General features: G+C 71.9%; 65 protein-coding genes (1 of these 65 only partly in view). 11 read left to right on the forward strand and 54 right to left on the reverse strand.

Annotated elements, in window-relative coordinates; genetic code table 11:
- Nucleotides 1-128: 128 nt before the first annotated feature.
- The 12 genes from ACFVGY_RS23820 to ACFVGY_RS23875 all read right to left on the reverse strand — a co-directional run bounded on the left by ACFVGY_RS23820 (nt 129) and on the right by ACFVGY_RS23875 (nt 10,237).
- Nucleotides 129-503: a hypothetical protein gene (locus ACFVGY_RS23820; protein ID WP_385680530.1), complete on the reverse strand. Its 375-nt coding sequence runs from the start codon at nt 501-503 to the stop codon at nt 129-131.
- 3 nt (nt 504-506) lie between these two features.
- Nucleotides 507-986, reverse strand: coding sequence for a hypothetical protein (locus ACFVGY_RS23825; protein WP_385680532.1), 480 nt, complete (start codon nt 984-986; stop codon nt 507-509).
- Between the two features lie 232 nt (nt 987-1,218).
- Nucleotides 1,219-2,469 (reverse strand): phosphoadenosine phosphosulfate reductase family protein, encoded by a 1,251-nt coding sequence (locus ACFVGY_RS23830; protein WP_385680534.1) that lies wholly within the window; start codon nt 2,467-2,469, stop codon nt 1,219-1,221.
- Nucleotides 2,470-2,557: 88 nt separating this feature from the next.
- Nucleotides 2,558-3,241 (reverse strand): hypothetical protein, encoded by a 684-nt coding sequence (locus ACFVGY_RS23835; protein WP_385680536.1) that lies wholly within the window; start codon nt 3,239-3,241, stop codon nt 2,558-2,560.
- A 202-nt stretch (nt 3,242-3,443) separates the two neighbouring features.
- A complete protein-coding gene (locus tag ACFVGY_RS23840) occupies nt 3,444-4,829 on the reverse strand; it encodes a hypothetical protein (RefSeq protein WP_385680538.1) in 1,386 nt (461 codons plus the stop codon).
- A 104-nt stretch (nt 4,830-4,933) separates the two neighbouring features.
- On the reverse strand, nt 4,934-5,320 hold the full coding sequence (locus ACFVGY_RS23845) for a DUF6409 family protein (RefSeq protein WP_385680540.1): 387 nt from the start codon (nt 5,318-5,320) through the stop codon (nt 4,934-4,936).
- A gap of 208 nt (nt 5,321-5,528) precedes the next feature.
- Nucleotides 5,529-6,245, reverse strand: coding sequence for a hypothetical protein (locus ACFVGY_RS23850; RefSeq protein WP_385680542.1), 717 nt, complete (start codon nt 6,243-6,245; stop codon nt 5,529-5,531).
- Nucleotides 6,246-6,342: 97 nt separating this feature from the next.
- The gene (locus tag ACFVGY_RS23855; RefSeq protein ID WP_385680543.1) at nt 6,343-7,890 is read right to left on the reverse strand and encodes a hypothetical protein; all 1,548 of its coding nucleotides are present in this window, start codon (nt 7,888-7,890) and stop codon (nt 6,343-6,345) included.
- 230 nt (nt 7,891-8,120) lie between these two features.
- A complete protein-coding gene (locus tag ACFVGY_RS23860) occupies nt 8,121-8,696 on the reverse strand; it encodes a hypothetical protein (protein WP_385680545.1) in 576 nt (191 codons plus the stop codon).
- A gap of 248 nt (nt 8,697-8,944) precedes the next feature.
- A complete protein-coding gene (locus ACFVGY_RS23865) occupies nt 8,945-9,463 on the reverse strand; it encodes a hypothetical protein (RefSeq protein ID WP_385680547.1) in 519 nt (172 codons plus the stop codon).
- A 130-nt stretch (nt 9,464-9,593) separates the two neighbouring features.
- A complete protein-coding gene (locus tag ACFVGY_RS23870; RefSeq protein WP_385680549.1) occupies nt 9,594-9,740 on the reverse strand; it encodes a hypothetical protein in 147 nt (48 codons plus the stop codon).
- 98 nt (nt 9,741-9,838) lie between these two features.
- Nucleotides 9,839-10,237, reverse strand: coding sequence for a WYL domain-containing protein (locus tag ACFVGY_RS23875; RefSeq protein ID WP_385680551.1), 399 nt, complete (start codon nt 10,235-10,237; stop codon nt 9,839-9,841).
- 295 nt (nt 10,238-10,532) lie between these two features.
- Here ACFVGY_RS23875 and ACFVGY_RS23880 point away from each other — a divergent pair, with 295 nt between their 5' ends.
- A complete protein-coding gene (locus tag ACFVGY_RS23880) occupies nt 10,533-10,733 on the forward strand; it encodes a hypothetical protein (protein WP_073919197.1) in 201 nt (66 codons plus the stop codon).
- 663 nt (nt 10,734-11,396) lie between these two features.
- Here ACFVGY_RS23880 and ACFVGY_RS23885 read toward each other — a convergent pair.
- From ACFVGY_RS23885 to ACFVGY_RS23905, 5 genes are all read right to left on the reverse strand, one after another.
- The gene (locus tag ACFVGY_RS23885; protein WP_385680553.1) at nt 11,397-11,768 is read right to left on the reverse strand and encodes a hypothetical protein; all 372 of its coding nucleotides are present in this window, start codon (nt 11,766-11,768) and stop codon (nt 11,397-11,399) included.
- Nucleotides 11,769-12,068: 300 nt separating this feature from the next.
- Nucleotides 12,069-14,933, reverse strand: coding sequence for a Helicase associated domain protein (locus ACFVGY_RS23890; protein ID WP_385680555.1), 2,865 nt, complete (start codon nt 14,931-14,933; stop codon nt 12,069-12,071).
- A 65-nt stretch (nt 14,934-14,998) separates the two neighbouring features.
- On the reverse strand, nt 14,999-15,538 hold the full coding sequence (locus tag ACFVGY_RS23895) for a hypothetical protein (protein WP_385680557.1): 540 nt from the start codon (nt 15,536-15,538) through the stop codon (nt 14,999-15,001).
- A gap of 87 nt (nt 15,539-15,625) precedes the next feature.
- The gene (locus ACFVGY_RS23900; RefSeq protein ID WP_385680559.1) at nt 15,626-16,243 is read right to left on the reverse strand and encodes a hypothetical protein; all 618 of its coding nucleotides are present in this window, start codon (nt 16,241-16,243) and stop codon (nt 15,626-15,628) included.
- A gap of 452 nt (nt 16,244-16,695) precedes the next feature.
- Nucleotides 16,696-17,061: a DUF6233 domain-containing protein gene (locus ACFVGY_RS23905; RefSeq protein WP_385680561.1), complete on the reverse strand. Its 366-nt coding sequence runs from the start codon at nt 17,059-17,061 to the stop codon at nt 16,696-16,698.
- A 207-nt stretch (nt 17,062-17,268) separates the two neighbouring features.
- Here ACFVGY_RS23905 and ACFVGY_RS23910 point away from each other — a divergent pair, with 207 nt between their 5' ends.
- Nucleotides 17,269-18,288 carry a hypothetical protein gene (locus ACFVGY_RS23910; RefSeq protein ID WP_385680563.1) on the forward strand — a complete coding sequence of 340 codons (1,020 nt, stop codon included), beginning with the start codon at nt 17,269-17,271 and terminating at the stop codon, nt 18,286-18,288.
- Between the two features lie 54 nt (nt 18,289-18,342).
- On the opposite strand, the gene ACFVGY_RS23915 is transcribed toward ACFVGY_RS23910, so the two are convergent.
- The 4 genes from ACFVGY_RS23915 to ACFVGY_RS23930 form a co-directional block, all read right to left on the reverse strand.
- Nucleotides 18,343-19,632, reverse strand: a complete 1,290-nt coding sequence (locus ACFVGY_RS23915; protein ID WP_385680565.1) for a hypothetical protein — start codon at nt 19,630-19,632, stop codon at nt 18,343-18,345.
- 151 nt (nt 19,633-19,783) lie between these two features.
- Entirely contained in the window at nt 19,784-20,080 is a 297-nt protein-coding gene (locus tag ACFVGY_RS23920) for a hypothetical protein (RefSeq protein WP_385680567.1), read from the reverse strand.
- Nucleotides 20,081-20,234: 154 nt separating this feature from the next.
- Nucleotides 20,235-21,314, reverse strand: a complete 1,080-nt coding sequence (locus ACFVGY_RS23925; RefSeq protein WP_385680569.1) for a hypothetical protein — start codon at nt 21,312-21,314, stop codon at nt 20,235-20,237.
- A 54-nt stretch (nt 21,315-21,368) separates the two neighbouring features.
- The gene (locus tag ACFVGY_RS23930; protein WP_385680571.1) at nt 21,369-21,788 is read right to left on the reverse strand and encodes a hypothetical protein; all 420 of its coding nucleotides are present in this window, start codon (nt 21,786-21,788) and stop codon (nt 21,369-21,371) included.
- A gap of 342 nt (nt 21,789-22,130) precedes the next feature.
- Here ACFVGY_RS23930 and ACFVGY_RS23935 point away from each other — a divergent pair, with 342 nt between their 5' ends.
- Nucleotides 22,131-22,352: a hypothetical protein gene (locus ACFVGY_RS23935; protein WP_158721263.1), complete on the forward strand. Its 222-nt coding sequence runs from the start codon at nt 22,131-22,133 to the stop codon at nt 22,350-22,352.
- Nucleotides 22,352-22,603, forward strand: coding sequence for a hypothetical protein (locus tag ACFVGY_RS23940; protein ID WP_385680573.1), 252 nt, complete (start codon nt 22,352-22,354; stop codon nt 22,601-22,603). The genes ACFVGY_RS23935 and ACFVGY_RS23940 overlap by 1 nt, the downstream gene beginning before the upstream one ends.
- 127 nt (nt 22,604-22,730) lie before the next feature.
- On the opposite strand, the gene ACFVGY_RS23945 is transcribed toward ACFVGY_RS23940, so the two are convergent.
- The 33 genes from ACFVGY_RS23945 to ACFVGY_RS24105 form a co-directional block, all read right to left on the reverse strand.
- The gene (locus ACFVGY_RS23945) at nt 22,731-23,627 is read right to left on the reverse strand and encodes an NUDIX domain-containing protein (RefSeq protein ID WP_385680575.1); all 897 of its coding nucleotides are present in this window, start codon (nt 23,625-23,627) and stop codon (nt 22,731-22,733) included.
- 39 nt (nt 23,628-23,666) lie between these two features.
- The gene (locus ACFVGY_RS23950; RefSeq protein WP_385680677.1) at nt 23,667-24,134 is read right to left on the reverse strand and encodes a nucleoside 2-deoxyribosyltransferase domain-containing protein; all 468 of its coding nucleotides are present in this window, start codon (nt 24,132-24,134) and stop codon (nt 23,667-23,669) included.
- 17 nt (nt 24,135-24,151) lie between these two features.
- Entirely contained in the window at nt 24,152-24,529 is a 378-nt protein-coding gene (locus tag ACFVGY_RS23955) for an HIT family protein (protein ID WP_385680577.1), read from the reverse strand.
- 58 nt (nt 24,530-24,587) lie between these two features.
- Nucleotides 24,588-24,941 carry a hypothetical protein gene (locus ACFVGY_RS23960; protein WP_385680579.1) on the reverse strand — a complete coding sequence of 118 codons (354 nt, stop codon included), beginning with the start codon at nt 24,939-24,941 and terminating at the stop codon, nt 24,588-24,590.
- Complete coding sequence (locus ACFVGY_RS23965) at nt 24,938-25,510, reverse strand: hypothetical protein (RefSeq protein WP_385680581.1); 573 nt, start codon at nt 25,508-25,510, stop codon at nt 24,938-24,940. The genes ACFVGY_RS23960 and ACFVGY_RS23965 overlap by 4 nt, the downstream gene beginning before the upstream one ends.
- A gap of 476 nt (nt 25,511-25,986) precedes the next feature.
- Nucleotides 25,987-26,403, reverse strand: a complete 417-nt coding sequence (locus ACFVGY_RS23970; protein ID WP_385680583.1) for an NUDIX domain-containing protein — start codon at nt 26,401-26,403, stop codon at nt 25,987-25,989.
- A gap of 130 nt (nt 26,404-26,533) precedes the next feature.
- On the reverse strand, nt 26,534-27,226 hold the full coding sequence (locus ACFVGY_RS23975; protein ID WP_385680585.1) for a hypothetical protein: 693 nt from the start codon (nt 27,224-27,226) through the stop codon (nt 26,534-26,536).
- Entirely contained in the window at nt 27,223-27,540 is a 318-nt protein-coding gene (locus ACFVGY_RS23980; protein WP_385680587.1) for a hypothetical protein, read from the reverse strand. The genes ACFVGY_RS23975 and ACFVGY_RS23980 overlap by 4 nt, the downstream gene beginning before the upstream one ends.
- Nucleotides 27,537-28,040, reverse strand: coding sequence for a hypothetical protein (locus ACFVGY_RS23985; RefSeq protein ID WP_385680589.1), 504 nt, complete (start codon nt 28,038-28,040; stop codon nt 27,537-27,539). The genes ACFVGY_RS23980 and ACFVGY_RS23985 overlap by 4 nt, the downstream gene beginning before the upstream one ends.
- 100 nt (nt 28,041-28,140) lie before the next feature.
- Nucleotides 28,141-28,371, reverse strand: a complete 231-nt coding sequence (locus tag ACFVGY_RS23990; RefSeq protein ID WP_365476237.1) for a hypothetical protein — start codon at nt 28,369-28,371, stop codon at nt 28,141-28,143.
- A gap of 122 nt (nt 28,372-28,493) precedes the next feature.
- Nucleotides 28,494-28,673, reverse strand: coding sequence for a hypothetical protein (locus ACFVGY_RS23995; protein WP_385680591.1), 180 nt, complete (start codon nt 28,671-28,673; stop codon nt 28,494-28,496).
- 15 nt (nt 28,674-28,688) lie between these two features.
- Nucleotides 28,689-29,165, reverse strand: a complete 477-nt coding sequence (locus ACFVGY_RS24000; RefSeq protein WP_385680593.1) for a Pycsar system effector family protein — start codon at nt 29,163-29,165, stop codon at nt 28,689-28,691.
- 148 nt (nt 29,166-29,313) lie between these two features.
- Nucleotides 29,314-30,117 carry a hypothetical protein gene (locus tag ACFVGY_RS24005; RefSeq protein ID WP_385680595.1) on the reverse strand — a complete coding sequence of 268 codons (804 nt, stop codon included), beginning with the start codon at nt 30,115-30,117 and terminating at the stop codon, nt 29,314-29,316.
- A complete protein-coding gene (locus tag ACFVGY_RS24010) occupies nt 30,108-30,659 on the reverse strand; it encodes a hypothetical protein (RefSeq protein ID WP_385680597.1) in 552 nt (183 codons plus the stop codon). Before ACFVGY_RS24010 ends, ACFVGY_RS24005 begins: the two co-directional genes overlap by 10 nt.
- Nucleotides 30,656-30,850, reverse strand: a complete 195-nt coding sequence (locus tag ACFVGY_RS24015) for a hypothetical protein (RefSeq protein WP_385680599.1) — start codon at nt 30,848-30,850, stop codon at nt 30,656-30,658. Before ACFVGY_RS24015 ends, ACFVGY_RS24010 begins: the two co-directional genes overlap by 4 nt.
- 101 nt (nt 30,851-30,951) lie before the next feature.
- Entirely contained in the window at nt 30,952-32,076 is a 1,125-nt protein-coding gene (gene dnaN, locus ACFVGY_RS24020) for a DNA polymerase III subunit beta (RefSeq protein ID WP_385680601.1), read from the reverse strand.
- Between the two features lie 134 nt (nt 32,077-32,210).
- On the reverse strand, nt 32,211-32,486 hold the full coding sequence (locus tag ACFVGY_RS24025) for a WhiB family transcriptional regulator (protein ID WP_385680603.1): 276 nt from the start codon (nt 32,484-32,486) through the stop codon (nt 32,211-32,213).
- The gene (locus ACFVGY_RS24030; protein ID WP_385680604.1) at nt 32,483-32,965 is read right to left on the reverse strand and encodes a hypothetical protein; all 483 of its coding nucleotides are present in this window, start codon (nt 32,963-32,965) and stop codon (nt 32,483-32,485) included. The genes ACFVGY_RS24025 and ACFVGY_RS24030 overlap by 4 nt, the downstream gene beginning before the upstream one ends.
- The gene (locus ACFVGY_RS24035) at nt 32,962-33,243 is read right to left on the reverse strand and encodes a hypothetical protein (protein ID WP_385680606.1); all 282 of its coding nucleotides are present in this window, start codon (nt 33,241-33,243) and stop codon (nt 32,962-32,964) included. Before ACFVGY_RS24035 ends, ACFVGY_RS24030 begins: the two co-directional genes overlap by 4 nt.
- An 87-nt stretch (nt 33,244-33,330) precedes the next feature.
- A complete protein-coding gene (locus ACFVGY_RS24040) occupies nt 33,331-33,597 on the reverse strand; it encodes a hypothetical protein (protein ID WP_385680607.1) in 267 nt (88 codons plus the stop codon).
- 2 nt (nt 33,598-33,599) lie between these two features.
- On the reverse strand, nt 33,600-34,061 hold the full coding sequence (locus tag ACFVGY_RS24045) for a hypothetical protein (protein ID WP_385680609.1): 462 nt from the start codon (nt 34,059-34,061) through the stop codon (nt 33,600-33,602).
- Nucleotides 34,062-34,147: 86 nt separating this feature from the next.
- The gene (locus ACFVGY_RS24050) at nt 34,148-34,762 is read right to left on the reverse strand and encodes a DUF6919 domain-containing protein (protein ID WP_385680610.1); all 615 of its coding nucleotides are present in this window, start codon (nt 34,760-34,762) and stop codon (nt 34,148-34,150) included.
- Between the two features lie 19 nt (nt 34,763-34,781).
- Entirely contained in the window at nt 34,782-35,312 is a 531-nt protein-coding gene (locus tag ACFVGY_RS24055) for a hypothetical protein (RefSeq protein ID WP_385680612.1), read from the reverse strand.
- A 110-nt stretch (nt 35,313-35,422) separates the two neighbouring features.
- Complete coding sequence (locus tag ACFVGY_RS24060) at nt 35,423-36,073, reverse strand: hypothetical protein (RefSeq protein WP_385680614.1); 651 nt, start codon at nt 36,071-36,073, stop codon at nt 35,423-35,425.
- 100 nt (nt 36,074-36,173) lie between these two features.
- Nucleotides 36,174-36,401, reverse strand: coding sequence for a hypothetical protein (locus ACFVGY_RS24065; protein WP_365195471.1), 228 nt, complete (start codon nt 36,399-36,401; stop codon nt 36,174-36,176).
- A gap of 122 nt (nt 36,402-36,523) precedes the next feature.
- On the reverse strand, nt 36,524-37,123 hold the full coding sequence (locus tag ACFVGY_RS24070; RefSeq protein WP_385680616.1) for a hypothetical protein: 600 nt from the start codon (nt 37,121-37,123) through the stop codon (nt 36,524-36,526).
- 196 nt (nt 37,124-37,319) lie between these two features.
- Nucleotides 37,320-38,177 (reverse strand): DUF4097 family beta strand repeat-containing protein, encoded by an 858-nt coding sequence (locus tag ACFVGY_RS24075; protein WP_385680618.1) that lies wholly within the window; start codon nt 38,175-38,177, stop codon nt 37,320-37,322.
- Nucleotides 38,178-38,316: 139 nt separating this feature from the next.
- Nucleotides 38,317-39,216: a hypothetical protein gene (locus ACFVGY_RS24080; RefSeq protein WP_385680620.1), complete on the reverse strand. Its 900-nt coding sequence runs from the start codon at nt 39,214-39,216 to the stop codon at nt 38,317-38,319.
- A 191-nt stretch (nt 39,217-39,407) separates the two neighbouring features.
- Nucleotides 39,408-42,044, reverse strand: coding sequence for a DNA translocase FtsK (locus tag ACFVGY_RS24085; RefSeq protein WP_385680679.1), 2,637 nt, complete (start codon nt 42,042-42,044; stop codon nt 39,408-39,410).
- 110 nt (nt 42,045-42,154) lie between these two features.
- A complete protein-coding gene (locus ACFVGY_RS24090) occupies nt 42,155-42,532 on the reverse strand; it encodes an RRQRL motif-containing zinc-binding protein (protein ID WP_385680622.1) in 378 nt (125 codons plus the stop codon).
- Nucleotides 42,532-44,106 carry a hypothetical protein gene (locus tag ACFVGY_RS24095; protein ID WP_385680624.1) on the reverse strand — a complete coding sequence of 525 codons (1,575 nt, stop codon included), beginning with the start codon at nt 44,104-44,106 and terminating at the stop codon, nt 42,532-42,534. The genes ACFVGY_RS24090 and ACFVGY_RS24095 overlap by 1 nt, the downstream gene beginning before the upstream one ends.
- A complete protein-coding gene (locus ACFVGY_RS24100; RefSeq protein ID WP_385680626.1) occupies nt 44,103-44,501 on the reverse strand; it encodes a hypothetical protein in 399 nt (132 codons plus the stop codon). The genes ACFVGY_RS24095 and ACFVGY_RS24100 overlap by 4 nt, the downstream gene beginning before the upstream one ends.
- Nucleotides 44,498-44,917 carry a hypothetical protein gene (locus tag ACFVGY_RS24105; protein ID WP_385680628.1) on the reverse strand — a complete coding sequence of 140 codons (420 nt, stop codon included), beginning with the start codon at nt 44,915-44,917 and terminating at the stop codon, nt 44,498-44,500. Before ACFVGY_RS24105 ends, ACFVGY_RS24100 begins: the two co-directional genes overlap by 4 nt.
- A gap of 242 nt (nt 44,918-45,159) precedes the next feature.
- Between ACFVGY_RS24105 and ACFVGY_RS24110 the strand changes: the two genes are divergently transcribed.
- The 7 genes from ACFVGY_RS24110 to ACFVGY_RS24140 all read left to right on the forward strand — a co-directional run.
- Nucleotides 45,160-46,497: a GNAT family N-acetyltransferase gene (locus ACFVGY_RS24110; protein ID WP_385680630.1), complete on the forward strand. Its 1,338-nt coding sequence runs from the start codon at nt 45,160-45,162 to the stop codon at nt 46,495-46,497.
- A gap of 565 nt (nt 46,498-47,062) precedes the next feature.
- A complete protein-coding gene (locus ACFVGY_RS24115) occupies nt 47,063-48,127 on the forward strand; it encodes a hypothetical protein (protein WP_385680631.1) in 1,065 nt (354 codons plus the stop codon).
- Between the two features lie 83 nt (nt 48,128-48,210).
- Nucleotides 48,211-49,656 carry a replicative DNA helicase gene (gene dnaB, locus ACFVGY_RS24120; RefSeq protein ID WP_385680633.1) on the forward strand — a complete coding sequence of 482 codons (1,446 nt, stop codon included), beginning with the start codon at nt 48,211-48,213 and terminating at the stop codon, nt 49,654-49,656.
- A 10-nt stretch (nt 49,657-49,666) separates the two neighbouring features.
- Entirely contained in the window at nt 49,667-51,883 is a 2,217-nt protein-coding gene (locus ACFVGY_RS24125) for a Mucin-19 (RefSeq protein ID WP_385680635.1), read from the forward strand.
- A complete protein-coding gene (locus ACFVGY_RS24130; RefSeq protein ID WP_385680637.1) occupies nt 51,880-52,131 on the forward strand; it encodes a hypothetical protein in 252 nt (83 codons plus the stop codon). The genes ACFVGY_RS24125 and ACFVGY_RS24130 overlap by 4 nt, the downstream gene beginning before the upstream one ends.
- Nucleotides 52,128-52,928, forward strand: a complete 801-nt coding sequence (locus tag ACFVGY_RS24135; RefSeq protein WP_385680639.1) for a hypothetical protein — start codon at nt 52,128-52,130, stop codon at nt 52,926-52,928. The genes ACFVGY_RS24130 and ACFVGY_RS24135 overlap by 4 nt, the downstream gene beginning before the upstream one ends.
- A 14-nt stretch (nt 52,929-52,942) precedes the next feature.
- Nucleotides 52,943-53,153: the 5' portion of a DUF192 domain-containing protein gene (locus tag ACFVGY_RS24140; RefSeq protein WP_385680641.1), read on the forward strand. Its footprint extends 167 nt past the window's final position; only the first 211 of its 378 coding nucleotides appear in the window; it begins with the start codon at nt 52,943-52,945; the stop codon falls past the right edge of the window.

Genomic DNA, 53,153 nt, shown 5'->3' on the forward strand with positions numbered 1-53,153 from the left:
GGCGCGGTGGAGGAGAGGGCGCCACACCGGGGGTGGGGGGGGGGGGGGCGCGGGGGGGCCGGGGGGGGGGGGGGCCCCCCGGGGGGGGGCGGCGGGGGGGGGCCCCGCCCCCCCGCCCGTGGGGTGGTTCAGCTGTTGGGCGGCAGGAACTGCCGGTCCGGCTCGACGCGCCAGGTCAGGGCCGGGAAGAGGCGGCGGACCTGCCGTTCGGCCCAGGGTCGGACGGTGTCCCAGGCCTGCTGTGTCGGCTCGTTGGCCCAGGTGTGCCAGCCCTCCGCGCAGTTGGCGATCTGCTCGCCGAGCGCGGCCATGAGGGTCTCGGTGGTGATCTCGTCGGGCAGTTCCGTGTTGTTCTCGGTGGTCATGGCGTAGGCCTCGTAGAGGCGCTCGGCGAGGGTCTCGCCGTCGAGGTTGTGCACGGAGGTGACCTGGAGGACAGTGCCACGGCCGTCCGGGTCGAGGACCAGGCAGGTGGACGGCTGGGGTGCGGTGTTGATGGCCACGGCTCAGGCCGCCAGCTCGAAGCGGCTGGGGTGTTCGCCGCCGCAGTTCGGGCAGGGGTCGGTCTCGTGGTAGTACCAGCTACTGCACGCGCAGTCCCAGGTGGAGATGGACCACGTCCACTCCCAGCCGCCGATGCCGTAGAGGCCGTCCTCCTTCCGGGGGTTGATGATGGAGGCGACCTGGGCCGGGCCCTCGTCTTCGAGGTACATCCAGCGGATGTGGAGGACGACCGCTCGCGGAGCGCCGTTGCTGTCGGTTCCGCCGTCGATGACGTGGATGGTGTCGGAGCAGTCGTAGCCGTACTTGGCGGCGTCCTTGAGGGTCTCGGCGGAGAGCAGGCGGACGGTGTCGAGGGTGAAGAAGGGGGAGACGAAGCCGTTCCAGCGGTTGGCCGGGTCGACGACGGCGGGGTAGTCGGGAATGCCGTCGATCGTGACGCGGGTGAGGACGGGGCCGGTCTTCGGGGAGGACGATCGGGTCATGACTCTCCTGGGTGTGAGTTCGGTTGGGTTGGTCGGCTGCCACCACCGACCATGAGAAAACTATACCACTCACACATCACATCCGTGGTTGATACGGGGCGGGATCCCTCGGATTCCCGCAGTTCAGCGGCAGCCTGGCGCGGCCGCCCGGAACGTCCGGGACGGCCGTGCCAGCCGGCACCCGCCGCGGGGCGGCGCAGTCCCGTGAGTGCGCCGCCCCGCGCGGACTGGCCTACGCGGCCAAAGCCAGGACCAGGTCCAGCCGGCGGAGGTAGTCGGCCGCGGCCTCCTCGCCGACGTGGCGTCGCAGCGCGTCCCCGCGCGCCCAGACCAGAGGACCTTCCTCCGCCTCGACGCGGGCCGCCTCGGCGACGATCTCGGCGACGCTGAGCTTCTCCCGGAAGCGGTGGCCGATGTGCTCTTCCAGGGCGACGTACCGGGCAGGCAGGTCCAGGCCCAGGGCCCAGCACAGCCGTACGGCGCGCACCAGGACGTCCCGGCCGGCGAGCACGCAGAAGACGCAGGACAGGCGGGGGATGACCGCGTCGTAGACGGGGTGGTACTCCAGGACGGCGTCGGCAATCTGCTGCCAGACGTCGGCCTCGGAGAGCTCCAGGATCGGGTGCCAGGTCAGGACCATGCGCTGGCCGGTGCTCGCGCGCATGTCGATGGCGAGCGGCAGCTTCCGGGCCCGGGCGGGGGATTCGGCCGCCCTGATCCCGAGGGCGGAGAGAATCAAGGCCTGCCCGTCCAGGCCGAGGGCGTCGGTGATCTGCTTGAAAAGCGGGGCGATCTTGTCCCGCTTCAGGGTCGAGGTACACAGCCGGCGGGCCGCGTCGGGCCACATGCCGCGCTTCTCGACGAGGCCCAGCAGCCCGCGGTCGGCCTTGACCACGATGAACTCCACGCCCCACCGCTCGGCCTGGCGCTGCGCGAGCTCACGCACCCCCGGCCATTCGGACTCCTCCCCTAGGTCCGCGTGGACCATGACCACCTTGTCCAGACAGCCGGCCTCGGCGGCCAGGGTGACCACGCGGTACGCGCAGACGAGCGAGTCCTTGCCCGCACTGGTGGAGATCAGGATTTTGTCCGCGGCCAGGATGAGCTCGCGGGGCGTCTCGGCGAGCTCGCCGAGGAGGGCGGCCGCGACGCCGGACCGGCGCCCGCCACCGGTACCGCGGCCGGGGGCGTGCGGGGTGTAGAGGGCCGCAAGCGCGCGGTTGGCCGCGCGGGCCGCGGTGAAGGTCCGGCGGACCTTGACCCGGGCCTCCTGCTCGCGGCGGACGAGGTCGGCGTGGACGGTCTGCGCGGCCTCCAGCTCGTCGGCGGCACCCTTCAGTTGCAGTTCGCGGGTGATGCGGGCGTGTGCGGCGGTGGCCTTGGCGGCCCGGGTACGGGCGCGGCCGGCGGCGGTGTACGCGGCGTCGGCCTGGTGGGCGCGCCGGATCCCCTCCAGCAGCCGGCGGCGGGTGGGCATGTCCATGGGACTCCTCTGGGTGCGGGGTGGTGATTTCGGCGCCGGGCGGCTGCCACTGCCGCCCGGCCGGGGGTGGATCCGGAGGGACCGGCGGTCAGCCGGTCAGGTCGAAGGCGGCTCGCAGGTGCTTCATGCGGTGGCCGCGGGACGCCCCTTGCGCCATCACCCGGTCATCGAACCTCGACGGGGAGCGGTAGCCGCAGGAGCAGCGGGCGACGAACAGCCCCGAGCCGATCTCCCATCCACCGACGCCGAACGCGTCGACCACCCACTTGTCCGTGCCGATGTAGCCGGTTCCCGCCTGGTGCTCGTGCAGCGTCATGGCGACCCGACCCGCGTACGACACGGTGACCGCGCCGTCCGGGTCCACGGCGAGCCACCCGTGTTCAACAAGCCGCGTGGTGGCCGAGGGCGGGATGGACGCGATGCCGGCTGCGATACGACCGCCTTGGAGTTTTCCGCCCCCGCGCGCGTCCCGCGCCAGGACCAGAGCTAGGTCTTCATACTGGCGGGCGGTCAGGCGTCGGGGCGGACGCACCGGTTCCAGGCGGGTGGTGCGGCGCAGCGTCCGACGTTCGGTGTCGACGGCGCTGCGGTGCCCGGTAATGGTACGGATGATGGTCATCCGGCCGGAGCGGTCACCGTCCGGGATCACCTGGTCCTCGTCCCACAAGGCCGCGGCAATCAGCGCGTCCGCTTCAAGGGCGGTGTACGTCCGAGCGGTGACGGTCTGGTCGTAGTCGACGGTCTTGGCGCGATAGGCAGGGGCGATCAGCACGGGATGTCCTCGGGTTCAGGAGAGATGTGTGTCCGGTGGGGTCGACTGCCACCGTCGACCCCAAGACAACTATACTCGCTATTCATCATCACGCAAGGGTCCGCCCCTGCGGCGTGGTACCTGGGTGCGGCAATCCGGACTCGGGCGATGGCGGCGGAGGAGAAAGGAGGGCCGCCCGGGCCCGAGGGGCCGGGCGGGGCCGTCAGCAGGCCGCCTCAGGGTCCTCGGCTGCCGGCAGGGGCTCCCACTCCAGGGAGCGCGCGGTCTTGCGGGAGCGGCCGTCAACGGCGACGGTCACGCCGTCCCGGTACGCGCGGGCTCCGGTCATCCGTACGTCCACCGCTTCGACGGTGCCGGTCTGCCCGCTGGCCACGTGCCGGACCCGCTCGCCGACGGTGCGGGCCAAGTCTGCTTCCCTCAGGCGCCGCGCGCCGAGCTGGTGGCCGGCCTGCTGGACCAGGCGGCCGCCGCGGGTGGCCAGGGCGGCCTCGAAGGCCGCGTCGGAGTCGGGAGCTTCGACCCTCAGGAAGGAGCGGCCCGCGGGCAGGCCGGTGTGGGTGATGGTCCAGGTGTCGGTGATCGCACCCCGGGCCTGCTCGGCGGCGGCGCCCTGCTTGGCCTCGGCCTCCAGGGTCGGAACGTGCCAGACGAGCAAGGACGGGTGGTCTCCGGGCTCGACGAGCCAGCCTTCGGTGCGCTCGAACAGCTCCTTCGCGACGCGCAGCGCGGCCAGGGGCGGCCGCCCGTCGGCGCCGGTGGCCAGCTTGCCGTCCTCGACCCAGCCGACGCTCAGGCGGCCGCTGGTGCCGTCCGGCCGGACCCAGTAGCCGGCCACCTCGCCGAGGTCGTCGGGGCCGGTGACGTCAGCAAGCGGCTGTCCGGACAGGGCGGTCACGGCGGCGGAGGCGGCCGGGTGTTCGGCGTCCTGGGGCAGTACGCCCGTACCGGCCGCCGGTGCGTTCTCGGCCGGGCCGGCGGCGGGCGGCGGGACGAGGACCGCGTTCCAGGAGCCCGCGCCGTACTCGGTGAGCTTGACGAGGCCTGCGGCGTGCAGGCCCCGGACGGCGGTGAGGTTGTGCCCGTATCCGGCGCCGATCGCGCCGTCGCGCTTGACGACGGCGTACACCCGACGCTGCGGTTCGGTCAGGGCGTCCTCGGCACGCTTGCGGTTCTCCTGGGCGTTCAGGAACTCGGCGCGCTCCTGGGCGCCGAGCTCGGTCTGCCAGTCTCCCGAGACGACCAGGCCGGAGTTGTTGACGACCTCGAAGCCGCCGTCCGTGGCGGGGCGTACGGAGTACAGGGCGAGGGGAGCGCGCTCCTGGGCCAGGGCCGGCTGCGCCGTGGCGGGGGTCGCCTTGCGGGTGCGGACCGGCTTGGCCTGGACGGCGACTTCCTCGACCGCGATGTTCTTCCAGCCGGCCCGCTCGGCCGTCCGGGCCGCCTTGGCGACGTTGGCCGCGGACATCGACCAGGTGTGCACGATGCGGCCTTCACCCTCGCGGCGGTCGACGGTGACCGCGTGGGTGTAGTGGCGGGTTTCGCTGGTGCGGGTGCAGCCGGTGGAGGCGACGAAGGTGGTACGGGCCATGACGGGAGCTCCTTGCGTGTGGGGTGTGTTGTCGGTGCCGGTCGGCTGCCACGGCCGATCAGCGGGCGGGGCCGGGGGCGGTGGCGCCGCCCCCGGCAGCGGGCCTACTGGCCCCGGCGGAGCGCGCGGAGCCGCAGGCCCGCCTTCTGGATCCGGTGCTCCACGGCGCCGTACCCAGCGAGGCTCCGGAAGTTGTAGTCCCGGATCTGGAGGTAGAGGCGGAGCAGGGTGCGCTCCGACATCTCCTCGACCGTGCCCAGGGTGGTGAGCTCACCGCAGAAGGCCATGCCGAGGGTCCGGGGCGCGAAGGAGGGGGCGCCGAGCGTGTAGAACCACACCTTGTATCCGTCCTTCGGGGCGTCCTCGTTCCACAGGCCGAGAACGATGGCCTTGCGCAGACCGGTGTTCTTGCCCTCGTCGTAGCGGGGGGTGCGCACGACCGTGCCCGGCTCCAGAACGGTCTGGGTGGCGGAGGCGGTGGCGACGGTCATGTGGACTCCTTAGGGAGAGGGGTGGAGGGTGCGGCGGGAATTCCCCGCCGACAAGAAAACTATACTCACTACTCATCACTTCTGCAAGAGGCTCCCGTCCACCCTCTCGGCGACGAAGGGCCGGGCCGCCGAGGAGTCGCGCCGGCCGCGGACCGCCGGACCCGCGTGCGGCGGGGGCGAGGGGTCACGCCCCCACCGCACACAGGCGTCAGCGCTCGGCCTGCGCGTAGTTGTGGCGGTCGTCGGTGGCGGCGAACTCGACCAGCTCGGGGAGGTGCGCGCCGACCCAGGTGTCGATGGGGCCGGGGTCCTCCTGCTGGCCGGTGAGCCAGCGATAGACGTCCGGCCGGATCGTGAAGAGGTTGCTGTCCTCGTCTTCGGCGTAGAACTCGGAGTTGCCGCCGAACCCGTAGGCGTCCGCCACCTCCCACACGCAGACCAGGTACGGTCCGCCCGCGTCGTAGATCCGGCCGAAGACGTTGCGGATGTCGTCGGCGCCGTAGCCGTGCTCGAACGCCCCGCGCAGGTCGGCGATCTCGGTCGGCAGGCCCGGTGCGGCCTGCTCGGCGGTTGCGGCCTCGGTGCGCGGCGCGGGGTCCTCGCCCTTCTGGTCGTCGTGCTCGCCGCCGTGCTGGGCGATCAGGTCGCGCAGCGCCTCGGTGGGCACGTCCAGGAACATCCCGCTCTCGTTGCCGAGGGTCCCGCCGGTCAGCCAGTCCCCCCAGGAGTCCTCGTTCTCCCAGGCCTCGGTGTCGGGAGCGGTGAGGCCCGGGGAGAGGAAGACCTCCTCCGCGGCCTCGGCGCCGGGTCGGGTCTTGAGGGTGATCGCGTGGCCGTCGGCCAGGCGGATCCGGGCGAAGCCGTGACCGGTCCCCTCCGTCACGACGGCGTCGAGTCGGGACGTGCCGAGGGTGTGAATGCTCATGAGATGCCTCCGAGTTGAGCGTTTTCGGATGGTCGGCTGCCACCGCCGACCTACGAGACAACTATACATGCGATTCATCATTGCGCAAGGAGTGTGATCACGCGATCAGGAGCACGTCCCCGATGACCTTGGCGCGGTGCAGCGGCGCCGGGCCGCCGGCCGACCTCCGGCGGGGCGCCTGCTCGGGCAGGTCGCGCAGCGGCCGGAAGACCGGCTTCCCTCCCGTGTGCTCGGTCCAGCGCTTCTCGAACCCCGGGCGCTGCTTGTCGGCGACACCCGCCGGCGCGGCGACGACGAACGCTTCGGCGTGCGGCAGGCTTTCGGATTCGGGCAGGTAGTGGGCGCGCCGGATCCCGGAGGTCTCCCCTACGACCAGGCGGACGCGCTCGGGGAACCGTCCGGCGAACCGGGTGACGAGTTCCTCGGCCCGCTCCCGGGGCCCTTCGTAAACGGTGCGCACCGATCGCCAGGTGGGGCCCTTCTGCTGCTCGCCGCGGCACCGCTCGTCGTCGCCGGGGCACTGCGGTTCGGCGTCGAGCGGCGCGCCGCCCTGGTCGACGACCGTGTGAATGCGGCGGCAGCGGGGCTTGCGCTGCTGGCTGCACCACCACTTCGGCTCCGCGCAGTCCTTGCCGTGCCAGCGCCGGCAGTCCTTGGTCCGGCCGAGGCCGGTGATGCGGCGCACCTCGTACACCGCGTACGGGGTCTGCTCCAGGTCTGCCTGGAAGGCGTCCAGGACCGGCCGGTTGCGGTCGTCCTCGGCCAGGCGCCGGCGGAGCGATCCGGCGGGCCCGTAGAGGGACATGCGCTCGTTCAGGGCGAGCGAGATGTGCTCCATGCGCAGGACCTGTGCGGCCTCGGCCGGGTGGACGCGCAGCCGCTGCTCGTAGAGGTCTCGGGAGGAACAGACCCCGGTGAAGGGGCACTGTACGCAGTGGCTCTTCAAGATCATTTCACCGAGGCAGTCCAAGACGTACTGCTCGACGGCGGCCCGGTTCATGCCTGCGCGGATCAGGGGGTAGTCCGGCTCGCAGATGATCCGGTCAGCGGCCGTGTTCAGCTGGTCCTGGATGGCGGAGTCCTTCAGCGCGCGGCCGGTCTCGTCGGCGTGGTAGCCGATCACGCGGCGGAAGGTCTCGGTGCCGAACTCGTGGGCGGCCCAGGTGTCCAGTACCCAGCCCTTGAACCGAATGCTGCAGCGTCGCTGGCCCGAGGCGAGCATCGGGACGGTGCCGGCGGTGCGCAGTTCGTCGGACAGGCGCCAGGGGCCGGCCGCGTGGATGCGGCGGGGTGCGCGGGAGTCGTCGAGGACCAGGACGCCGTCGGCGTCGCGGGGGCCGCCGCGGCAGACCTGGACCAGGCGGATCCGCCAGGCGCGCAGGAGCGGCAGGACCAGGCGGTCGGCGTACGAGAGGGAGTCGCGGAATTCGTCGCCCGTGACGGCGTGCACGATCACGAGGTCGGACAGGTCCGGTTCCAGGCCGTTGCCGACCGGATCGTTGATGAAGCGCAGGATGTTCGCCGTCGAGTCCGCTCCCAGACCCCAGGTCAGGACCGTCATGCGCTTGCGGGCCGAGAAGGCCGGCGGGAGGGCGGCAGACTCTCGTCGCCGGGCGCTACTTCGGGGGCGCGCGGAAGAGTGCAACACAGGCTCCTTCGGAATGTGTTCGGTGGCGCGGCTGCCACTGCCGCAGGGGTGATCTGCTCGGCGCGCCCAGGGCCTGCCGCTCGTGCGGACGGGCCGCGCGGGGCGCGGCCGTGGGAGGTACGAGCGGGGAGGCTGCGAGGCGCCGAAGTAGAAGTCGGCCCGGGCGGTCACTGCCCTGCCGGAGGGCCCGGGCGCGCCTGGAAGCGGCCCGGGCCGGTAAGGGGCGGTTACCGGGTGACGGCGCCAGCCGCGACCCAGGCGGCGCGGGGGCTCACCGGGTTGTGCTTGACGATGGAGCGGGCCAGGGAGAAGAGGCGGCAGTACCCCTTCGGGGCGCCGGTGGCCAGCTCCAGGTTCCGGACCGCCATCTCGTACTGGAACCCGAAGAACTCGCGCATGATCTTGGAGCGGCTCATCTCGCGGCGGTAGTCGAGGACGTCGTGTGCCGCCTGGATGGCCTGCTCGCCGATGCCGGTCCAGACGCGTCCGTTGAGGACGTGGTCCCCGGCCGCCCGGTCGGCGTCGGCGACGTCGAGGGTCCCGGTGTGGGTGATGGTGAAGTGCTTGGGCCAGGTGGAGCGGGGGCCGAAGGCCAGGGTCGCGTACGCCTCGGCGGCGGCGTCCAGGGCCGCACGGACGGAGCGGACGGTGAAGCTCGGGAGCGTCCGGTCCTCCTTGGCGTCGGCCTTGAACACGTCCAGGCGCGTTGCTCCGCCGTAGTAGTAGACGTCCACGGTCGTGGTCTCGGGGTACAGGCGGCGGGCGGTGTCGATGACGGCGTACGCGGCGCGGGAGGTGTTCACGGGGCTCTCCTTGGGATGGTGCGTCTTCGGTGCGCGGCTGCCACTGCCGCCTCGGGGCTCCCCGCCCCGACGAGAAAACTATACCCATAATTCATCACGCACGCAACTCCCGACCCCGAATCTGAATGCCCGTCAGATTTCTGGGGTGGCCGATGTCGGGCCACCGCCCACCGCGCCCCGCCGGCCGCGAGCTCCGACGGGGCAGGGGGGATCAGCGGGAAGCTCCTGCGGCCCCCCTGCGCGACCTCTCAACCCACCGATGCGCCAGGGGCGGAGAGGCTGGCCACCAGGTCACGGACGGGGCGCGGCCCTGCGGCGCGGATGCCGGGCGCACTGCGTCCGTGCGGATGGACGGTGGCGCGCAGGATCCTCCCGGAGCGGGCGCCCACCTCCATCCACCCCCATGCGCCATCAAGGCTGGGCGCGGCCAGGGTGACGTGGTGGCGCCGGGTGGAGGGTCGCCATACGGGCAGGAGTCCGCGTTCCGTGGCCAGCGCCACCACGGCACGCGTGTGGGCGTTGAGCCCGTGCGGTGCGGCGGGGACGCCGATGCGCAGCGTCCCGCCGCGCATGGCGAGCACCACGCCGAACGGGAGGCGCGCGCGGATGTCGGCAGGGTCGCGGTACGGAAGGCGTCCGTGCCGGGGGCAGCGGGTGCACAGCAGGATGTCGGCGCGGTCGCTGTCACCGGCCACGAGGCGGGCGGCGGGATCCGCGCACTCGGGGCAAGGGGCGGTTCGCCATTCGTACGAGTCGGCAGCGGGCACGTGGCCTCCAGGGTTGGGAGAGAGTGGATCGCCCCGGGCGGGGGGCGGGGCGGGCGTGGCACGGGGCTCCGGGAGGGGGCGTCGGGGCCGGGCCGGGCGGGCGGTTCCGTCCGCCCGGCCCGGCCCCGATCTAGCGGGGGATCCGGGGGGATTGCGCGTTCAGGCGCGCGGTGAAGCAGTCGGGGCAGAGATCGGCGCCTTCGGCGGTCTCGTTGCCGCACGGCTCACCCCATCCGGGGCAGTCGGTCGGCTCGGGCTGTGCGTTGCGCTGGGTCATCTTCGATTCCTTCTGCGAGCGGGGGCCGGGGGCGGGTGCGGCCCCCGGCGGCGGGACGCGGCGGCGGGGGGCCCGCCCGGCGGGGCGGGCCCGCTCGCCTATGCGGCGAGCTTCAGCTTGGGCTCCGGGTAGTCGCGCTCCAGCTCCAGGTCAACCAGCTCCTGCACGGTGAAGGCGAGGTGCGCGAGGGGGAGCACGTCCGTCGCGCTCTCCTCCGGGACCGCGAGGACGAAGCGGATGCGGTGGACGGTGTACGCCTTGATCTGCTCCAGGGTGAAGGTGCGCATCTCACCCCGGGTGCGGCACATCGCCTTGACGATGATGCCCCCCTTGCTGGTGGTGAGGATGTTGTGGATCTCGATGGTGCGCACCGACTCCTCGCCCTTGCTGTCGACGTAGGTGATGGTCGTGGCGCGCTGGCCGTCCATGGCGCGGATCAGGTCGGTCAGGGTGCGGGTGGTGGTCTGACCGGCGGTGATCTTCATGGAGTTCGACACGGGTTTCTCCCTGGAGCGTGTGAGTTCGGGGGTGTTGGCCGGGTGCCACTCCCGACCAACAAGACAACTATAACCCACACTCATCACTTTCGGGAAGCCGGAACGGCCTTTTTCTCGCTTCGGTTTCGCGTTCACCCGTCCAGCCGCACGACTCGCGGCACGCGGCGACGCCACCGCGCCCCGCTTGACGGAAGTGATGAATATGGGTTATGGTTGTCTCAGTTGATCGGCCGTGGCAGCCGGTCAGCGACCGCGAAACACGCACCCCTACAAATCCACAGCGAGGAGCCCCGAGATGGCCCGTACCTTCCACGACCGCCCCGCGCACCTGCAGCTCCAGGAGCGGCCCTGGATCTCCCACCTGAAGGACGGGAGCAGGAAGCCTCACCAGCAGGCGGCACACAAGCGGGACCGCGCGGCGGTCCGGCTGGCGCTGCGCCTCGGCGTCGAGCCGCCGCTCCCCCAGCGCCGCTGCGTCGACTGGGAGATGCACTGAAATCAGCTCCACCCGAAGCGGGGGGGGGCCCGCGGCGGGGGGGGGCGCCGCGGCGGCGGGGGCCGCCGGGCCGGCGGGGGGGGGGCGGGGGGGGGGGCGGGGGCCGCCCGCGGGGGGGGCCCGCGCCGCCCCCCCGCCCGCGGGGGGTGGTGCGCCCCCCCCCCCCAAAACCCCCCCCCCCCCCCGCCCCCCCCCCCGCGGGGGGGCCCGCTTCGGCATGTCCGGGCACAGCGTTCGAGCGGGTCTGCACGCGGTGTCCGGGCCGGGGCCGCGCAGCGGGCGGCGCCGGATCCAGAGCGGGGAGCACGGAGCGGGCTGAGGCGTTGACCGGGCTGCGGGAGGCGGTCCGTGCTGGGGTGAGCTGGGCTGGGTTGGACCGTGGTGGTGAAGCCCGGCCCGGCCCTGGGAAGAAGCAGGCCTCTTCCTCCGGCTATCGCGGAGAAAGAGGTGTCGTCGTGGCGAGGGGGCTTGCCCACGGGGCCTGACCAGGCACGATGCTCAAGATCGAAAAAGTGGGGGTCCCACTCCCGGTCACACCTCCGGTGCAACTCCTAGTGCACCTCTGCAAGCAACCCTCCAGCCCCCTTCCGGTGCAACTGTCGCGGGGGCACGCCGGCATGGGCTTGCCCACCTCCGCGGCGCACCGGACGGGCCGGCTGCCGCCTACCGCCGGCGGTGGTACCGGAGGTCGTGGCGGCCGGGCTCGCCGGACATCACGTCGTAGCAGTCGGGGCAGGACCGGCCGAGCGAGGCAGCCATCCAGCCCCCGACCGCGACGGTCGTCCCGCAGTTCCCGCAGTGGTCGACGTCGGGCGTAGGACAGGTTGCCGGGAGCGGCGCGGAGGTCCCGGTGCTGGGGTAGGCAGGGAGGTCCGCGGTCCAGGTGTGCTGGTACTCGGCGCGGGCGTCCTCCAGGAGGTAGAACCGTCCGGGGACGTCCGCGAATTCGTCGGCCTGGGGGCCGCGCACCTCGATGTCCCAGGCGGTGACCGACTGCCCGTCGCCGAGCGTCATGGCGCGTTCCACGATCCGCATGCGGGTAGCTGCTGGCCCGGAGCCGCGTATGCCTTTGTCGTACGGGGTCTGCGCGTCCTGGGCCGAGACGACGCCGGACTCCTCCGCTTGCGCTCGTCGGCGCGGCCCTTCGGCTGCGCTCCTGGGCAAGCCCTGTGCACCGGCCTGGGCAAGCCTGCGTACTCTGCGGGCAAGCCGGGACCTCAAGGGAGCAGCAACGCCCGAACTCTTGGGAACACGGGTCGCCGGTGTAGGACCGGCGCGCGGGCCGTCGTCCCTCCGGGTCGGGCCGAGCCGCGCCGCACACACTGCGCGACGACCTCAGCCACGGCCTGGACCGCGACGGCCACCACTGCCTACAGCCCCGTCAGCCACTCGGGGAGGTAGCCGGTCGCCACAGCCGTCAGCAGTACCGAGCCCGGGTTCCGCGTCACCATCAGCTTCGACGGTGACGCCAAGTTCGGTGAGTGCGGTCTGCTGCTTGGGGGTGAGTCGGCCGCTGCGCCAGGCGCGGCGTTGGCGGTAGAGCCAGGCGTCCAGTCGCAGGCCTTCGGCTGTGAATCCCGTGGGAACGTGCAGGTGACCGTGCTCGGCGGCGTAGCGGGCGGCAATGGCGAGGTTGCGGTCCCAGAGCGCGGCACGGCGTTCGCTGGCGGTGTCGCCGGGTGGGCGGGGCTCGGCGAACCAGCGCATCCCCAGTGCGTCGAGGCTGTGGCGGAGCTCTTCGGGTAGTTGCCCTTCGCGCTCGGCGGTCCGTTGCCGGTGCAGCCAGTTGCCGAGGTGAACGCCGTCGTGGACGTGGCCGTGGGGGACGCCCAGGTGACCGTGTTCGGCGGCGTAGCTGGTGGCCGCCTCCAGGGCACGCTGGTCCCGCTGCGCCTTGGGGTCCGGGCGTGGTTGGCGTGGGGCGGGCAGACGCCGGGTCCAGCGCATCCCGAGTGCGTCAAGGGCCTGGACCATCTCGTCGGGGAGTTCGCCGGCGCGGTGGAGCTGGCGTTGCCGGCCGATCCAGGTTCCGAGTGCCACACCCTCGTGGCGTGTGTCGGCAGGGACCTCCAGGTGGCCGTGGGCGGCGTGGAAGGAGCGCGCGGCCGCGAGGGCCCGGGCACGGGCCTGTTCCCCAGCGGGGGCGCCGGTCCAGGTGAATCCCGCATCGTCCAGGGTCTTGACCCGGGAAGCGGAGAGCTGATGGCGCTTGGCCCGCATCTGGCTGACCCAGGACCCGAGCCGTACGCCGTCGGCGGCAACGTAGCGGAGGGGGACGTCGGTGTGGCCGTACTCGGCCTGGAAGACGGCGAGCGCGTCGAGGTTGCGCTGAAGGGCGCGGCTGCGGTGTTCCCAGATCATGCCGAGCACGTCGAGTGCGTCGATGCGGTGCTGGGCCAGGGTGCCGTCCCGCCGAAGCCGGCGTTGGCGCACGATCCAGTCCCCCAACTTCTGCCCACCCAACTCGGCGGTCTGAGGTACGTCGAGGTGGCCGTGCTGGAGTCTCCACGCCTTGGCCTGGGCGTAGGACTGCTGCCAGCGGGCCTCGCTCGGGTCCCACTCGATGCCGAGGTCCTCCAGCGCCCGCACACGGTCGGCGGACAGCCAGCCCTTCCCGTGGAACTGGCGCTGTTTGACGACCCACTGGCCGAGGCCGAACCCGTCGTCGGTCACGTGGCGCAGAGGAATGGCCAGATGACCGGTGTTCTCCCTGTAGGCGGCCGCGGCGGCGTACCCGTCCCACCACGAGGATGTGGTCTGCTGCACGGTCAGCGCGGTGAGCTGGGCGAGCAGTTCGTCGGAAGTGCCCGGGGGGAGCTGGACGGTGATCCGGGAGGGCAGTTGCGGATTGTGGGTGTGATCGTGGGAGCGCTGTCGGTCCAATTCGACGGCGAGTGTCTCGTCGTGGGCGCGCAGGGCCCTCAGGACTTGCCACAGGACCTGATAGTCGCCTGGTTCGAGGTCGCCAACCTGCTCGGCGGAGTCCGGAACCGGGATGGGCACGATGATGGTGGCGGTGCCGGTGCCGTCCGGGGAGCGCCTGAGCGCACGGCCCACGGCCTGCACGATGTCCACCCGGGAGGTCTTCGGGTGGGTGAATAGGACGCCGTCCACCGCCGGCACGTCCACGCCTTCGGTCAGGCACCGCACGTTGGCGATCACGGTCCACGCTCCGGCCGGGTGCCGCAGGGTGTCGAGGATCTTCTCCCGCTCGGCATGGCTGTGCTCGCCGGTGATCCGCGCGGCCTGCACGTCGCCGTCGGGGCGCTGTTCGGGCCGCATCCGGGCCAGGGTGGCGGGCAGGGAACGGGCGAATTCCGCAGCGGCGTCGATGCGGTGGCAGAACGCGATGACCCGCCGCAGGCCGTACTCGCGGGCGGCCTGCGCAAGGACGGTCTGCGCGGCCAGAGTCCTCAGGTCCGGGGCAGCTGGGTCGTCGACATGGAGGTGCTTGTCGTCCTTGAGGAGGGAAAGCATCTGTCGCTGCGCGACGCCCATGATCACGACTCGGTAGGAGTCGAGGTATCCCTCACTGATCGCCCTGGCCCACGGGTACTCGAACAGCACCGGCCCGAACACGTCCGGGTCCGACATGGAGAGCAGTCCGATGTCGTCGGCCTTGCCGGTCTCCAGCCGCGGCGTGGCGGTCATGAACAGGCGGCGGCGGGCGGGCAGGAACCGCTCGTCCAGGATGCGACGGGTCACGTAGTCGGCCCGGCCGGCGAGGTGGTGCGCCTCGTCGTGGACGGCCAGGTCTGCCGCCAGGTTCGCAGCCCTCAGCGCGCCCGCCAGCACATGCCCGGAGTAGTAGGTGGCCACGACCAGGCGCCTGCCGGTCGTCTCGCGCAGCCAGGTCAGGACTTCATCTGGGTCCGTGGTGCTGTGCGCCGGGATGTCGGTCCGTCGGGCCGGCGCATCGGCCACCGTGTCGTCGCCGCACACGGCGAGGACCGCGTCCACGCCCACGACGTCGCGCCACTCGCGGATGATCTGCGCGACCAGGGCCAGGGACGGCGCGAACGCCACCAGCAGCCCGTCGCCCGGCACGAGACGGATGGCCGCGTTCGCCGCCATCAGCGTCTTCCCGGTTCCGCACGCCGCGTGCAGCTGGCCGCGGCCGCCGCCTGCCAGGCCCGCCAAAATCGCGTCTAAGGCCTCCTTCTGGTAGGGCCGGGCCGTAGTGGTGACGGTGCTCGGCACGCGTCCTCCCCAAGGGTGTTGGGACGCCCGGCCCGTGTGGGCCGGGCGTCGTTGGAAGTCGCGTGTCAGGGGCGGGTCGGCAGGGTGGTGAGGTCGACGTCCTGGCGGAGGGCTTCGAGGACGGCGATGGTCTGCACGCGGGTCCACGACCGCACGGCCTCGGCCAGGGCGTCCGTGTCGACCTCGTCGAGCACCGCGTCCTCGACCTCGTCGGCAAGGAGGCTGGCGGGGTCGTGCAGCCAGGTGGCATCCACGACGAGGGACCGCACCAGCCAGTGCAGCGCCCGCCACTGCGCGGCGGTCAGCGGCGTGACCTCCGCGATTTCCATGGTGAAGAGACGGTCGTTCAGGTCGTAGGGGAGGAAGCCGGGCCGGGCGGCGCCACGGGCGCGGGCCAGCGCCTTGTCAATGGCGCCGACCCGGTAGCCCAACCGCGCGGCGACGGTGTCGCGGCCGCCGCGGCCGGCTTCCTCCACGCCGCGGGCGATGGCCAGGGCCCGGCGGTCGGCGATCTCCTCGGCCGCCCGGTGCAGGCGTCCCTGGGCGGCGTCGGCTTCCCGGACGTCGCGCAGCCAGTCGGGTGTGTCCTGCTCGGTGGTGCTCACGGTGTGGATGCTCCTGTCGTTGCAGTCCGAGAAGGGGCGGCCCGGCCGCAGACGGGCCGGGCCGCGGAGGAGGGACGGGCAGAAAGGTCAGTCGGCCTGCGCGGCGAGGTCGTCGCGCAGCTGCTTGAGGTAGTTGTCGAGCCCCTCGATCACCACGAACTCCAGGCCCTGGCCGTCCCGGAACTCCTCGGTCAGCCGCTCCTCGATCCCGTCGAGTTCCTCGTCGGTGGTGTGGGCGGTGACTCCGGCCTCCTCGGCGTCCCACAGGTCGCCGATGGAGTCCGTGGACCAGATCGGCAGCAGGTCCTCGTTGCCGTCGTGGTCCTCGATCCCCTCACACCGCTCGGTGATCTCGTCGTACGCGGCCTCCGCGTCCTCGGTCACCACACGGCCGACCCGGTTGTTGCCGTCCCAGAGGATCTCGGATCCGTCCAGCACGCGCTGGGCCAGGGGCGCGAGTTCGCCCAGGAGACGGTTCCCGGCGTCCTGGGTCAGCACCGGGATCGACCATCGGCGGTCGATGCCGTGGTAGACGCTGGCGCTGACGCCGTTGCCGACCTCGGCGGAGTAGGAGGCGAGCAGGATCCCGTCTTCCAACCCGAGTTCCACATAGGCGGGCTGGGCCTCGCTCTGGCCCTGGAAGCGGGCGTGCAGCTCGTCGGGGCGGGTCAGGGGACGCACGGTCACGGTGAGGTTCTCGGGCATATCGCTACCCTCTCGAAGTAGCCCGCCGGCGGTCGCAACGCCGAAAGGCTGGGTGGCGCCGGATTCTCCCGGCACCACAAACACTACTCCCCGGGGGATAGTTTTCCTACCCCCCGGGGAGTAGTCAGATATTCGGAATCCCGTTCTGATGCCACAGCCGGGCCCGAGCCAGTCGGCGCATTTGCCGACTTCCACCTTGGTCCTGATGACTGTGGGCAAGCCGCTTGAGCTGGTGTTTTTGCGGCCCGGGCAAGCCTGGCCAACCTCCGGGCAAGCCTGGGTGCACCGGCATGGGCAAGCCTGTGGGCGCCGTGGGCAAGCGGGGCTCGGCGGCCTGGGCAAGCCGGTCCGCTCTGACCGCGGGGGCCTGCTCGGCGGGAACGGGTCGTTGAGGCGCCGGCTCCGCGGCCTGCGCCGGCCTCGATGGAGGCGGGGTGGCCGCGTACAGCGGCTCAGGGGTCGGTGACGCCGAGCTCTTGGGTGGCGGGGCAGATCGAGCAGGTTTCGACCCGGGGCTGACGGAGGGCGTCGAGTGCCTGCTCGCGAGTGATGGGGCGCGTACGGCCTGAGGCGAGGCGGCAGTCGGCGGTGTGGACGAGCATGCGCCCCCCTCTGCCGATGGGGTGCTCCAGCTTCCATTCGTTGAGCGGGGTGACGACTGGCCCGTTCCGGGCGGCTTCGGTGACGCGGTCTCGGCGTTCGATCTCGGCGATACGGCCGCGGATCAGCTCCAGCAGCACCAGGCACCAGCGCTCCAGCGTCCGCAGTCGCTCGACGTCGGGCGGCAGGAGCCATTCGATGTCGCGTCCGGCGGCCATCGCCTACGCCTCCCTGAGGGGCCGGCGGTCTACCGCGGCGACGGCCTCCCTGGCCAGCAGCTCAGGGCGGCCGGGGCCGGGGCGGCGCTTTCGAGGGACGAGTCTGTAGATCACCTCAATATCGTATCCCTGTTCGAATCTCCCGCTCCGCTTACGGCGTGCCTGTTCGAATAAGTTTTCGATACGGTGGCTTCGGGAGGTGTCGCCATGGACGACGAGCAGAGGGATCCGGTGGGCGCCGGCTCCCCGATCCTGCATCTGCGCTGCCCCGTGGACGTGGACCCGGTGGTGTACCGGCTGCTCCTCGGCCTGGTGGCGGACGTGACCCCGGTGGTCCAGGCGGTCCCGCCTTCGGTCCTGGTCGCGGACGTGTCGGGGAGTATCCGGTTCTTCGACCGGGACCCGGCGGAACTCGGTTTGATGATCAAGATGCGGGCAATGGCGCTGTACGGGCTGCCGGTGGTGGTCGGGGTCGGGCCTACGTGGTCGGTGGCTGCGATGGCCTCCCGCGATGCCGCGCGCAGCGGCCTGGTCGCCGTCGGCTCCGCGCCGGAGCAGGTGGCCGCGTTCCTGCACCACCGGCCGGTCGGGGAGCTCTACGGCATCGGGCGCGCCCAGGAGCAGCGCCTGGTCCAGTTCGGGGTGCACACGATCGGTCTGCTGGCGCAGCTGCCGGAGGCGACGGTGCAGCGGGTCCTCGGTGGGCGTGCGGGGCGGCAGCTGCGCGAGGTGGCCCGCGGCATTGACCGCCGTGTGGTGGTGCCCACGGAGCTGCCGCACAGCACGGCCGCGCAGCGGCGGTTCGCCCTCGACACCCTCTCCCCCGAGGCCGTGCATGCCGCGCTGCTGTCGCTGGCGGTCGAGCTCGGGGACCGGCTGCGGACCCGGCGGCAGGCGGCGAGGACGATCACGGTGACGGTCACCCTGGCCGACCGTTCCCAGGTCCACCGCAGCCGACAGCTCCCCGGCGGACCGAGCGCGCACACCGAGGACCTCCGCGACACCGCCTACGACATGTACCGGGCGTTGGGCTTCCAGCGGGCGAGGGTGCGCGGCATCGCGCTTCGCTGTGAGCAGCTGGTCGACGCGGCCGCGGTTGCCGAGCAGCTGTCCTTCGACCAGGGCCGCGAGCGCAGGCTGCGGGCGGAGAAGGCCATCGACTTGCTCAACGCGCGGTTCGGTTCCGGCACGGTGGGGCCGGCGGCCAGCTACCGGCAGGCTGGCTGACGCGTTCGGTGCGGGCGGCCGGAGGTCCGGCCGGGACCCGCTCCGAGTGCTCGGTCAGCAGTGGAAGCCGTCGAGGACTTTGCGCGTCGCGGCGTCGACCGGGCGGAGGGGGTGGGTGCTGCCGTCTTCGGCGGGCCCCAGGCGCAGGGTTGTTCCTTGGCTGGTGGGGGTGACGAGGAGGACGCCGTTCTCGACGCGGGTCTGTACGGCGTCGCGGCGGTAGGGGGTGGCGGCCAGGCATCCGTCGGCGAGCTCGCGTTCGTAGCGCTCGTAGGGGCCGGCGAAGAAGTGATCGGCCATGGGGCCTTGCCCCTGCCAGACCGCGAGTGCGAGGAGTCCGGCGGCGATGCCGGGGACCGCGGCCTTGAAGCCGGGGGCCTGGATGAGCCGGGGCCCGGCCCGGTAGATGATCGCGCCCCCCGCGAGCAAGACGGCCCCAGATACCGCGAACAGGAAGGCGTAGTAGTCGGACAGGAGATCGGCCTGGTTGCCGAAGGTCAGCGGAAGCGCCGCGCAGGCCAGCATCAGCAGGCCCAGCCCGGCCGGGGTCAGCGCCTGGAGGCCGCTCAGCTTGGCCGGCCACTGCGCACGGGTCGGTACCAGCTCTTCTTCACGGCCGACCCACTGGCCGGCGCCGCGCAGTCGTCCCGCCTGCGGGCGGGTGCCGTCGAGGCGGGCCTCGACGAGCAGGTCCACGACCGCGTCGCCGAAGGCGAGGGCGCGGTCGTGGACCGCGAACTCGTCGTCCTTCAGCCGGCTGGCCTCCTCGGCGCGGGCCGGCTGGATGCGCAGCCCGGTTCCGCCGGCGAAGTGCAGGTTCACCGGATGCCCCGGGTCGGGGAAGCCCGGCACGGTGGGGGCTGGCCGTCCACGCCCGTCCAGGCGCACACCGCCGTCGCGCTCGGGGAAGTACTTCTCGTACATCCGCGGGTGCCGACGGTGGCCGGTGAGGCTGGTCTGGAGCCCCTCGGCCCGCTCGATCACCACGTCCAGCAACGGCGTGGCCGGGGCGCTGCGCATCTGGTCGACCGCCGAGGTCCCCGGAACCGTCCGCCACAGGCCGCCGGTCCGCTCCAGGACCCTGTCCTTCCACAGATCGCGGACAGACCGGGGCCATACCCGGGCGACGGGCAGGCGCCGCGGGGGCCGCCCGCCGGCGAGGTGCGCGCGCAGCAGTGCGCGGGCGCTGCGCACGTAGTCGGTCTCGGCCGCGTAGTGGACCGCGACCGCGGTGGTCCGCTGCACGAGGTCGGACCCGGTCTCGTTGACCCGGTCGGCTGAGGCCCGGGCCGCGAGACCCTGTGCGCGCAGCTCGGCGATTGCTCGTTCCCAGCTCCGGCTCATCTGCCATCCCCTCCAGGTCGTCCGTCGTCGTGAGGTTATCCGCCCCCGGTGCCAGGCTCTCCCGCGTGCGGAGGACTGAGGCATCAGGGCCCGGGCGGGTTCGCTGCGGGGTTGCCCGGTCACGGCCCCCCAGCATGGTCTTTGCGGGTCGTCAGCCGGTGCCGAGCGGCTGGCGCACCACGACGTCGACCGCGGGCCCGCGGCTCTCCACGATGTCCAGGAGTTGGAGAAGGGCCGGGGAGTCGGCGTGCCGGCGGCGCAGCAGCTGCGGGTCGGCGTAGAGCACGTACCGGGCGCGGGCAACGAGCTCGGGGGCCTGCTCGCGCATCTCGACCTCCCGCAGCGTGCGGCGCAGCTGCACCATCCATTCCTCGGCGCCGGCGTCGTCCGGGAGCGGGTTCTTGCCGGTGGACGGGCGCCCCGCGGTGAAGTTCGACAGCTTGTCCATGCCGGTGCTCTCCTTCTTCAAAGGGTCAGTTGTCGTACGCGGGTTCAACTTCGCCGTCAGGGCAGCACTCGTCGGTTTCGTCGACCTCATCACCGCACGAGTTGCAGAACCAGTACACGGGCTCGGTCTCTTCTTCGTCTGCCATGTCTCGCCCTCAGTCCTCGCTGCTGGCCCGCTCGTCCATACCCGCCTTGGGGCGCTTGGTGCCCTTGCGCCCGTCGCGCAGGGCGGCGAGGAGCTCTTCGGGCTCGGGTCGCAGCCCGCTGCCCAGGTAGCGGATCCCCTCGCCTTCGGGGGCGGTGTCGGTGTCCTTGCCGATGGGGTGCCGGCGGCTGGTCGAGGTCCGCCATCCGTAGCGGGAGTCCCACACCGCGGCGGCGGCCGGCTGGTCGGTGTCGAGCAGGACCGCGGCGGCCACGGCTCCTCCGTCGAGCTGGCGCATCTCGACCTGGGCCTGCTGGGCGATGCCGGCCGCGGCCAGGACGTCGGCGGTGTGCTGCAGGTAGGGCTGGGCACCGCGAGCACGGAGCTCCCGCTCGGCGAACGCGACGGCGGCGCGGTGGGTGATGGGGGGGTAGCCCAGCTGGAGCGCGGCGTTCTTCGGGTCGAGGTCCGGCTGCTTCTCGATGAGGTCGGCGATGCGGCGGCCGCGCAGGGTGGCCAGGCCGGACTGCGCGGTGGGGAACATAGCGATGCCAAGGGTGTCGGAGACGGCCTCGACGGTGACGGCGGGGTCGGCGTCCAGGAGCTCGGCGATCCGCGGCAGGATCTCGTCCCGGGGGATCATGTCGCCGCTTCCGTGGCGTCGGCCCCCGCCGGCGCCGCGGCCGGGCCGGCTGTTCTTGTACGCGAGGACCACGCGGCGGGGCCAGTGCTCGGTGCCCTTGGGGCCTTCGGGGACCATGACCACGCTGGCGGCGAGGTCCGGGTCCTTCTTCTTGTAGGTGTTCCAGGCGACGGGGTCGACGCCGAGGACCTCGGCGGCCTCGTTGCGGTCCAGGAGGTCCTCGTCGTCGTCGATCGTGGGGAGCTCGGGGACGGGCTCGCCGGCGTAGTAGGCCTTGGTCTGCTCGCTGTCCCAGAGCTGGTTGCGGGCCTTGGCCGAGCTGATCGGAGCCGGGTGGCCCTCGGCGAGGTACGGCTTCTGGTTTCGGACGGTGCCCAGCGACTTGCCGAGGGCGTCAGCCAGGTCGGACATGGTCTGGACGTACTGCAGGCGTCCGGCGCGGATCACGTTCTTCTCCTTCATCACGGTGCGGGACGCGCGGGGCGCCCCGCCGGCGGGGGGTCAGTCGGTCGAGGGGTCGGACAGGCAGCCCGGGTTGCACGGCTTGCCGGCCTCCGCGTTGCACCCGTCGCAGGGGCGGGCGGCCCCCTCGATGAGCGGGCGGAGGTGCGCGAAGGCGCTGTCGGCGCCGGCGTGCGGGGTGATGCGGTCGGCGGCGATGACGTACAGGGCGTGGGGCGGGTTGCTGGTGGTGCGCACCCGGATGCCGGCGGTGTCGCCCGGGCCGGCGGCGAGGCCGGGAGCCGCGAGGACACCCGCGGCGGGGACGGCGGTGACGCCGGCCTCGGCCAGGAGCTCGGCGAGGCGGGCGAGTTCGGCTTCGGCGGCCGCGGCGGTGGCCGGCCATGCGGGTGCGGCGGCCGCGGCCTGCGTCACCGTGCCGGCGGGGTGGGCGAGGGAGAGGGAGAGGGAGAGGGACATGAAGCCTCCAGGGTGTCGGGGGTGTGTTCGGTGCCGCGGGCTGCCACCACCCGCGAACAAGACAACATTACCTAGCTTACATCACTGTTGCAAGTCGGATGGATCCGCAACGCCGTCTCGTACGGATACACTCGGAGACGAGATACGCCTCTCGGGTTTCCCGGAGTGTGTGTTTTCGGTTGGCCGGCGCCCTTGCCACCCGCCTCGGCGGAAGTGGGCGCCGGCCGCTTTCGTTTCTGCCCGGCCGCCGGGCGCCCCGCGCAGCGGAGGGTCTCCGCGCCTCTTCTCCTTCCGGGTTCCGGTAGGACGCGCCTGCGCTAGCCTCGTTGCAGCATCTACGACTTGGAGGCCGCGATGCGGATCGTCTTCGACCCGGCCGAGCAGGAGGCCCTGCGGGCCGACGCGCGGGAGATGGCTGACGGCGACCCGCGGATCGCCTACGTCCTGGAGCGCCTGGCCGGCGAGGGCGTCGACCTGGACGCCGTCACCTCCTGGGAGGAGCTGCGCGACAAGCTCGGACAGCCCCCGCTCGACGACTCCGCTCCTACCTCGCACGTCGCCTGATGGGCCGACACGCGCCCAGGCGCGCGCGGATCGTCTTCTACGACGTCGCGCAGGAGCAGATCGAGAAGATGACGGAGGCCGAGTGGCTCCGCCTCGACCCGGTGCTGGTGGCCGTCTCGAAGGATCCGGAGATCGGCGTGCTCTCGAAGCACGGTGCGATCCGTGAGCACCGCGAGGCCGGGGTCCGGATCCTGTACGTGCCGACCGCCCTGGGCACGCTCGTCCTGGTCGCCTACGTCGAGACCGACTGACTCCCGCGCCTGGCCCCGAGCGCCTGGTCGCAGCAGAGCCCCGGACCTCGTGTCCGGGGCTCTGCTCGTCGGGCCGGGGCCGGGCCGACGGTCTCTCGTGCTCCTGGGCCTTGTGCTCGGCCGCCGGTTACCGGTTGAGGTGGTCGAGGGCGCGCTGCAGAAGCGGCCGGTGCGCGGCGTAGAGGGTCCGTCCGGCGGCCGCGATCTCCGCTTCGAGCTGGTCGAGGGAGCCGAAGGGCCACCAGTTGGCGTCTTCGGCGTCATCGGCGGCGATGGCGGTCACCGTGGTGGGCAGCTGGTAGATCGCGCTGGTGGAGGCGACCCAGGCGTGGTCCGAGGCTCGCCAGTCGTCGACCAGGTTCCGGCCGAGGATGAACGGCTGGTGGCCGGCCAGGTCGACGCCGGTCTCCTCGCGCAGCTCACGGACCAGGGTCGCCGGGGCGGTTTCGCCCGGATCGACCATGCCGCCGGGGATCGCCTCGACGTGGATGTCGTCCCGGGTGATCAGCAGGACCCGGCGGTCCTGGCCGGTGCCCGCGACGACGATCGGGTCCGCCGCCGAGTTCTCCCCCCACTTGCCCAAGTTCCGGCCGGTCCGGCCGGTGCGGCCCATCGGGTGCAGGGGCCAGCCTCGCGTGTCCCGTTCGAAGGGCACCAGCGCGGTGGCCTGTCGGACGTCCCAGTCGGTCACGTCGGCCGGCGTGGGGGCTCCTTCGGCCCATCCGGGCACGTCCTGGGCCAGGGCCTCGGGCAGCAGCTCGGGCGGCGTGATGTCCGTGGGCGTGTAGTCCGGCCAGGGCACGTCCCAGCTGCGGAGTCCGGCGGGGACGGTCTCGGTGGCGGCGCGCTCACGTTCGCCGTGGCCGAAGCGTCGGTGTGCGGCGTCCAGGATCTCGGCGAGCTGGCGCAGGGCGGGGGTCGTCGGTTCACCGAGTTCGGCGAGCAGTTCGGCGATCTCCGCCTCGTCGATCTCGACGTGGATGCGGCGCTCACCGCTGCGGTTGTTGAGGTAGACACGTTCCATCAGGGGTTCCTTCCGTGGTGACCGGCCGGTGCGGCGGGGTCAGTGGTTGCCGGGGACGAGAGCGAGCGCGGCGGTGGCCGTGGCGCTCAAGGTGGTGCACACCGGCACGCCGTGGCGGCGGGCCACGTAGATCAGGTACCTGTTCCTCTCGGGGTTGGGGCAGTCGGGCGGGCAGCCCAGCACCGCCCGACCCGTCGACACGTCCAACCCGAACTCCACGTTGGTGGTCATGGCCGGCATGCTCTTGAGGTCGCGGGGGATCCAGAAGAGGATCGCCGTCGCCGCGGCTCGGGCGTCGGTCTCCCAGTCGACTTGGGTCTCGTAGCGGTCGGCGCGCTGGCCGTGCCGGGACTCGGGGCTCAGGACGGTCAGCGGCTGGGCGCCGGTCCACTGGGCGGCCAGGGCTTCGGCGGCGTCGGGCCGCCAGGACGGGACGGGTGCGCTCTTGTCCGGGGTGGGGCCGGCGAGGAAGACGGACGGGCCGGCGGGGATGGGCTCACGGGCCATGACGAGGTTGATGCCGGTCACGAGGAGGCTCCGTTCTGCGCGGCGGCGCGGGCGGCGTGCTGCGGGGTCCAGGGCAGGGGCAGGTTGTCGCCCTCCTGGCGGGGCACGACGTGGACGTGGAGGTGGAAGACGGACTGGGTCGCCTCGGTGCCCTTCGAGGTGATGAGGTTGGCGGCGGGGAGCTCGGCCATCAGCTCGGCGGCCCGGCGCATCACCGAGGCGGTCACCTCCGGGTCGGTGCCGGCGTCGGCGACGTGGACGCGCGGCAGGACCATGACGTGGCCGTCGGTCACTCCCCCGGTGCGGGGGCGGATGGCGAGGGCGTCGAGCCATTCCCGGACGATGACGGCCGGCGCCTGGCCGGCGGCAATGGAGCAGAAGATGCAGCTCTTCACGGTGGGCCTCTCCTGGTGGATGGCGTGGGGGTGACCGGGGCTCGTGCGGGGTGGCGGGTCAGATCCAGCGGAAGATGTCGCGGACCTGGCTGGCCGCGCTGCTGAGGTTGTCGGCGGGGAGGCTGTAGTCGATGTCGTACGGGTCGTCGGTCTCGTCCATCACGGCGTTGGAGGCGGCCGCCAGGACGTCGGCGAAGGCCTCGTGGACGCCTGCGTCCTGGAGGGCCTGGACGATGTCGTCCTGGTGGGCGCTGCCGCGGATGATGGCGTCGGCGAGCAGCCGGAGCGCCGCGGCTGCGGCCGGGGCGAGGTCGGCGAGGTCTCCCCCGTCGCTGGTCAGGCTGGTTCGGGCCGGGGTCTCGATGCCGGTGATCGTGGCGAGGTGCTTCGGGGCCTTGGTCACTTCGGTCACTTCGACTCCTCGGTGTGGTGGGCGGTGCTGAGCTGCGGGGTGCCGGGCGCTGCGGACGGAGCGTCGGGGTGGAAGGCCGGGGTGCCGCCCAGGAAGACGACGGCGCGGGCCTGTCCGAGCAGGGCGTGGAAGCGGTTGAGCAGCAGGCGGCCTTCGCGGGCGGTCTCGGCACTTCCTCGGTGGGTGTCGATGTCGCGGATCGCGTAGCTCAGCCAGTTGAAGTCGTTCTTCTGGATGGGGATCCGGACGCGGGCGGGGTCGGGCTGGGTGATGGAGGCGACGCCGGCGCTCTCGTACAGGCGGCCGATCAGCTCGGTGGTGTAGGTGCCGTTGCTCTCGTACGGGCGGGCGCGGCGCTTGCACTCGTCGGCGTGTAACAGCACGCGCTCGAAGGTCTTCATCTCGTCGAGGCTGACCCCGATGCACTGGACGGTCGGGGTCTTGGCGGGCTGCGGGGCGGCCGGGCGGTAGACGGTGTGGGGCGGCTCGGGCCGGTTCCGGCGGGCGAGCGTGGCTCCGGCCAGAGCGCCGATCAGCACGGCGATGGAGATGAGGGCCCACTGGTCCATGCGTTCTTCCTTCCTGATGGACGGGCCAGGTCGGCCCGACGTCTCAAGGATGCCAACTCAAAGTTGGCGTGTCAACTTCCAGTTGGCCAACTCATCATTGGCATTTCCAGGCTTGTGGCGCGCCGACGCCCCCGGACCTGCGGCTGTGACTTCCAGCGATAGGGGTCACCTTCCAGCGATTCTTGTCACCGCCGCGCCCACGCTCGGATGCAGGTCCGGAGATGCCGTGGTCAGCGGCCTGGCGCCGGTGACAGTTCCGCCGAGAACAGCCCTGTGGTGACAACTGCCCCGTGAATCCGGTGACAAGAAGCGCTGGAACTCCGTGGACGAACCCCAGGTCGCGGCACATCGCCGGTGACACCTACCGCTGGAAGGCACAGCGGCGATGCGGTCGGGGGCGTCGGGGGTTCAACCGGGGTGGCCGCAGCGGTGATGCGCGTCCGGCCCGGCGTGCGGTACCCGGGTGCCGGCCTGCCTCAGGAGTTCGGCGTCACGGCCGCACAGATGATGTCGGCGTGGTCGAAGGCCAGGTTCGCCGGCAGGCTCTTCACCGGCCACCAGCGGACGGTGCGGGCGTCGTCCCCGGCCACGGCCTTGGTGCCGTCGGGGACGATGACCATGTACGCGAAGGTCACGTACGCGCCGCGCGGGTCGCGGCCGTCCCGGTCCCAGACGCCGATCTGGTGGAGGCTGCCGACGGAGACCTGGACGCCGGTCTTCTCGGCCAGTTCGCGGGCGGCGGCCACGAACGGCGCTTCCTTGGCGCCGACATGGCCCCCCGGGAGTGCCCAGGCCCCTTCGAAGGGCGGCCGGCTGTCCTCGACGAGCAGGACATCTCCTTCGAGGGTCAGGGCCACCACGTGGCCGGTGTGGATGGGTTCGGTCTCGGGCATGTTGGCCTTTCCGTTGAGGTGGGCGGGCGCCAGGCGGACGGGGCCGAAGGCGGCGCCCGGCCGGGAGGACGGCTTGCTCCTGGGCCGGGCGGGCGCCCGGCCGGCGTGTGGCGCTTGGGGGGTACTGGAACTACCGGGCGCGGCCGAGGCCGGCCAGGATCCGGGCCAGGAGTCGACACAGCAGGGTGCGCCAGGTGTCCGGCCCGGGCGGAGTTGCGGGCGCGGGGGCCGTCGGCTCCGAGGCGGGGTCGGGGTCGGGGAGGTCATGGTGGAGGATCTGCCGCATCGCGGCGGGCCAGGTGTCCGGCGGGAAGCCGGCGGCGGTCAGGCTCTCGGTGAGGAACGCCCAGCCGGCAGCGCGGTCTTGGGTCTCGGTGCTGGTGTAGGTGACGCCGGGCTGGAAGCCGATGGCCAGGTGCCAGCGGCCGGCGGTCAGGTCGCGTTCGGCGGCCCAGGTTCCGCCGTCCCAGCTCTGCAGGGTGCCGCCGCCGTGGGAGGATCCCGCCTCGTCGCGCAGCCAGTACGCGGCGAGCTGGTGGGTCCAGTTGCGGGCGGCGGCCGCGGAGGTGTGCTGGACCCAGGTGGAGGCGGCCGGGCTGAACCACTCCTCCCAGAGCACCGCGTACGCGACGCCGTCGATGGCGTGGACGCTCAGGTGCTCGCCGCGGAAGCGGATGTCGTCCTCCGCCGGGGCGGCCTTGATGCGGGCGGCGAGCTCGGGCGCCTGGTGGAAGTGGCCGTGCCGCAGGCCGGCCAGGTGGGGCCGGTCGGCCCAGGCCTCGCACGCGGCGGGCAGGCGGTCCTCGTGGCCGGTAACGCTCACGACGCCCCCAGCGCGATGAGGGCCGCGCGGGCGCGCTCCAGGCGCTGGCCGGCGGAGTCGTGGACGTACGCGGCCGCTTCGTCGATGGCCTCGGTGATGTCCTCTCCGCCCTGGTCCTCGATCCGGACGCCGATGTCGGTCAGCAGGTCGGAGATCATCCCGAGCACGCTGCGGGACTGGTCGCGGTCGTTGTAGAGGGCCTGGAGGACGGCGGCCTGGTCCTCGTGGTCGGCGGTGTCGCCGAGCGCGTTCTCGCGCAGCGAGTGCAGGCCGAGGCGGATGGCGGCGACGGCGGTGGCGATGTCGGCGCTCACCGGCGTGACGCCTTCACCGTGACGAGCAGAGCGGCCAGCGTTTCCCAGGAGTGGTGCCAGCTCTGGTCGAGGCAGTACCGGCCGTTCATGCCGAAGTCGGCCAGGTTGAAGAAGTTCTTCTTGCCGGTGGCCTCGGCGAGCCGCTGGAGCAGGCCCTGGGGCACCCGGCGGTCGGCGGCGAAGTGTGTGGCGCCGGAGACCGCGAGGGCGGCGGCCAGGGCGGCCGGGTGCAGGCGGATCCCGAGGGCGCGGGTGCCGGCGACGAGGACCAGGCCCTGGGTGGCGGTGTACTGCACGACGTGGTGGAGGCAGGCCCGGCGGCCGCCGTCCGTGCCGACGACGGTGACCCTGCCGTCCTCGTGCTTGTACTTCACCGGTGCGGCGTCGGTGGCGCCCTTCGCCTGGGAGTCGAAATCGGACTGGCCCCAGTGGTCGGCGTGATCTGCCGCGGCGCGCAGTAAGGCGTAGGCGGCGGCGAAGGTCGAGGCGCGGTGGTTCATGATGAGTGTTCTCCTCGGTTCTGCTCTGGACGGGGAGCCCCGGGGGCGGCCGTACCTCTTGGCCGATGCTGCGGCCGTCCCCGGGACCTGCGGCGCCGGCCTACTGGTCGGCGGTGTAGCGGTTGACCTGGTTGCGGACGTGCTCGCGGCTGAAGTCGAGGTGGTCGGCAACGGCTTTCTGGGTCAGGTTCTTGGCGTCCATCTCGGCCTTGACCGCGGCCCAGTAGGCGCGGTGGGCGGTCTCGATGGCCTTGTCGCGGGCCTCGGCGGCCTTGTCGAGGCGGGCCTTGGCGGCGGTGGATTCGGGGGTGTCGGGTCTGGTGGGGGTCATGGTGATCAGCTCCGTGACGGTTGAGGGACGATGTAGCTGCCCCCTGCTCCGGTTGAGAGCGGGTTGGGCTGGCCCGGGGCGGGCGGCTTGGTTGGTAGCCGGTGTGCCGCCCGCCCCGGGGGTCAGAGCGCCTTGGGCCGGGGCTTGCAGGCGTGCGTGAGGGCGATGTCGAGGATGGGTCCGATGCGGTCGGGGTAGTCGGTGATCTTCATCGAGAGCCCGCACTTGTGGCACTTGAACGTCGCGGTCTTCATCGGGGTGGTCAGGCGGGTGAGGGCCTGGCGGATCATCTCGGTGAGCATGAACGTCTCCTTCGGTCAGGCGGCGAGGGCGATGATCCCGGCGAGGACCAGCAGGGCGACGGCACCGGCGGTGATGTCGATGGCGAGCCGGAGTGCGCGGAACTTCCTCGCGGCGATCTTGGAGAGGACCACGATCCGTTCGGCGCTGCGGTCGGAGGCGATGTCGGCGGCGGCTTCCTGGGGCGTGCAGGTCGCCCAGTGGAGGTATGAGCCGCTGACGTCGCCTCCGAGGCGGGGGCGGACGATCAGCAGGACCAGGAGCATCGCGGCGGCCAGGGCGGCCGAGCCGATCCCGGCGGCGACGGTGGCGGCGACCGGGAGGTTGTGGCCGGGGACCGTGGCGATCAGGACGGCGAGGGGGAGGCTGAGGACGGTCAGGAGCGCGGACGCCTTGGCGTCGGTCCTGCCCATCTCGGCGATCACCTCGGTGCGGGCCTGGGCCAGGCGCGCCTCGGTGGGGGCGGCCTGCGGTAACTGCTGGGTCAGCTCCATGGTTCGATGCCTCCGCTCGTCGGTGCGGGCCGTTGCCCACACCTCAAGAATGCCAAGTTTGAGTTGGCATGTCAACCCAAGCTTGGCCAACTGAAAGTTGCCGTATCTGTACGCTGCCTGCCCGGCAGGAGGGCAGGCGGCGCGGGGCCTACGCGTCGGTGGGGTCGGCGTGCATGTAGTCGTACGCCCAGCAGGCCCTCTTCCAGAGGTCGCTCGCGTACGCGGTCGGCTCCTGGGCGCACAGGCGGGCGTAGAGGTCGGGGAAGTTGTGGCCGGTGCCGTCACCGTCGGGGTCGTTGTCCATGGCTTCGGCCAGCGCATACGGGTCCCTAGGGACCTGCGGGTCGAGGTGGTCGAGGTCGGGGCGGAAGGCGCCGGTCGTGATGACGGTGCCCTTCACGTGCGAGGTGTGGTGCAGCTGCCCGCGCAGGCCGGCGGCGATCTCCTCGGCGCGGCCCTCGTGCTCGTACGGGCCGATCCGCACCGGGTCCAGGCCGGGCCGGTCGAGGATGACGGCGTGGCCGACCGGGTCGGTGTAGCGGACGGGCCGCCCGAGCAAGTGGGCGTAGGTGATCTCTGCCCGCGTGGAGTCACCGACGTAGCCACCGACGTTGACGACCAGGACCTCGTCGCAGGCCCGGATCTTCCAGCGGTGCAGCGCGTCGAGCGCAGCCTTGAGCTCCTCGGCGGCCGCGGGCTCCTCCCACAGCGGATGGGCCTTCTTCATGTCGCAGCCGGGGGCCAGGACGGCGTGGCCAGCGACCGTCTCGCGGAAGTTGGCCTCGGCCAGCTCGCGCCAGAAGCGGGTGGAGCCGCAGAGGGTGACGACCGTGGGCCGGTCGGTGGAGGTGTCGGACGGGTTGAGCAGCTGCTCGGACGTGGAGGGCGCGGCGGCGGCGATGAGGCCGGCGGCCTGGAGGTCGCTGTTGCGGTGCTCGGGGTTCATCGGCATTTCTGCTCCTTCGGGAAGGGCGGGCGCGGCCGGCGCCGGGCGGACGGGACGCCGGACTCCGTGGTACGCGCCCGGAGTTCAGGGGATCGGTCCGGAAACGGCTGAGGTTCGGTCTTCGCGGCTCGTGCCTGAGCCTGGCGCCAGGCCTTGGCCAGGTGCAGCACGGCCTTCTCGTACGTCGGGGGGTCGCTGGTCTCGGCGGCGTCGCCGGCAGCGGCGAGCGCCTGGACGAGGGCGACGGCTTCGGGGACCGTCAGGTCGTCGAGGACGGCGAGCTCGTCGCCGCGGAACGGGTCGATGCGGAGCCGACCGTACTCGTCCCTGATGCGGTCGTGGTCTCGCTGGATCACCTGCCAGCGCACGACGGCGGGGCGGGAATCCGGAGCCGTTCGGCTGGGCCGCAGACGGGGCACGTAGATGCCCGCGGCAAGGAAGCGGGGCGCTGCGCAGACCATGCAGACCAGGGCCACGGCGCCTCCGCCCCAGAGCAGGGACAGCACCAGGGAGTGGATCCACTGCCGGGCGGCGTCCACGAAGGTCATCGGCCCGTCGCCCGCAGCTCGTCCGTGTGGCACAGCACGGGGCCGATGAAGCAGCTGATCCTGTTCACCGTCCACCGCCCTCCGGTGAGCGGCCCGGGCGCGACCTCGTCGACGATCCTCCCCTTCTTCCCCTTGGCCCGGGGGTCGTCCGCGCACTCAATGATCTCTACCTCGGCACCGGCGGTGAACATCCGTTTCTCCTTGCGTGGTTGATGTGCTGGCGGTGTGTGGCCGGGCGGCCGGCGCCGCGGGCCGGGGCAGCCGGCCGGGATGGCGGCCACCCCGGGGCGGGTCAGCCGGACTGGCGGATCGGCATGATCAGGTAGCGCAGCGCGGCGGTGCCCGGGTCGGTGGGGACCAGGAGCGCCGGCTTGACCGGGTTGACGATCTGGAGGCGGATCCGGTCCGTCTTCAGGGCGGTGATGCCGTCGAGGAGGTAGCCCGGGTTGAAGGCGATGGTGACGGGGGCACCGGTGAGCAGGTCGGTGGTGGCGGTGACCTGGTCGCGGGCGGAGGCGTCGTCGGCGGTGCCGGCGCTCAGGGCCAGGGCGCCGTCGGTGAGGTGGAGTTTGACGGGGTGCCCGCGTTCGGCGACGAGGGCCATGCGCTTGACGGCGTCGGCGAGCTCGGCGGCGTCGAGGTCGGCGGTGGCGGTGAAGTCGGTGGGCCACAGGGCCTTGTGGTCGGGGAGCTGGCCGTCCATGGCGCGCAGGGTAAGGGTGCGCGTGCGGCCGGCCAGGCCGAGGACGCCGTGGGAGGCGGGGAGGGTGAGGTGGACCTGGTCGTCGGTGGCGAGGATCTTGGCGGCTTCGGCGAGGGACTTGGCCGGGATGGTGGCCTGGGTGGTGGTGCCGGTGGCCTTGGCGGGGGTCCAGGGGATGGGGCGGAGTGCGAAGCGGTAGCGGTCGGTGGCGGCGAAGGTGATCGTGTCGTCGGTGATCTCGGCCTGGATGCCGGTCAGGATCGGCAGGGCGTCGTCGCGGCCGGCGGCGGTGGCGACCTGGTGGATGGCCTCGGCGAGCACGGGCCCGGCCACGGTGCCGCTGGCGGCCGCGGGCCGGGGCAGGGTGGGGTACTCCTCCAGCGGGAGGGTGTGCAGGGTGTAGCGGGTGCGGCCGGAGGTCAGGACCAGGCGGGTGCCGTCGAGTTCGAGGTCGACCGGGTGGGTGCCCTTGACCGTGCGGGTGATGTCGGCGAGGAGGCGGCCGGAGACCAGAACGGTGCCGGGGGTGGTGACCTCGGCGTCCACGGTGGCCTGGGCGCTGGTCTCGTAGTCGAAGGCGGCGACGGCCAGGGTGCCGGCGGTGGCCTCCAGCCGGATCGCGGCGAGGACGGGGACGGGGGGCCGGGCGGGCAGGGCCCGGGCGGCGTCGGTGACGGCGGCCGCGAGCGGGGCGAGGTCCGTGCGGATCTTCATCGGTGCTCCCTTCCGAGCGTGCGGGCGACTTCCGGCCGGGGCCGGGGTGCGCCCGGGGTGCGGTGGGGTCGGGGCCGCCCGTCCGGTAAGAGAAGAGGCCGTACCGGACGGGCGGGCGAGCAGGGTGGTGGCTGTCAGGCCGCGGCGGCGTCGCGGCGCTCGGTGCGCAGGCGGCGGCGGTCGCTGTAGGTGGTGCCGGCCCAGATCGCGGATCCGGCCCAGGTCGGGTGGTCCAGGGCCCAGGCCAGGCACTGCGCGCGGACGGCCTCGGGGCACTTGCTGAGGCAGGCCTCCTGGCCGTTCCTGCGCTGCTTCGGCGTCCCGGTCCAGTCCTCGGGGTCGGCCCCGGGCGCCTTGCACGGCTCGTCGCCGGTCAGCTGCGGCCAGGGGGCGAGTTCGGTGGTGGTCACTCCCCCACCCCCGTGGTGCCGGCGGCCGGGACGGCGGCGGTGGGCAGCAGGTGCTCGAAGGGCTCCCAGTCCGCGAGTTCGAAGGACATCTCCAGGAGTTCGAAGGGGTACTCGACGCCCTGGGAGTGGTCGTTCTGGGCGATCCACTTCGGCTGGAGGTTGGCGCGGTCACCGTCGTCGGCGTCGTCGGCGGCCTGGTCGAGGTCGATGTACGCGACGACGACGTGGGTGGCGGTGCGCTCCAGGACGTACAGGCTGCGCACCGGCATCTCGTCGGGGTTGACGTCGTGCCGGCGGACCCAGGTCTGACGGGTGGCGGCGATGGCCCAGGCCTCGCCGGCGTCGGCGGCATCGGTGACCTTGGCGCATGCCTCGGCGTACTCGGTGCCGGCCTCGACGAGTTCGTTGACGCGGGCGGTCATGTGGTCGCTGAAGGCCTGGGTGCCGATCCGCCAGGTCAGGGAGAGGAGGCCGGTCACGACGCCGCTCCCGTCGGGGCCAGGGTGCGGGCGATCTTGGTGGGGGCGAGGAGGTGGTGGAGGGCGGAGCCGTGGTGGTGGGAGCCGAAGGTCGCGGGGAGGCCGCAGCTCCAGCAGTCGGCCTCGTCGCCCTGCCAGGCGACGGCGCAGCGGCCGCAGACGAACGCGCGGTCGGCGAGCAGGGGGTTGGCCTTGGCCAGGGACTTCAGGATGCGGCCGGCGGTGCTGAGCCGGCGGGTGGTGGAGGTGTGGTGCTGCTTGCATCGGGTGGCGTGCATGATGGTGGTCTCTCTCTCGTCTTGGCGGGTGAGGGGCCCGGGGCGGCCGGCGGTTTCTCAGGCCTTGACGGCCGTCCCGGGGCGGAGCTAGCGGTCGATGCCCCTGTGCGTGGCCTGGTCCCAGCGCAGGTCCCAGCCGGGGCGCAGTCCGCGGGCGGACCAGTCGGTGCGGTGGGCGGCGGCGGGGACGTCCCGGCCGGCCAGGGTGTGGAGGAGGGCCGTCTCCCAGGCGCGCTGCGCGGCCTTTCGGGCGTCGCGGCCGCTCTCGGCCAGGCCCGTGAAGACGTGGACTCCCCGCTCGCCGGTGCCGACGCGCTCTATCGGAACGTCGACCTCCCACATGACCTGGTGCATCGTCAGCCCTCGGCTTCCGGGTCGTAGTCGACGAGGACGGTCTGCACGGTGATCCGGATGCTGGTGACGGACTCGTCGTCCGGGCCGGGGCCGAAGGTCATCAGGTCCTCGGGGGCGTGCTCGTCGCCGTTGTCCGGTGCCCAGGTGGTGTGGACGCCCTCCGGGAGGGGGCAGCGCTTCAGGGCGGCCTCGCCCTTGGCCCGGGCCGCCTCCCGGGTGGCGTAGGTGCCGAGGGAGAGGCCGTGGCGGGTGACGGTGTAGACGGCGAGGGTGGCCGGCTTGTCGTCGGTGATGTGGGTGATGCCGGGGAAAAGGGCCTCGGCGGCGGCCAGGCGCGCTTCGAGCACCATGGTGGCGCCGAGGATCTGGAGCGTCGGAGCGGTGAGCGGCAGCGTGCCGACGGTGACGCGGCGGCGGATGTCGGCAAGCACGGTGGCGGGGTCGGGGACGGTGGTGGAGGTCATCGGTTCTCCCTTGTGGCGGGCCGGGCTGTCCGGTCCTCGGCGGCGCCCGGTCCTCGGAAGGTGGGGCCGGGCGCCGCGGGGGGCCGTCAGCGGCTGGCCGTGCTCGGCTGGTGCAGGGCTTCTTCGAGGACGGTCCAGAGGAAGTCGCCGGGCTCGAAGGTGGTGTCGGCGATGGTGAGCTGGGCGGCGCGGGCGAGTGTGTCGAAGGCGGTGTCGCCGACGAGGCGGCTGTGCCAGGAGTGCCGGAGCTCGTTCCGGGTGAGGGTCCGGCCGTACCGGGTGTAGTCCAGGCCGTTGACGCGGGAGACGACCATGCCGGGGTGGAAGTCGTCGCCCTGGAACCGGACGAGCAGGTCGAGGCCGGCCTGCTCGGCGAAGTCGACGAGGCGGGTGAGGATCTGGGGGTCGGCGACGAATCCGGTGACGGCGGCGCGCTGCTCCCAGAGGTTGCCGGCGTAGTCGGCGGCGTCGTGGCCGGGCTGGGAGTCGTCGGTGAGGAATCCGGCCCGGTTGGCGGCGGCTAGGCGGCCGATGAGGGGAAGGGTCTCCTCGTCCGGCCCGTAGTTCGGCATGTTCCCGGCGCAGGAGCGGATGTCGCCTTCGAGCCAGCGGGCGGTCAGCTCGCCGAGGTCGGAGAAGGTGGTGGCGGCTCGCCAGAGGCGACGGTCCGCGCGACTCGGCCAGGGAAGTCGGATCTTCATGGCGGTCCTCCTGTCGGGATCAGAGCTGGTCGGCCAGGTTTTCGGCGCCGTAGGCCTCGACCTCGCGCTGCTCGATCAGCAGCTCGTAGGCGGTGAGGGTGTTGGGCTTCATGGGCTGCCGGCCCCAGACGTGCCCCAGGTACTTGAGGTGGAGTCCGCGGGCAGAGCGGTCGCCGAGCTGGTGGGCGTGGACGAGCTCGTGCACGAGGGTTTCGCGGACGTCGCGCTCGTGGCGCATGTTGGGGATCTGAAGGACGATCAGCACGCCGTCGCGGTCGAGGGTCGTCTGGCCGAACGCGCTGCGGGAGTGGCGGTCGGGGCGGCTGACGGCGTTGACCTGCGTGGGGTTGATGCCGGTGAGGAGCTGGGCCTCGGCGGTGTTCACCAGGTGGTCCATTCGGCTGGTGTCGCCGTTGAGGACCAGGTGGACGGCCGGCAAGGCGCCGAACTTGTCGCGGACGATCTTCTCGGCGTCGGGGGCGATGGCCTTGGCGTAGTTGCTGAGGCGGCCGCCTCCGAAGAGGAAGTGCTTGGTGGAGATGCGCAGCATGACGATTCCCTTCAGGGGAGAGTTCGGGGGGTGAGGAGAGCAACCCGACCCCCACAAGAAAACTATAACTACGATTCATCACTTCGTCTAGTGGGTTCCCTCACCTGCCGTCAGTCCCCGGCGCGCTCGGCGAGGTCCGCGGCCCGCTGGAGGAGGTCGAGGACGGCGCCGACGGTCGGGGCGGCGATGTTGTTGTGCACGGCGATGTCGAACTGACGGCTCAGGGCTCGCGGGTCGCGGCCTTCGCTGCGCCACTGCGCCTCCAGGCGGGCGCGGTAGGCGGGCGTCGGCTCGGCGTACACGGCCGGTTCGGTCATCGCGGAGCGGATGTAGATGTGGGAGCGGCCGGCGGTGTCTGCGTCGGCCGGGGCGGCCATGAGGGCGCCGAGGATGCAGTGCCGGCCGGTGGCGTCGCGCAGTTCTCCGCGGCACCAGCCGGCGGTGGCCAGCGCGGCCGCGGCGCGCCGGATGTGGACGCTGGCCCGGGTGGCCGGCCGCTGGTGGCGGCGGGTGATCCGGTCGAGCAGGGAGGGCCGGGCAGCGGCCTGGGCGGCGGCGGTGGCCCGTTCGCTGCGCTCGACCTCGGCGAGGCCGGCGGCCACCAGGGCCGGGATGTCGAACGCGGCCTTGGGCGCCGCGGGCGTGGCCGCCGCGGCCGGGGTGATCCTCTTGAGCCAGGCTTCGACCTCGTCGGCCAGGAGGCGGGTGCTCGCGTCGGGAGCCTGGGTGCCGAAGGTGGCGGGTGCGGTGGATGCGGGCATGGCGAAGCCTTCCTGCCTGCTGCGGGACGGGTGGCTGGGGAGCTCCGGGGGCGGCCGGCTGAGTGTTGGCGACCTGGCGGCCGGCCCCGGAGGCGGTGGATCAGGTGGTGTACTTGCGCACGTTCTTGTAGACGTAGTCGCGCTTGCGGCCCATGGCGTCGGCGACGTCCTGCTGGGCGCCGTGGTAGCTCTTGCTGAGCTCGCCCATCCGCTGCCAGAACTCCGTCTCGGCGGCGAGTACGGCGTTGTCGCGGGCGGTCTGGGCGATCCGTACGGCGGCCTGGATGTCCTCGGCGGTGGTGGGTTCAGTGTCGGGGCGGGGTGTCATTTGGGCTCCTCGCGGTCGTGAGGGACGATGGGTCCGGCCCTCCTGCTCCGGTTGGAGCTGGTTGGGAGACCCGGGGACGGCGGGCTGAGTTTGGCGACCTGGCCACCGTCCCCGGGGCGCCTCTACTGCAGATCCTCGCGGGCGTCGCCGGGCGTCTCGTCGGCGGCCTGGCCGTGCCCGAGGACCTGGTCGGCCTTGCGCAGGTGGAGGGTGGACGCGAACAGGCGCTGGGCCTGGTCCTCCTGGCCCTGCTCGGCGAAGGCCACGGCGAGCCTGCGCGTGAGGGTGACGGCCGTCTCCAGCAGTCCGCTGGTGTTCAGGCTGTGCTGGATCTCCTCAGGGTTGGCGCCGGAGTCGATGTCGTCGCGGATCAGGCCGAGCTCCTCGGCCAGGGCGTAGGCGCTGTCGCCGTCCCAGCGGTCCGGGTTGATCCAGTCGATGAGCTCGTTGGCGGCGGCGTCGATGACGTAGAGGGCGCCGATGAGGGCGAGCGCGGCGAGGACGGCTCCCGGGGCGCTGAGGTTCGCGAGCGGGCCCTCGTTGTTGATGATCGCGTTGAGGCCGAGGATGCCGGTGCCGGCCACGATCACGATGCCGTCGAACCGGATGACGGCGGACAGGGCCTTGACGCCGGCGCGCCGGGCGCGTGCGGCCCGGACCGGGCGGTTCTCCAGGGACTTCGGGCGGGCGGTCTCGACGGGGTGGACCAGGACGTGGGTCACGGTGGGGCTCCTTCGGCGGGTGGTGCCGGGCGGGTGGAGGTCCCGCCGCGGCCACCTGAGTTGGAGACCTGGCGGCTGCGCGGGACGGTGGGTGAGGGACTATGTGTCTGTCCCTCTGCTCCTGCTGGAGCGGGGTGGAAGGCCCGGGGCGGCCGGTGAAGGTTGGTAGCCAGGAGGCGGCCGCCCCGGGGCGAAGTCACCGGCTGCGGTGCTTGCCGGAGACGGTGCGGACGCGCTCGTGCAGGTGGCTGGTGCCGCGCGTGGTGATGTCGCCGGAGACCGTGTTCGCGTCGATCGAGCCGGTGGCGGCGGGGGTCGCGGTGACGCGGGCGTCGCCGGAGACGGTGTTGAAGCGGAACTCCGAGCCGTTGTAGGCGCCGATCTCGATGTCACCGGAGATGGAGTTGACGTCGAGTCGGGCGTCCACGCGGTCCACCTGGAAGTCTCCGCTGGTGGTGTTGCCGCGCAGCGTGTGCACACCCCGGGCCTCGACGTCGCCGGAGAGCGAGTGGAAGTCCAGGACCTGGAGGTCGCCGTCGACCGTGAGGTCTGCGGATGTGGTCTCCATCCGGACCGAGGACATCTCGCTGGGCAGCTTCAGGTCGACGGCGATGGTGCCCATGCCGCCGCCGGAGACGACGGTGCCCTCCGGAGCGACGACGCGGCCGCCGGAGACGACCTTGCGGCCACCGATGGTGATGTCGCCGCCGTTGACGATCATGCCGGTCACCGAACCGCGGATGACACCGATGTTCTGGCCGACGACCATGCTGTTGCCGCCGAAGCTGAAGGTGGAGTTGCCCATCGTCATCGTGTTGCCCTCGACCTCGGGCACGCGGATGGTGAGGCAGTTCAGGGCCTGGTGGGTGCTCTCCTTCATCGTGGTGCCGCGTACCGCGTCGGCGATCGGCCCCTCGTCGTCGCCCGTGCTCACCGTGACGACCGCGTTGGTCAGCTTCGGGTCGATGGTGACGTTGACCGTGCCCAGGTGGCTGATGATGTCGGCCCACAGGGCGCCGGCGGCGGTGGCGGTGAAGGTCTTCGAGGTGGTCAAGGCGAACTCCTTGATCGGAGGGTGCGGGTGTAGATGTCCGGGGCTTGCCGCCCCGGGGGCCTTGCATGACCCCAGTATGCATCTTCAGTGAATGCATTTCAAGAGAATACATTCAGGGTTTTGCGGGCTCTCCCCCCGCCTACGCGTCGGCGCTGGTCACACCGCCGGAGGAGGACTTGCCGGGCGGCCGTCCGACGCCGACGGCCGCCTCCTCGCCGCGGGGCCCCGCCTTCGAGCCGGCGGTGGAGCGGCCGCCGGCGCGGGCCCGGGCGGCCTTGCGCTCGGCCGCGGCCAGGGCAGCGGCGGCCGGGCCCTCGCACTCGGTGCACGTGATGTCCAGGCCCGGGGCGATGATCCGCCCCTTGTCCTCGCAGACCAGACACGCCGGCCCCTTGGCCGGGGCGGACATGCCGTACGCGGCGCGGTACTTGGCGAAGGACGGGATCTTCGGCGCCGGGACCGCCTCGCCCTTCCCCTCGGCCGGGTCGGGCGCCTCCTGGGGGATGCCGGCCTGTACCGCCCAGGCGGTGCGGATCAGGGCCGCGACCGGGGAGTAGGCGACGTTGAGCGCCTTCTTCTTCGCCGTGCGGACCCGGCGGCGGACCTGGCGGCGCACGCGCTTCTTCGCCTCGCGGACGAGGGTCTTGGTGACGATCCGCGCGGCTTTGGGGATCTCCTCGACCAGGTCGATGGGCGGGGGCGGCTCCTCGCCGAAGCCGGCCTCAAGGATCCAGTACAGGTCCCAGTTCGGGGTGGTCCAGCGCATGTCGGCCCAGGCCTTGAAGTGGCCGGGGTCGATGAGGTGTTCCGACCACTCGTGCCGGGCCGGGCAGAGCACCTCGACCACGGGCTGCGCGGCGCGCTCCATGACGAGGGTCAGGCCGGTGTCGGCGCCGCACATCGGGCAGGTGACGGGCAGGGCCTGCCAGACGACGCGGATGGTGTGGTCGGGGTCGAGCTGGAGGTAGTTGAAGCGGCGCTCGGCGGTGATGCGGTAGTAGCCGGCGTCAGGGTCGTGGGTACGGGTCGGGTCGATCATTACGGACTCCTGGGGATCTTTCGGGCGGGGAACAGCCGGGAACGCGGAGGAACGTGCAGGTCAGGGGGCCGGAACACGGCGGGAACAGGGGCCGGGAGGGGAACAGTGCCACCGGTCTCGTGCGGTGTTCCGTCCCTGTTCTCGGCCTGTTCCGGCTCGCTGACCTGTGTGTTCCTGGGGTGTTCCCGCGCTCAGGAGGCGCTGGCGTCCTCGCCGGTGATCTTCTTCAGGTGGCGCAGGCAGTAGCCCTTGACCGTGCTCTTCTCCCCCGGGCGCCGGTAGCTGTCGGTCGTCCAGGTCTTGCCGCCCGGCGCGAGCACCGCCTTGATCGCCGCCTTCAGCGCGACGGCGCGGGCGGCCTCCTGGTCCGCGGTGTCCTCGCCGTCGAAGGCGTCCAGGTCCCAGCGGTCGGCGTCGTCCTGGGCGAGGCCTGCCGCGATCTCCTCCAGCTGGAGGCCGCTCGGGTTCCCGGCCGCGCGGAAGACCTCGCGGATGGAGGCGATCAGCTGGGGGACGTCGCCCTGTTCTTGGTCCCCGGCGGCATAGTTGCGGGCGCTGGTCTCCATCAGGCTCTTGAGGGAGATGCGGCTGAGCTTCGCGGACTCGGCGTCGATGTCGACCAGGCCGGCCTGGGCCCGGGCCCGACCGCGGCGGAGCAGCTCGTCGGGGTCGGCGTAGCAGCCGCGGTACGGGATGGGCTCGCAGTAGGCGTTGCCGGCCATCACGTAGACCACGGAGGCGTCGTTGAGCTGGTCGCCCATGGCGGGCACGAGCCGGTCGGCGCGCCAGCCCTGGGCGAGCATGCCGTCGCCGAGGATCTGGATGACGTCGTCCTTGTCGCAGGCGGCCAGCACCTGGACGGGCAGTTCCACGACCCAGGTGTTGTCCTTGATCTTCTCCTTCGTGACGCCCTGTCCGGCGATGAGCTCGGTGGCGTCGCTCTTGGCGCAGGTGATCGAGATTTCGGCGAGCATGCCGTCGAGGTCCCAGGAGACCTGCCGCTTGAGTTCCTCGTCGTAGTAGCCCTTGCGGCTCTCGCGGACCAGCGCGGGGAACTCGTCCACGATGACCTTGATGCCGGGCCGCTCGCGGGAGGTGACCCAGTTCTCGCCCATGCCGAGGCGGTCGAAGAGGCCGGGGCGGCCCTTGCCGATGTCGAGCACCCACTGGAGCGCGGCCTTCGCCTCAGCCGGGGTGGTGGCCACTACGTGCATGGCGTGCCGGAGCCCGCCGAAGCCGCTGCCGGCGCCGCCCAGGTCGATGCCGATGATGATCTGGTCCTCGGTGGCGGTGAGCACGTCGAGGATGGCGCGCAGGATCGTGGACTTCCCCGACCGGCTCTTGCCGACGATGTTGACGTTGGTGCGGCACATCGGCAGGGCCAGGGGGCGCCCGGCCATGTCGCCGCCGATCTGCGCCTTGTGGAGGTCGGCGGTGGAGATGGACTTCGGTTCCCGGACGGGCAGTTCGGGAACGGCCTGCCAGGGGTTGGGGCCCGGGACGCGGATGACGCAATAGTTCCGGGATTCCGCGGACTGCTGGAGCAGCACGCTGCCGGTGCGCACGCCGGGAAGGCACGCCTCCAGCGTGTCCAGCCCGCTGGAGATCTTCTCGGGGGTCATTCGCTCCAGCCAGACGTGGATCTCGAACCCCCACGCGTGGGGGTCGACGCGCAGCGCCGAGAGGGTGAGCTTGAGGTCCTCGGTGAGGGCCTGGCGCATCATCTGCTCGAACATGCGTGGGGTCATGCCGACGCTGACCTGCTGCGGGGTGCCGGCCTCGATCCGCTCCAGGCGCTCCAGCTGCTCCTCGCTCACCTCGACGTCGCGGCCCAGCAGGGAGATGCCGGCGATGTTGAGCACCAGGGCGCCGAGGAAGCCCCAGACGTCGGCGAAGCCGAGCGCGGCCGCGTCGGCCGCGATCACCGGGCCGTAGGTGTACCCGGCGCGGAACGCGACGGCCCGCTTCGCGGTCTTGCGGGCGTTCTGCGCGACGGCGAGCTGCTTACCGGCCTCCATCTGGAGCTTGACCGCCGCGGCCTGCTTCTCCCCGCGCTTGAGGAGCGCGAGCTGCGCGCGGCGGGCGCTGCGGTTGGCCGTCTCGACGGCGGCGAGCGCCAGGCGCTCGTCGGCTGCGGCCTTGTACCCCTCCATGCCGATGACCCAGGCGCGCATCCGCCGCTCCCCGCGCAGGGCTCGGGGAACGATGCCGTGCACGGTCAGCTGGCGGGCGGCCGCCTTCCGCGCCCGGCGGCGGGCCTGCCGGCGCAGGTAGGCGTAGCGGGCCTGGCGGCCCTCCTTGGTGCGCAGCTGCGGGTTGATCCAGGGGCGGTCGCCCTCCGGGTCCTCGCGCAGCTCCCACTCCTCGGGGGTGTAGACGGTGCCCTCGATCGGGCGGCTGTGCTCCGGCGCCGACCCGTCGTCCTCGGTCCCGTCCTCCTCGTCGCCGTCCGGAAGGTCTGTCGGCTGGGCCGGGATGCCGACCCGCGGCTCGCGGTCGGTGTCCAGCAGTGCCGTGAAGGCCGCGCCGCCGTCGCCATAGAGGGTCTCGAAGACGGGCTCCAGGTCCTCGACGAGCTTGATCTTCACCTCGCGGGCCTGGGCTTCCCGGTGGGGGCCGACCACTCCGAGTGCCTCCAGCGCAAGCATCATCCGGCCAGCCAGCTCCACCGGGATGCGCAGCTCGCGCTGGAGCATGGTCGGAGAGCCAAACTGGGCGTGGACGATCAGCTCGGCCGCCTCCCAGAGCGCCTTGCGGTCCATGGCCTGGCCGACCTTGGCCCACAGCGCGGGGTCGTCGATTTTCGGGTTGGTGTCGATCTCGGTCATGCTGGTCACGCCTCCTGTCGGGGGTGAGCGCGGGGCGGGGAAGCCGGGCATCGCTTTGGTCGGTTGAGACCGGCGGGCCCCGCCCTGCGCTCTGGGGGAAGGTGTTCGGGTCAGGCGGCGTTCGCGCCGCCGGGGCAGTCGTTGCAGACCCCGTAGCGCTTGGGGATCTCGTAGTCCTTCTCGGTGTGGCACTCGGGGCAGACCCGGCGGGCCGCCACCGCCTTGCGGATCGCGGCCCATCGCGCCTCCGTCATCGGCCGCTTCGGCTTGGCCAGCTCGACCAGGTAGAGGGCGGCGAACATCTCGGTGCCCTGGCGGGTCCACCCGAGCTGGCCGGCCACGGGCTGGCCGCCCGGGCGCAGCCCGCGGGCCCGCAGCTGCCGGTAGGTGGCCATGACCTCGGGGTCGGGGCCGAGTTTCCAGGGCCAGGTCGGTATGCCGAACTCCTCGCCTTTCGGGTCGTCGTAGCGGGGGCTGGAGCGCGGCATCATGCCCTCCGGCGGCTGTTGGTGCGGGCCCGCTTGGCTGCTGCGATGCGGTCATAGACCCAGGTCTTGCTCGGCTCCTTGGCCTTCGGTCCGTGGACTGCGATCCGGCGGTTCATCGTTTCCGCCACCACGCCGCTGCTCTTGGGGATACGGCCGTCGCGGATCTCGCCGCAGATCCACTCCTCGATCGCCTTGTTCTCGCTCGTGTCGTAGTTCCGCGCGGTCTCCGCGGCGGCCCGCCGGGCGGCCGGCGAAAGCTTCCGCAGAGGGGCCGATACGGACTTCCGCTTCGGGCCTTCGGCCGCCGCTTCACGTGTACGCGGGGGCGCGGATTTGGGTGTGCGCGCGGACGGGGGGACGGACGGGTTGACCTGCGAAGATCCATTCCGGCGGAAGTCGCTTGCCGAGCCCTCCACGAGTCCGTCGGGCGTTCCGGCGAACACCCGTGTGGGGAGGGTTTCGAGTACCTCCGAGGCGGCCTTCGCGGACTGTTCCAGGTCTTCGTCGGCGTCGTCCCCGGACAGCATCGCGGAGACCTGGGATCGGGCGTCACGGAGCGCGGCGAGTTCGGCGAGGACCTCCAGGCGGCGCTCCTCCGCCTCCACCAGGCTGCCGAGCATCTCGGTGGACAGCAGCCGCATGAAGCCCTCGGGCAGCTCGTCCGCGACGGCGCCCTCGTACACGCCGTACGCGACGTGCCAGGCCTGCTCCTCGGACAGCAGCCGGTAGCCGGCGATCCCCCGCAGGCGTACGGCCGTGGCCCACACCAGGGGCAGTTCCGTCCGGCGGATCTTGCGCGTCTCCGCAGCGTCCTTGCGGGCCTGCCGCTCCGCCTTCATCTCCTCGCGCCGCTCGCGGTGGTGCCCGAGTTCGACGAGCTGGAAGACGACGATGGGGATGATGGAGGAGGCGGCGAGAACCGAGCCCAGGGCCACGCCCCAGGTTTTCCCGCCGATGTCCAGGCCGTGCCAGTAGTTGATCGCGGCGGCCAGGGACGCGAACAGGTAGACCGCGATCCGGTACGGCCACGGCGAGCGCTTCTGGCGCAGGGCCTTGGACTCGCCTGCCTTCGCCGCCCACGCCGAGAGCTCCAGCATGACGGGCAGGGTGGTCACCAGCAGCCAGCCCAGCAGGCCCATCCTGGCGACCAGGCCGGTCTCGTGGAGCGAGGAGGCCTGGGAGATGAGGGCGGGGATGATGCTGCACGCCATCACCGCCAGAGCAGAAGCCAGGTCGAGGTGGTCGGAGATCCATTTCGGTGCGGCGTTGATCCACGCCACGATGCGCTCGCGGCGTTCCTTGAGTTTCTTGGCCCGCTCGCGGCGGCGCTCCCTCCTGGCCTGGAGGTCGGCGTCCAGCTTCGCCTGCTTCTCCTGCAGACGGGCCTGTTCCTTGGCCTCGCGCTCCTTGCCCTGCCGCCGGGCCTCGCGGTCCTTGGCCTCCTGCGCCTGCTCGAACTCCTGCTGCTTGCGCAGGAGCTCGGACTCGTCTTGCTGCTTCTTGGCCTTGAGGGCACGGTCCGCGGCTGCATCCTGGTCATCGCGGCGGGCGGTGCGGAAGTCGGTGAGGCTCACGGGGTACCTCCGGCGGTCGGGGTGGCCGCGTGCGGGGCGTAGCGGTACAGGGCGGCGACGAGGGCGATGACCAGGCAGACGCCGATGCGCTCGGCGATGCCGGGGGTGAGGCCGAGGAGCCAGGCGCCGCCGGCCACGGCCAGGGGGACCTGGATCGCGCCGAGTTCGGCGAGGAGGCGGGTCAGCCGGGCGCGGATCTCGACGACGGGCGCGTGGCCGCGGCTGTCGAGGTAGGCGAGGCCGGCGACCGGGAGCGCGAGCAGTACGCGCTGCCACCAGGTCGCCTGCAGGCCCAGGAGCCAGCCGGCGCCGAAGAGGATGAAGGCGGTGATCGACCAGGTCGTCACCAGGGCCTGGACTTTCAGGGGCAGGCCGCGCGGGGTGCTGGTGCTCATGCGACCTGCACCTCCCGCGCGGTGAAGGCGGCCGCCGGCGCCGACTTGCCCTTCCGGAAGCCCGCCACGAGCGCGACGGTGAACGGGAAGGGGAAGGACTCGGAGCCGGCCGGGCGGGAGTCCGCGGGGACCGGGCCGAAGACGCGGTCGGTCTGCTTCGCGGCGGGCTCGCCGGCCAGCCGGCGGAGCAGCTCGGCGACGCGGGCGGCGGTCTGCGGGTCGTGCTCGGCGATGCCGAGAATCACGTCGGCCTGGAACTCCAGGCGCTCCGCCTGCTGTTCGGCCGACTCGTCCAGCGGGGCCAGCCAGTCGACCGGCCTCACGCCGGTCAGCAGCTGCAGCTGGCGCAGGAGCTCGACCTGTTCCAGACCCTGCGGGTGGGTCGTGCGGCTGGAGGCTGCGAGGATGGTGTTCACGGGTCGGTCTCCACTTCGGATGGATTCAAGACGGCCTGTGCGGCGGCTCCCTCGGGGTTTCTTGGCAGAGGCCCGGGGGAGCCGCTTTTTCCATGCCTTGACACGGAAGGATCACTCGAACTGCATTGAGTACTCAATGGCTCGACGTGAACGATGTTGCATCACTCCGCGCGTCCGGTCAAGCACGGATCGCCGAATCGACTACATTGACTACTCAATGCGAATCGAGGTATTAATCTTCCATGTCGATCAGCCGCAAGCCCCGCCCTCTCTACCTACGGATCGCAGATCAGATCCGGGGGGAGATCAGCGATGGCACGCTCGCGCCAGGTGCGCGCCTGCCCACTGAAACCAAGATCGCGGAGCGCTGGGATACCACCCGGACCACCGCGGTCAAGGGGCTTGGCGTGCTGATCAACGAGGGTCTGGTCATCGCCGACCGGCCTCGCGGGCACTTCGTCCGCGACCGTCGCCCGATGGCCTACCGCCCGCAGGCCGAGTTCCGGCGCCGGCCGCTCAGCCCGGCCATGGATGCCTTCATGGCCCAGCTGAGCGACGAGGGTCGCAGCGCCAGCCAGAAGATCGAAGTCGCCATCGTCCAGCCCAGCAAGGAGATCCGCGAGCGGCTCCAGCTTCAGGAGGGCCAGCTCACGGCAGTCCGCCGCCGGGTCCGGTTCGTCGACGGCGAGCCCTACAACACCAACGACTCCTACTTCCCGCTCGACCTCGTGCAGGGCACCGAAATCATGGACCCGAAGGACATCGCGCGCGGCGCCAACGTCGTGCTCGGCGAACTCGGCCATGAGCAGGTCCGGGCCCTGGACGAGGTTCACGTCCGGATGCCGTCGCCGGAGGAGATCGACCGGCTCCACCTCGGCCCGGGCACCCCGGTGGCCATCCACGTGGTCACCGGCTTCACAGCCGCCGACAAGCCGGTCCGGGTGGTGGTCAACTGCCTTCCTGGCGACCGCCACGTCATCACCTGGGAGCGGTCCAAGCCCCGCTTGGGCGGGCCGCTCACCATCCGTCCCGCCACCGAGGACGAGATCGGAACCGTGACCGAGCTGTGGGGTCAGGCCGCCGAATGGCTGAACAGCCGGGGCATCGACCAGTGGCAGTACGCCCCGCGCGAAGAACGCATTGCGGCCAACATCGCCGCGGGCGAGTGCTACCTCGTCGAGGATGGTGACGTCGCCGTCGCCACCATCACCTTGGACCGGTTCGCCGACTCCGACTTCTGGACGGAAGAGGAGGCGGCCCAACCCGCCCTGTACGTGCACCGGATGGTCGTCCGACGCGACGTGAGCGGCGGCGAGATCGGAAGCGCGATGCTCGACTGGGCCAGCGAGCAGGCCAAGGACGCGGGCCTGGAGTGGGTGCGCCTGGACGCCTGGCGCGACAACAACGCGCTCCAGGAGTACTACCTCGGCCGCGGCTTCGAGCACGTCCGCACCGTCGAGGCGGACGGCCGCAGCAGCGGCGCCCTCTTCCAGCGTGCCGCCGGCCAGGTCCGCGGCATCGGGCCCGAGCTCCAGAGCCCGGCGGCAAGCGCGCCACCCGTCAGTACCGAAGCAGAGTGAGGAGAATGCCCGCCATGAACATCGGCTCCGCCTAGAAACGAGGACGGCCGCCCTGGTGAGACAGGACGGCCGTCGAGCGACTCCCCAGCCGGCAAGCATCCGGAGTCGTGGTTCAGCGCGGTGACCGCGCTGGGTGCCTGGACCGCCAGGGGCCCGCTGGTCACCTACCCAACAGAATAGACAACGATCCCTGGGCAAGCCCAGCACACCCTTGCCCAGGTGGTCCGCGTCACAGTTGATCAGCTGATCCATGGCTCCCTTGAACAAGGGAACCTTGCGTGTCAAACCAGCACAACGCCGCCCGCGCGGCCGTACCGCCCCCGGGCCCGCAGCCGCGAGGGCCGGGCTTGCCCATCCCTCGCCGAAATGGGCAAGCCCCGCACCTGGGCCTTTCGGGGCGCGGGCAAGCCTTCGGGCAAGCCCCCATGTGGAGAGTTCACGGCACAACTTCCGTCAGGAGGAGTGCAGTGAACCCGATCTACCCTCCGACCGCCACCATGTGGGTGGAGGTCGGCCTCCGTACCGTGCAGCCCACCGTCAGCCGCCGTCGCAAGTCGGTGACGGCATGAGCGAGCGCCCCGAGTTCGACCTCGCGGCCACCATCGTCCGGGGCCAGGCCCCGGCGCGCGCGGTCACCGTCCAGCGGGCCGTCGCCTTCAGCGGCCGGCTGACGCACCAGCTCGACTACGTCGTCTACCTCCACGTGCTCTTCGCGATCAACAGCGGTGCCCAGGTCACGGTGCCCGGGATCGTGGCCTCGGTACGCGAGGCCGGCGTGCGGTCGGCCAAGAGCGGCACCGAGCTCGTGGGCCGGGACGCCGTCTACGAGTCCTTCACCCGGCTCATCGAGGCGCGCTTCATCCGCCGTACGACCATCCCCAACCCGAAGGGGAAGGGCTACCGGGGCCTGACGTCGTACGAGGTGTACGAGCACTTCGAGGACAACCCGGACTACTCCCCCGAGGGCCCCGCCGAGGAGTCCCGGACCAAACTTCCGGTGTTCGCGGAAACAGGTACTTCCGCAGGTCAGCCCACTTCCGGTGTTCGCGGAAGTAAGGGTGTTTCCGGTGTTCGCGGAAGCGGTGTTCGCGGACGTGGAGGATCGTTCGTTTCCGCAGGTCAGCCCACGTCCGCGAACACCGGAAGTGGAACGGGCTCCCCCCCATACCCCCCGGAGGAGGTAAATACCTCCTCCCCCTACCCCCTCGGGACAGGTGCGGATGGTGTGGCGCCTGCGGCGCGGGAGGAGGAGGGGGAGAGCACGACGAACCCCACCCCGTCCGCCGAGCAGATCGAGGCAGCGTCCCAGTTCCTCCAGGAGCTTCCCCGCCCCTGGACCGCAGGACGGGTGACGGTGCGCAGCCTCGCTCCGCTGCTTGCTGCGGTTGTCGCGGATCAGGGCTGGGAGCTGGACGACGCCCTCGTCAAGGAGCTCACCTCGAACCCTGAGGGCGTCAAGCGTCCTATGCGGGTGCTGAAGAGCCGCATCGAGGACCTCCCCCGTCGGCTGGCCCGCAAGGACGTCCCGCGGCAGCGCCCCGCCGTTGTCGAGGACCCCGACTTCGTACCGGTCCCGATGCCGGACAAGGTCGCCACGCTGCTTGACAGCCTTCGTCGGCCGGCTGTCTGACCCAGGCGCAAACATGACGGCGGCGGCCGCTCCCGCTAAGAACCGGCCGCCGCTCCAGACCACTACCTGACAGGAAGAGATCCATGACCAGTGTCCCACCCCCCGGGTTGCCCGTGGAGGAGGAGCCGTACATCGAGCCCACCTTCCGCTCCGCCCGGCAGCAGCCCGACCGGCAGGCCTTCGAGAGAGTTCCTCCCCAGGACCTCGACGCGGAGCAGTCGGTTCTCGGCAGCATGGTTCTGTCGAAGAACGCCATCACCGAGGTCTCCAACCTGCTGGCCGCCGACGACTTCTACCGGCCCGTGCACCAGGTGATCTACCGGGCCATCCTTGACCTGGCGGCCAAGGGCGATCCTGTTGATCCACTCACCCTCGGTGATGCCCTGCAGAAGTCCGGCGAGCTCGCGCGGGTCGGTGGAGCTTCCTACCTGCACACCCTGGTGCAGTCCGTCCCCACCGCCGCGAACGCCGAGCACTACGCCGAGATCGTCCGCGAGCGAGCCGTCCTTCGCAGGCTGGTAGCCGCGGGCACCAAGATCGTCCAGATGGGGTACGAGGGCGTCGGCGAGCTCGACGAGATCACTGCGGCCGCTGCTGCGGAGATCGGCGCCGTGACCGAAGGCCGCGACCGCAAGGACGACTTTCTCACCCCGAGTGAGACCCTCGAAGGCACGCTCGACATGATCCAGGCCGCCGAGAAGGGCGGCGAACTCAGCGGTGTGCCGACCGGATTCACCGACCTCGACTCCCTGACGAACGGCCTCCAGCCGGGTCAGGTCATCGTGGTGGCCGCCCGGCCTGCCATGGGCAAGTCCACCCTCGCCATGGACTTCGCGCGCGCCTGCACCATGCCGCGAGGGAAGAATCGCCAGCCCATCCCCGGAGCCGGCCGCCCAGCCGCCTTCATCACGCTGGAGATGAGCATCGACGAACTCAACATGCGGTGCCTGTCAGCTGAAGGCGACGTCGCCCTCCACCACATCCGCTCCGGGACGCTCGACGAGGCGGGTTGGGGCCGCCTTGCAGTCGCGGCCAAGCGGTACAGCGAGGCACCGCTCCACATCAACGAGAGCGCGCGATCCCTGGCCGAGATCCAGGCGAAGTGCCGTCGGCTCAAGACCCGCATCCCCGATCTCGCCGAGATCATCATCGACTACGCGCAGCTGATCGAGAGCGGTGGCAAGAGGCACGACAACCGTGAGCAGGAGGTCAGTCACATCTCGCGGAGCCTCAAGCTGCTGGCGAAGGAACTCCACCTCCCGATCATCCTGCTGTCGCAGCTGAACCGCGGGCCGGAGATGCGGTCGGACAAGAGGCCGCAGGTCTCGGATCTGCGGGAGTCCGGCTCGATCGAGCAGGACGCGGACATGGTGATCCTCCTGTACCGGGACGACGCCTACGAGAAGGACAGCCCGCGGGCGGGCGAGGTCGACATCATCGTGGGCAAGCACCGCAACGGGCCGACCGCGACGATCACAGTGGCGCAGCAGCTCTACATGTCGCGTTTCGTCGACATGGCCAACACCTGAGGGGGACCAGATGGACAACAAGGAGTACTCGGCCGGCCTCGGTGAGCTGCGGGCCGTTCGCGACGAACTCAAGCCGTTGGAGCGCGAGCTGGTCCAGCTCCAGGCCAAGGTCGGCAAGCTGCACGACCGGCGGGCCGAGCAGATCCGGCAGCTCGGCGGGTACGCGAAGGCCACTTCGGACCGGATCGCGACCGCCGCCGGCCTCAGCGTGATCGACATCGTGGCCCTGGTGCCCTCTCTGGCCCCTCAGAGCGCCTCTGGGGCGCCTGCGGAGCCGCCTGTGACGGAATCCGCCCCGGTTGATCAGCAAGCCGCTCAGGCGCCCGCAGAACCGATCAAGGAAGCATCCGCGGCACCGGACCCGGACAGCGGATCCACCGACCGGGCGGGTGCCCTTGCGCGGCTGCGCGCGGCGACCGCCGACGGCGCCTTCGACCTGGAGGTGCTCGGCGAGCCCCGGCAGGCCGAGAACACCCCGTCCCCGGCTGATGCCGGCCCCGCAGAGGCCGAACGCGTCCTGCCGTCGATTCCGGCCGGTGCCGAGGGCGACGGCTGGTTCCGCGCCGAGTCCGGCCTGGCGTCAAAGCGGCCGAACTTCAAGCAGGCCACCCGGGGGATGGCGTTCCTCGACACCGCGACCGGTGTCCTGGTGTGGCAGGGCGGCACGACGCGCCTCGACCTCGGCCAGGCCTCGGTGGCGGAGATCCTCACCGCCGTGTACGCGGAGGCCCCGGCCACCGTCGAGCGGATCTACGTCACCGCGGGCGACCCGTGGCACCGGGGCAGCGAGAGGCACGAGTTCCTGAAGGACGCCGTCGCCGCATGGTTGAACGGACCCCTCCCGGAGGGGTGGACGGTGGAGTCCTCCCGCGGCAAGGACCGCCAGGCCGGCCACCTGGTCCACCCCCGCAACCCGGTCGGCCGCTGGCAGCGAGGAGCAGACCAGCACACCGAGATCCGCAGCGTGGGCGAGTGGTTCGACCCCGAGGGCGCCGATCCGGCGACGGTGCGCGCCGCGTTCGTCGAGCTGTGGAAGGCGCTGCGCGCGGTCAATTTCGAGGACGTCGTCATCATGGGCTCGCCGTCGCAGACCGGCCGGGACCTGTGGTCGCGGACCATCCCGACCAAGGCCGGGGCGAAGTGGGCGGATGGCTTCCCGGTCATGTCGCAGGAGATCCGTGGGCTGCTCCACGCCACCGCCGGTCAGGGCCGCACCGAGCTGATCACGCCGCCGCGCGTGCCGGAGCGGGTGCCCGGCTGGTACGAGGTCGACCGCACCTTCGCCTACGCCAAGCACACCTGGGCGTCCGGCGTCGGCGTTCCGAAGCGGATCACGGCCGCGGCCTTCGCGGCGATGACGGAGAAGGAGCAGACGAACGCGTTGTTCGCGCCGTCGCACTGGCAGGTGCGGGTGACGATCCCGAAGGACTGGAACCACGTGGGGCTGCTGCCAGCCCCGGCGCCGGGGGAGCGGTCCTGGCACTACCCGTACGAGGGCGGCCGCACCTTCACCACCTGGGCGGGCGGTGCCGAGGTCAACCTGGCGGTGCGCAACCCGATCGCGCCGTGGCGGATCGAGATCCTCGACGGCCTGCTGTGGGAGTCCGGTGACCCGCTCAAGGGGTGGAGCACCAAGCTGCGCGAGGCCTGGCAGTCCCTGCGGGCCACCGCCGACCTGCACGGCGACGAACAGCAGAAGCAGGCCTGCCGCCTGGCCTCCCGCGCGGTGCGCAGCATCCTGCTGTACGGCATCGGCACGTTCGCGCAGCGCCCCCGGATCACGACCGGCTCCCTGGAGCTGGGCGCCGGAGGCGCGGTGCCGGAGCTGCCGGACGGCGCGCGGCTGACCGGCATCACGGACACCCACGTCACCTGGGAGCGCAACCAGGGCTTCGCCCGGGACCAGTACGCACACCCGGAGTGGGCGGCCGGGGTGTGGTCGGCGGCCCGGGCGGCGCTGCTGTCGGTGAGCACCAGCGCGAAGGACCCGCAGACCGGGAAGCCGGTGAAGGCCGGTGCGCTGCACCTCCCGGCGGGAAGCATCCTGGCCTTCCGGACCGACGCCATCTACACCTCGGCGCCGGTCGACTGGGAGTACGGCGGTGAGCCGGGCGACTACCTGCTCAAGGGCCGCATGCCCTGGGAGCAGACCACCCCGCGCACCGACGAGGAGTTCTACACCCTGCAAGGCCTGGGACGTCAGGCGTACGAATCGGAGGGCATGTGAGCAGCGCCGACGTGGTCTGGGGCGGGCAGTGGGAGCACCCGGCCTGTGGCGCCTCCGGTGAGGCGATGTGGGACGACGAGGACACCGTCCACTCCGAGCACGACTGCGGCCGGGAGGGCGCGGTCGCGTGGAGCGCGGAGTGGCGGTGCCACGGCTGCGGCGACGAGGGCGACGGTCAGTTCGAGGACGACAGCCCGGTGTACGCCGACCACGAGTGTGACGACGAGGACGAGGAGGTGGCAGCGTGACACCGCGCAGGAGGAAGCCGGCGGGCGGCCGGGGCGCGCAGCGCAACGAGGCCGCCCGGCTCACCGACGAGCTGGCGCGCGCCGGGTTCAGCCGGAAGCAGGTCGGCGAGATCCTCGGGCGCAACCCGTCCCTGGTCAGCCAGTTCTTCACCAAGAACAAGGGCGCGTCGATGGTGGAGGCGCTGCGGGCCGTGGTCCAGGAGGTGCAGGCCGGCGGGCCGCGAGACCTCGCGAGCCTGAAGGCCTTGGCCGCCGGGCACGTCCAGCCGCGGCTGAACCGCGAGGGCTACAAGGCCCGCGTACGCGGGAAGGCGCGGGTGCGGGGGGAGCGGACGGTCAAGGACGCCAAAGGGAAGGCGGTCATCGGCCCCGACGGAAAGCCGGTCAGGACCTGGTCCTCCTCCCTGGCCAAGGCCGGCAAGCAGCACATCGCCTCCGGCGCCGGTCGGCTGCGTCCCGTGGTCGACGAGGCGGCCGCCAACGGCGGGAAGATCGCCTTCACCGTCCGGGCCCGCAAGGGCGCCTTCAAGCACGACGCCGGCCGCATGGCCGACTCCCCCGGTGTCCGCCGCAACGTCGTCCAGCGCCGTGACGGCACCGAGGAGCGGGCCTACGCCGACAACCGCGGCGGCCCGGGCTCGGGCGAGGAGGGCTTCGACGGCGCCGAGTTCAAGGCCCTGGTCGACGCCGCCGGTGGGGACGTCGCGGCCGCCGTGCAGAAGTGGCTCGTCGACAACGACCGGATCGAGCCCGGTACGCCGATCCTGGGGCTGGAGATCCGCGCCTGGAAGCCCTAGCTAGGGTGGCCGGCATGGCGAAGTGGCGGGACGGGAACGGGCGGCTGCGTAGCGGCCAGGTCGAGGTCGAGCTGGAGGTGGCCGCCTCCTACCGGGCCCGCACCCGGGGGCTCCTCGGGCGGGACGGAGTCAAGGGGGCGCTGCTGCTCACCCCTGCGGGCAGCGTGCACACCTTCCGCATGCAGTTCCCCATCGACGTGGCCTACCTCGACCGCCGGTTCCGCG

It is taken from the genome of Streptomyces sp. NPDC127106 (genome assembly GCF_042677605.1).
Lineage (GTDB): Bacteria > Actinomycetota > Actinomycetes > Streptomycetales > Streptomycetaceae > Streptomyces.

What these genes read in the sequence shown, in the direction of transcription:
- ACFVGY_RS24050 (WP_385680610.1), bottom strand. Translation starts at nt 34,762, where the DNA reads ATGAAGATCCGACTTCCCTGGCCGAGTCGCGCGGACCGTCGCCTCTGG.
- ACFVGY_RS24085 (WP_385680679.1), bottom strand. Translation starts at nt 42,044, where the DNA reads ATGACCGAGATCGACACCAACCCGAAAATCGACGACCCCGCGCTGTGG.
- ACFVGY_RS24100 (WP_385680626.1), bottom strand. Translation starts at nt 44,501, where the DNA reads ATGAGCACCAGCACCCCGCGCGGCCTGCCCCTGAAAGTCCAGGCCCTG.
- ACFVGY_RS23940 (WP_385680573.1), top strand. Translation starts at nt 22,352, where the DNA reads ATGGGCCGACACGCGCCCAGGCGCGCGCGGATCGTCTTCTACGACGTC.
- ACFVGY_RS23850 (WP_385680542.1), bottom strand. Translation starts at nt 6,245, where the DNA reads ATGAGCATTCACACCCTCGGCACGTCCCGACTCGACGCCGTCGTGACG.
- ACFVGY_RS23965 (WP_385680581.1), bottom strand. Translation starts at nt 25,510, where the DNA reads ATGGACCAGTGGGCCCTCATCTCCATCGCCGTGCTGATCGGCGCTCTG.
- ACFVGY_RS23845 (WP_385680540.1), bottom strand. Translation starts at nt 5,320, where the DNA reads ATGACCGTCGCCACCGCCTCCGCCACCCAGACCGTTCTGGAGCCGGGC.
- ACFVGY_RS24010 (WP_385680597.1), bottom strand. Translation starts at nt 30,659, where the DNA reads ATGACCTTCGTGGACGCCGCCCGGCAGTGGATCCACTCCCTGGTGCTG.
- ACFVGY_RS23950 (WP_385680677.1), bottom strand. Translation starts at nt 24,134, where the DNA reads ATGGCCCGTGAGCCCATCCCCGCCGGCCCGTCCGTCTTCCTCGCCGGC.
- ACFVGY_RS23945 (WP_385680575.1), bottom strand. Translation starts at nt 23,627, where the DNA reads ATGGAACGTGTCTACCTCAACAACCGCAGCGGTGAGCGCCGCATCCAC.
- ACFVGY_RS24055 (WP_385680612.1), bottom strand. Translation starts at nt 35,312, where the DNA reads ATGCTGCGCATCTCCACCAAGCACTTCCTCTTCGGAGGCGGCCGCCTC.
- ACFVGY_RS23970 (WP_385680583.1), bottom strand. Translation starts at nt 26,403, where the DNA reads ATGCCCGAGACCGAACCCATCCACACCGGCCACGTGGTGGCCCTGACC.
- ACFVGY_RS23825 (WP_385680532.1), bottom strand. Translation starts at nt 986, where the DNA reads ATGACCCGATCGTCCTCCCCGAAGACCGGCCCCGTCCTCACCCGCGTC.
- ACFVGY_RS24040 (WP_385680607.1), bottom strand. Translation starts at nt 33,597, where the DNA reads ATGCACCAGGTCATGTGGGAGGTCGACGTTCCGATAGAGCGCGTCGGC.
- ACFVGY_RS23995 (WP_385680591.1), bottom strand. Translation starts at nt 28,673, where the DNA reads ATGCTCACCGAGATGATCCGCCAGGCCCTCACCCGCCTGACCACCCCG.
- ACFVGY_RS23920 (WP_385680567.1), bottom strand. Translation starts at nt 20,080, where the DNA reads ATGGACAAGCTGTCGAACTTCACCGCGGGGCGCCCGTCCACCGGCAAG.
- ACFVGY_RS24015 (WP_385680599.1), bottom strand. Translation starts at nt 30,850, where the DNA reads ATGTTCACCGCCGGTGCCGAGGTAGAGATCATTGAGTGCGCGGACGAC.
- ACFVGY_RS24005 (WP_385680595.1), bottom strand. Translation starts at nt 30,117, where the DNA reads ATGCCGATGAACCCCGAGCACCGCAACAGCGACCTCCAGGCCGCCGGC.
- dnaB (WP_385680633.1), top strand. Translation starts at nt 48,211, where the DNA reads ATGACCAGTGTCCCACCCCCCGGGTTGCCCGTGGAGGAGGAGCCGTAC.
- ACFVGY_RS24045 (WP_385680609.1), bottom strand. Translation starts at nt 34,061, where the DNA reads ATGACCTCCACCACCGTCCCCGACCCCGCCACCGTGCTTGCCGACATC.
- ACFVGY_RS23910 (WP_385680563.1), top strand. Translation starts at nt 17,269, where the DNA reads ATGGACGACGAGCAGAGGGATCCGGTGGGCGCCGGCTCCCCGATCCTG.
- ACFVGY_RS23840 (WP_385680538.1), bottom strand. Translation starts at nt 4,829, where the DNA reads ATGGCCCGTACCACCTTCGTCGCCTCCACCGGCTGCACCCGCACCAGC.
- ACFVGY_RS23985 (WP_385680589.1), bottom strand. Translation starts at nt 28,040, where the DNA reads ATGAACCACCGCGCCTCGACCTTCGCCGCCGCCTACGCCTTACTGCGC.
- ACFVGY_RS24000 (WP_385680593.1), bottom strand. Translation starts at nt 29,165, where the DNA reads ATGGAGCTGACCCAGCAGTTACCGCAGGCCGCCCCCACCGAGGCGCGC.
- ACFVGY_RS23915 (WP_385680565.1), bottom strand. Translation starts at nt 19,632, where the DNA reads ATGAGCCGGAGCTGGGAACGAGCAATCGCCGAGCTGCGCGCACAGGGT.
- ACFVGY_RS23880 (WP_073919197.1), top strand. Translation starts at nt 10,533, where the DNA reads ATGGCCCGTACCTTCCACGACCGCCCCGCGCACCTGCAGCTCCAGGAG.
- ACFVGY_RS24125 (WP_385680635.1), top strand. Translation starts at nt 49,667, where the DNA reads ATGGACAACAAGGAGTACTCGGCCGGCCTCGGTGAGCTGCGGGCCGTT.
- ACFVGY_RS23870 (WP_385680549.1), bottom strand. Translation starts at nt 9,740, where the DNA reads ATGACCCAGCGCAACGCACAGCCCGAGCCGACCGACTGCCCCGGATGG.
- ACFVGY_RS24110 (WP_385680630.1), top strand. Translation starts at nt 45,160, where the DNA reads ATGTCGATCAGCCGCAAGCCCCGCCCTCTCTACCTACGGATCGCAGAT.
- ACFVGY_RS24065 (WP_365195471.1), bottom strand. Translation starts at nt 36,401, where the DNA reads ATGACACCCCGCCCCGACACTGAACCCACCACCGCCGAGGACATCCAG.
- ACFVGY_RS24060 (WP_385680614.1), bottom strand. Translation starts at nt 36,073, where the DNA reads ATGCCCGCATCCACCGCACCCGCCACCTTCGGCACCCAGGCTCCCGAC.
- ACFVGY_RS23830 (WP_385680534.1), bottom strand. Translation starts at nt 2,469, where the DNA reads ATGGACATGCCCACCCGCCGCCGGCTGCTGGAGGGGATCCGGCGCGCC.
- ACFVGY_RS24115 (WP_385680631.1), top strand. Translation starts at nt 47,063, where the DNA reads ATGAGCGAGCGCCCCGAGTTCGACCTCGCGGCCACCATCGTCCGGGGC.
- ACFVGY_RS23930 (WP_385680571.1), bottom strand. Translation starts at nt 21,788, where the DNA reads ATGTCCCTCTCCCTCTCCCTCTCCCTCGCCCACCCCGCCGGCACGGTG.
- ACFVGY_RS23990 (WP_365476237.1), bottom strand. Translation starts at nt 28,371, where the DNA reads ATGACCCCCACCAGACCCGACACCCCCGAATCCACCGCCGCCAAGGCC.
- ACFVGY_RS23900 (WP_385680559.1), bottom strand. Translation starts at nt 16,243, where the DNA reads ATGCCCGAGAACCTCACCGTGACCGTGCGTCCCCTGACCCGCCCCGAC.
- ACFVGY_RS24035 (WP_385680606.1), bottom strand. Translation starts at nt 33,243, where the DNA reads ATGCACGCCACCCGATGCAAGCAGCACCACACCTCCACCACCCGCCGG.
- ACFVGY_RS23905 (WP_385680561.1), bottom strand. Translation starts at nt 17,061, where the DNA reads ATGGCCGCCGGACGCGACATCGAATGGCTCCTGCCGCCCGACGTCGAG.
- ACFVGY_RS24090 (WP_385680622.1), bottom strand. Translation starts at nt 42,532, where the DNA reads ATGCCGCGCTCCAGCCCCCGCTACGACGACCCGAAAGGCGAGGAGTTC.
- ACFVGY_RS24080 (WP_385680620.1), bottom strand. Translation starts at nt 39,216, where the DNA reads ATGATCGACCCGACCCGTACCCACGACCCTGACGCCGGCTACTACCGC.
- dnaN (WP_385680601.1), bottom strand. Translation starts at nt 32,076, where the DNA reads ATGAAGATCCGCACGGACCTCGCCCCGCTCGCGGCCGCCGTCACCGAC.
- ACFVGY_RS23885 (WP_385680553.1), bottom strand. Translation starts at nt 11,768, where the DNA reads ATGCGGATCGTGGAACGCGCCATGACGCTCGGCGACGGGCAGTCGGTC.